This window comes from Sphaerisporangium cinnabarinum, from assembly GCF_055567015.1.
Window position 1 is genome coordinate 1 of the sequence record NZ_JBVHRG010000011.1, and the last position, 41,419, is coordinate 41,419.

Here is a 41,419-nt window from a genome sequence, read left to right on the forward strand (position 1 = left end):
CTTGAACTCAGGCGGGAACTTCTTAGGCACAACGACATCCTTCCAGCAGGACCTCGTCCCGCAGATGGAGTGTCAACCGTTCCTGCAGCAGTCCCTTGTTCGGGAAGATGCCCACGACGTTGGTGCGTCGCTTGATCTCCTTGTTGAGCCGCTCGATGGGGTTGGTCGACCAGATCTTGCGCCAGTGCGCTCGGGGGAAGGCCGTGAAGGCGGTGATGTCGGCCTTGGCATCTTGGAGCATGTCGCAGACCTCGGGCATCGATGCGTGCAGGCTGTGTGCGACGTGATCGAGCTGAGCGGTCACGGCCGCCGGGTTCGAGGCGGAGAAGATCGTGCGGACCCATGCGACGAGCATGTCGCCGTCACGGCCGGCCTTGGCGAGCAGGTTGCGCATGAAGTGGACACTGCACCGCTGCCAGGTGGCGCCCTGGAACACGGTGCAGATCGCGGCCTTGAGGCCTGCGTGGGCGTCCGAGCTCACCAGACGCACCCCGGTAAGGCCGCGGTCCTTGAGCGAGCGCAGGAACTCGGTCCAGAACACCTCGGTCTCCGAGTCGCCCACCGCGATGCCCAGCACCTCACGGTGCCCGTTGGCGGTGACCGCGGTCGCGACGACCACGGCCTGGGAGACCACGTGCCCACCAACACGGGACTTGCAGTAGGTCGCGTCGAGGAACACGTACGGGTACTCGACCCCGCCGAGGTCGCGGGTGCGCCACGCACCCACCTCAGCGTCCAGGGCAGCGCAGATCCGCGAGACCTCCGACTTCGAGATCCCGGTGCCACCCATCGCGGTCACCAGGTCGTCCACCCGGCGGGTCGAGACACCCTCGACGTAGGCCTGCATGATCACCGCGTGCAACGCCTTGTCGATACGCCGACGAGGCTCGAGCAACGCCGGGAAGAACGACCCCGTGCGGGTCTTAGGGATCTTCACCTCCACATCCCCGACCCCGGTCGTGACCGTCTTGGGGCGCGTGCCGTTGCGCTGCGTCCTGCGCGCCGGGGTCCGCTCGTGCATCCCGGCACCGATCACGGCCGCCGCTTCAGCATCAACGAGCTCTTGCAGCATCCGCTGCAACATCACCGCCATCGCGCTTCCCTCGGCGTGGAGGACCTCGCTCAGCAAGGTGAGCAAGGCAGACTGATCCAAGGCCATCGTGGTGTTCCTTCCGTGAGTTCCTGAGCAGGTCCTCACCAAGCCTCACGCGATGGCCGCCAGCCTCCCCGGAACGACACGACCGTCCAGGTCAACGACGACCAGACCGAGTTACACCACGCCCAGGGACGCTCCCCGAGGACCCGCTCCGATTGCCGGGCGCGTTGCCGCAGGTCAAAGACCCGACATGGGTCGCAGCGGGTGAGATCGGCGTGTGAATTCACGAGCGCTGCTGCTGTGAATCTAACCAAGGCCTTGCCTACCCAGGCCGGATGGTCTACTGTTCCACTCATCGGGTCAGGCGCCCTTGGCCGGACTCACGGATCTAGGCGAGGTGAAGCATGCAGACGAAGACGGGTGGTCGCTTCGACCTGGGCCGTGACTTCGGAGGAACGGGACGCCGCCTCGTGCTGGTGGATGTCGAGAACCTTCTCGGCCGCCGCTACATCACTCGGGCCTGCGCGTCCTGGGCTGCGGCACAGGTCCGTGAGGTGCTCGACCTTCGCCCGACCGATCAGGTTGTGGTCGGCACGAGCCACCAGGAGAACCTCGTGGCCGCGGTGATCGGGTGGCAGGACGCCCGCCACGTCTTCGACGCCGGAGCGGATGGCGCGGAGCGCGCGCTACTCACGGTCCTCACCGAGAACGTCGCAGACCGCTTCACCGAGGTCGTCGTCGTTTCGGGTGACCACATCTTCACTGAAGCCCTCGCGGGCCTCGCGGCTCTCGGGGTCGCGACGACGGTCGTCGCCCAGTCGGCGAGGCTTTCCCAGAGCCTGCGGATGGCCGCCGAGCGGGTTCTGTGCCCGCAGATCCAGTTCTTCGGCCCTGTCGTTGAAGGGAACGTGGCTTGATGACTGCCCAGAGACTGATCCGCCCCAGCGACATCGCCAGCCTCGCGGGCGTGAGCGCCGCAGCCGTGGCCAACTGGCGTGCGCGCGCGGACGACTTCCCTGAGCTCGCCGGCGGCACGTCCGCTCGCCCGCTTTACGACTATGACGCCGTCGTGGCCTGGCTTCGCGAGAACGGCAAGAACGTCCGCGAGACGACCGCCGCCGACCTCCTGTGGTCATTCATGGACACTGTTCGTGGTGTTCTCGGGCCGGAGCAGGCGGGGCGTCTGGCGCTGTCGCTCCTCGTGGTTCACAAGGCCGCTCTCTCATCTCCCGATGTCGCCTCCCTGTGGGCATCGGCAACGCAGGCCGATGCCACCCACCCCGAGGCTGCCCTCAGCGGTCTCTTCCGCGGCGCCGCCGACCTCATCCCGGGCGGCCACAACCTGCTCCATGACCGTTGGCCCCGCACGGACCTCCCTGGCAGCGGCCTGCCGAGCCTCCTCGGTACGCTGGAGCGGATCGCTGAGGCCGAGCTTCCCGAAGCGGCGTCCGCCGTCGTCGACCGGATGGCCCGCTCGCAGGGTCGCATGACCGGCGTGTCCGGGGCCGTCGACTCCGCCTCGGCCCAACTGCTCGCCTCGCTGGCAACCCGCACGAATCTCGTGAACGCTAGCGCCAGCAAGACCACGAGGCTCTCCGGAGAGGCACACGCCACCCTCGCCAACGCTCTGCCCGAGATCCTCGACCTCTTGGCACCCACCACGGCAATCCGCTCGGCGTACGACCCGGCGTGCGGCATCAGCGAGGCACTGCTCGCCATCCACATCGCTGAGCCCAGGGCGTCACTGACCGGTCGTGACGTCGATGCGGACACGATCCAGGTCGCACGTCAGCGAGCCTTCCTCACCGGGATCGAGGTCGACCTCGCGATCGCCGACACGCTACGCGAGGACCCGTGGCCCAGTGGCCGAGCCGATGCGGTCGTGGTGGAGCCCCCACTCGGGCTGTCCTCCCGAGAGCGCCTCCCCGACTTCGACAAGCGCTGGCAGTTCGGCACTCCGAACGGCCCCGCGATGGACCTCGCCTGGCTTCAGGACGCTGTCGCCCACCTCTCCTCAAGCGGACGAGGGTACGTCCTCCAACCGGCCGGATCGCTGTTCCGCACAGGATCGGCCGGAGCGATCCGCCGCGAGTTGGTCGCTGCCGGCTGCATCGAGGCTGTCATCGCTCTGCCTGCGAACCTCCTCACCTACACGGGGATCCCTCTGTTCGCGGTCGTCGTGCGCCCGGCGACGGACCCAACCGACGCGGTGACGTTCATCGACGCGTCCACCTCCGACGGCGTCAGGCACACGACCGTGCCCCTTGCCGATCTTCTTGCCAGTGCCGATGCCAACCTCACCCCTGCGATGCACCTCGCCGACGCGAGCGTCGCCGACGTCGACTTTGCCTACCAGGCCAAGGCGTCGTGGTCGGCTGTGGCCGAGACCGTCAAGGCGCTTCACGCGACCACCGTTCCGACCATCCCGCGGGTGAACTTCGCCGGGACACGCGTGATGTCCATTGGCGAGCTGGTCAAGTCGGGAGCCGTACGCGAGATGTGGCGTGGTTCGGTCCGACCGGGCGAGGGAGGATCGATACCCGAGAACGTTGTCCGCCCTCAGCACGTACGCGAAGGGCTGCCCGAACCCGCCGGCGGAGAGCTTGCACCGCGTGAGCGCCTCACCGCGCCCGGCGACGTGCTCCTGACAACTCAACTCAGCATCGAGAGCACGGTCGATGAGACCGGCGGTCATGCGGTCTCCAACCAGGTCACCGTGCTTTCGCTTCACCCCGACGCCCTCCGCCCGCGCTTCGTCGCGTTGGCGATCAAGGGCGAGTGGAACGATCGCTTCCTCATGGGGTCGGCGATCAAGCGCGCCAACGTCAAGGATCTCGAGATCCCGCTCCCGAGCCTTGGCATCCAGGACGAGATCATCTCCTCCCTCACCGCGGCCGCCGCTCTCGCAGCCGCAGCCGATGAGGCACGTGCCCGAACGAGCACCTACGTCGCCGACGTCATGGCCGCCGTCCGGTACGGCGCCAACCTGACCCCAGCGGGCGCCTGAAATCTCCTCAGTCGAACGAACTGTCAGCCCTGACCAGCACACTTACTCCCAAGAACCGTAACGACCAAGGAACCTCATGAGCCCCGCCGCCAATGTCCAGAAGATCGCCTCGTTCATCTGGGGGATCGCTGACGACGTCCTGCGCGACCTGTACGTCCGCGGCAAGTACCGCGATGTCATCCTTCCCTTCACGGTGCTGCGCCGTCTCGACGCCGTGCTCGAGCCCACCAAACAGCAGGTCCTCGACATGAAGAAGATGCTCGACGATGCCGAGATCATCGACCAGGACCAGTCGCTGCGAGACGCCGCCGGCCAGGCGTTCTGGAACAGCTCGCCCTTCACGCTGCGCGAGCTGCGGGGCCGGTCCTCCCAGGCCCGCCTGCAGCAGGACTTCGAGGCGTACCTCAATGGGTTCAGCCCCAACGTGCAGAACATCATTGAGAACTTCGAGGTGCGCCAGCAGATCCCCAAGCTGGCCAGGGCGGACGCCCTCGGTGCGCTGATCGAGAAGTTCCTCGACCCGGCAATCGACCTCAGCCCTGAGGGTTTGGACAACCACGCAATGGGCACCGTCTTCGAGGAGCTCGTGCGCCGTTTCAACGAGGCGAACAACGAGGAGGCCGGCGAGCACTGGACCCCTCGCGACGCGGTGCGCCTGATGACCCGGCTCATCTTCGATCCCGTTGCCGACCAGCTCCCCGACGGCACCTACACCCTCTACGACGGCGCCATGGGCACCGGCGGCATGCTCACGGTCGCTGAGGAGACCCTCCAGGACCTTGCCGCCAAGCAGGGCAAGCGGATCGTCACCAACCTGTTCGGCCAAGAGATCAACGCCGAGACCTACGCTATCGCCGTCGCAGACCTCCTCCTGAAGGGCGAGGGCGCCAACGCCGACGGGCTCGTCGGCGGCCCGGAGTATTCAACGCTCTCGAACGACGCCTACCAGGGCCGGACCTTCGACTTCATGCTCTCCAACCCGCCCTACGGCAAGAGCTGGGCAACCGACCAGCAGCGCATGGGCGGCAAGAAGGAGATCATCGACCCGCGCTTCATCGTCGACCATGGCGGCGACGCCGAGTTCAGCCTCATCACCCGGTCCAGCGACGGGCAGATGCTCTTCCTGGCCAACATGGTCTCGAAGATGAAGAAAAACACCCCGCTCGGCAGCCGCATTGCCGAGGTCCACAACGGGTCCTCGCTCTTTACAGGGGACGCCGGCCAGGGCGAGTCGAACATCCGCCGCTACATCATCGAGAACGACTGGCTCGAAGCGATCATCGCCCTGCCACTGAACATGTTCTACAACACCGGCATCGCGACGTACATCTGGGTCCTCACGAACCGCAAGCCCGAGCATCGCAAGGGCAAGGTCCAACTCATCGACGCCACCGACTGGTACACGCCGCTGCGCAAGAACCTCGGCAACAAGAATCGCGAGCTCGGTCCCGCCGACATCGAGCGGATCATGGCAGCGTTCAACGACTTCGAGAAGTCCGATGTCGACGGCGACCGTTCGAAGGTCTTTGTCAACGCCGAGTTCGGCTACTCGAAGGTCACCGTGGAGCGCCCGCTCCGGCTCAGGGGTCTCGACCCCAACACGATCTACTCGGCATCCGCCATCAAGAAGCTGCTCGAGGCTAGGATCGCCAAGCCCGACGCCGGCGCAGCGCCTGTCGTCACCAAGGTCCACCCCAAGGGTGTTGAGGCTGACCCCCTGCTCGGCCGGTACGAGGTGACCTTCCGCGGCAAGCCCGCCGTCGTGTCCTACCTGCCCGACGCCGCCCTGCGCGACACCGAGCAGATCCCCCTGCTCGAGCCCGCCGGCGAGTGGCGCGACGGCATCGAGGCGTTCATCCGCCGCGAGGTGCTCCCGTACGCGGAGGACGCCTGGGTCGACGAGGCCAAGACCAAGATCGGCTACGAGATCAGCTTCACCAAGCACTTCTACAAGCCAGCGCCCCTGCGGACGCTTGACGAGATCCGCGCCGACATCCTCGCCCTCGAAGCCGAGTCCGACACCCTCATCGCGGAGATCGCCCACTGATGTTCCAAGACCTCAAGCCGTACGACACGTACGGGAACCAGGCACACGCGTGGATCCCGGCATTTCCCGCCGCATGGGCTGTTACTCCTGGCGCTGGCGCGCTCACCGAGGTCCGCACCCGTAACGATGGGCTCCGCGAGACGACCGTTCTTTCGCTGAGCTACGGCCGCGTGGTCGTCAAGCCCACAGACAAGCTCCACGGGCTCGTTCCGGCGTCCTATGAGACGTACCAGATTCTCGAGCCAGGGGATATCGTCTTCCGACCCACGGACCTCCAGAACGACCAGCGGAGTATCCGGGTAGGCGCCGTCGAGGATCGCGGGATCATTACGTCTGCGTACATCGGCCTGCGTCCTCGCGGCATCGACCCGCAGTTCGCCTTTCTGTACCTCAGGGCGCTCGACTACCTGAAGGTGTTCTACGGGATGGGGTCTGGGCTTCGTCAGAACATCGACTTCCGCGACTTCAAACGCCTTCCTATTCCTGTGCCTCCGGTCGAGGAGCAGCGGGCGATCGTCACGTACCTCGCTCATGCCCACCAGCGCATCGATAAGGCCATCGCCACCAAGCGGCATCTCATCTCCCTCTTGGCGGAGGAGCGCAGGGCGGTGGCACGAGAAGTCCTCCAGGCGTCGTCCGGCCGCACTGTCGCGCTCAAGCGGTTCCTCGACGCACTCATCGACTGCGAACACAAGACGGCGCCGTTCTCGGAGACCGGCACCAAGAGAATCGTCAGGACGGCGGGTGTCCGCGATGGCGCACTCGTGATGGCGGGCACCTATCCGACCACCGATGAGGCCTACGACGCATGGACGCAGCGCGGTGTCCCGCGGGCGGGGGACGTCGTCTTCACGCGAGAAGCGCCAGCTGGGGAAGCGTGCGTCATTCCTACAGGCTTGGAGCTCGCGCTGGGGCAGCGCACGGTTCTCATGAGGCCCCGCGCATCCAGTCTGGACCCGAACTATCTCGTCCAGCAGATCTACGCGGGACCGGCACGAACGGCGATCGAACTCGCTTCGCAGGGATCCACCGTCGGCCACTTCAACATGAGCGATATTGCCAACCTCCCGATTCCGATCGTCGACCTGCAAGAACAGCAGGCCGCCATCGGGACCATCAAGGAGGAGACGGACCGAATCGACGAGGCGATCTCGGTGTCTAGGGCCGAGATCGGACTGCTGGAGGAGTTCCGCACTCGACTGACCGCCGACGTCGTAACAGGCCAGATCGATGTGCGAGTGATCGCGGCGTCGCTGCCGCCGATCGAGCTCGCTGGCGTGTTCGCTGCGTCGACGGGTGCTGGCGATGCAGAAGATGATGAGACGGCCGTCGAGGCCGATGTGGAGGATGAATGAACGCGGCTCTGATGAACGAGGAGAGCCTGGAGGCCCTCGTCGTCAAGCAGATGGTCGAGGCTGGCTGGAAGCAGGGGATCATCACCCCAGCACTCGCCGTCGTCGATGCTGCCCAGCAGGTTCCTGTGTCGTTCGCTCCCGGGTACGGGCTCGACGTTCAGCAGCTCGCCGTCTTCCTGCAGGAGACCCAGCCAGCCGTAGCTGAGGCGGTCGGGCTCGCGGATGACTGGGCGACGGAGACCCCAGCGCGGACGAAGTTCCTGGCCAAGCTCCAGGGTGAGATCACCAAGAACGGCGTCGTGCAGGTGCTGCGCCGCGGCTTCGGCCACGGCGCGGTGCCACACATCAACTTCTACTACCCGATGCCGACGCCGGGGAACACGATGGCCGAGGCGCTGCACTCAGCGAACCGGTGGGTTGTCGCGCGGCAGGTCCACTACTCGCCGGTAGACGCGGGCAAGTCGCTCGACCTGGTCGCGTTCGTCAACGGCCTGCCCATCGCGACGTTCGAGCTGAAGAACTACATCACCAAGCAGACGGTCGCCGACGCCGTCGCGCAGTACCAGGTCGACCGCAATCCGAAGGAGCTGTTGTTCCAGCCGGGGCGGTGCCTGGCGCACTTCGCCGTTGACGACAAGCGCGTGAAGTTCTGTGCTGAGCTCGCGGGCCCGAAGTCGTGGTTTCTGCCGTTCGACAAGGGCTACCAGGACGGCGCCGGCAACCCGCCGAACCCCGACGGCCTGATGACGGACTACCTGTGGCGGCAGATCCTCGCGCCCTCGTCGCTGGCGGACATCATCGAGAACTACGCCCAGGTCACCACGACCAAGGACGCCAAGACGGGCAAGAAGTCGAGCAAGACGATCTTCCCGCGCTACCACCAGCTCGACGTGGTGCGTCGCCTGCTCGCCGACGTCGAGGCGACGGATGCCGGGCGCCGCTACCTGATCCAGCACTCGGCCGGGTCGGGCAAGTCCAACTCGATCGCATGGCTGGCCCACCAGCTCATCGAGGCCAAGCACGACGGCGCGAACGCCGTCGACTCGGTGCTGGTCGTGACCGACCGGCGCGTGCTGGACGGTCAGATCAGGGACACGATCAAGTCCTTCACGCAGGTCGGGTCGACGGTCGCGCACGCCGAGCACTCCAGCGACCTGAAGAACGCGATCGAGGCCGGCAAGCGCATCATCATCACGACGGTCCAGAAGTTCCCCTACATCGTCGGGAGCCTGGGCGCCGAGCACCGGGGCCGGAAGTTCGCCGTCATCATCGACGAGGCCCACTCCTCCCAGACGGGCAAGGCTGCCGCGGCGCTCTCTGGATCGCTGTCCGCCGAGGGCGCTCAGGGCGATGAGGAGTCGGCCGAGGACATGCTGCTGCGGATGGTCGAGCAGAAGAAACTGCCGGCCAACGCCTCGTACTTCGCGTTCACGGCGACCCCGAAGAACAAGACGCTCGAGCTCTTCGGCGAGCCGGTTCCCGGCGAGGTGGGCAAGCGCCCGTTTCACTCGTACACGATGAAGCAGGCGATCCAGGAGGGGTTCATCCTCGACGTCCTGCAGGGGTACGTGCCCGTCGAGAGTTACTACAAGCTCGTCAAGACCGTCGAGGACGACCCCGAGTTCGACGCGTCCCGGGCGTCGAAGAAGCTGCGCGCCTACGTCGAGGGGCACGAGACCGCGATCCGCAAGAAGGCCGAGATCATGGTCGACCACTTCCACACCCAGGTGATCGGCAAGCACAAGATCGGCGGGAAGGCCCGCGCGATGGTCGTGACCAAGACGATCGCCCGCGCGATCGACTACTACGAGGCCATCCGTGACTACCTCGTCGAGCGCGGCAGCCCGTACAAGGCGATCGTCGCGTTCTCCGACTTCGAGCGCGACGGCAAGAAAATCACGGAGGCCGACTACAACGGCTTCCCCGGCAAGGAGATCCCGGTACGGATCCAGGAGGACCCGTACCGGATCCTCGTCGTGGCCGACAAGTACCAGACCGGGTACGACGAGCCGCTGCTGCACACCATGTACGTCGACAAGCCGCTGTCGAGCGTGCTCGCGGTGCAGACGCTATCGCGGCTCAACCGTGCCCGGCCCGGCAAGACCGACACCGCGGTGCTCGACTTCGCCAACACCGCCGACGAGATCCGCGCCGCGTTCGAGCCGTACTACCGCACCACGGTCCTTGCCGGCGAGACCGACCCGGACAAGCTGCACGACCTGCAGGGCGCGCTCGCCCGCGCCGGCATCTACTCCGACGAGGACGTCGACCGGTTCGTCGCACTCTTCCTCGACGAGAACGTCGACCGGTCCCAGCTCGACCCGATCCTCGATCACTGCGCCGCGGAGTACATCGAGCAGCTCGACGAGGACGAGCAGATCGAGTTCAAGAGCCAGGCCAAGGCGTTCGTGCGGACTTACTCGTTCCTCTCCCTCGTCCTGCCGTTCAGCAACGTCGGCTGGGAGAAGCTGTCGATCTTCCTCGGTCTGCTCCTCCCCAAGCTGCCCGCGCCCGAGGAGACCGACCTTTCGGCCGGCATCCTCGAGACCATCGACATGGACTCCTACCGCATCGAGAAGCGCGAGGAGGTCTCGATCGCGCTCGCCGACGCCGAGGGCGAGCTGGAGCCGGTCCCGACCGGCGGCGGGGGGCGCGGCACGGACCCCGAGCTCGAGCGGCTGTCGGAGATCCTCAACCAGTTCAACGACCTGTTCGGCAACATCAACTGGGACGACGCCGACCGCATCCGGGACCGGATCACCACCGAGATCCCCGAGCGGGTACTCGCCGACCAGGACTACGCCAACGCCCGCGCGAACAACGACGCCGACAACGCCAAGCTCGCCATGACCGCGGCCCTGCAAAAGGTCATGCAGGGCATGCTTCGCGACGAGACCCAGCTCTTCAAGCAGTTCGTTGACAACCCGGACTTCAAGTCCTGGCTGACCGACGCGGTGTTCCGTTCGACCTACGACAAGAAGGCGTCGTGATCGGGGACCCCAACCCGCTCGCTCGACGGTTCGACCAGCACAAACACCAGTTCGTCGGGTTTTCCATACCGCCGTCCACAGGTCCGCTGGACCATCGTCGGCCGCGCGTCAGACACTACCCGTATGATCTAAAGAACAGCCGTGTAACTCTGGTTCCGGCTGCAGAACGCATCGGGCCCGGTGCTGGAACACCGGGCCCGTGCACGACAACCGAATCATCACCCCAGACACGGGGCGGGGCTGTCCGAGTTCTTGCGGAACTTCGGTTCAATCCTCGCACAACTTTGAGAACCCGCAGGACGGGTTCCGTGGCCGTGTCGTGAACACGAATGCGAGGTGGCCACATGGCCCTCAGCAACACCTACCCGACACTCGAGCAACTGCTCGAGGAGGCCCGGCGGCGGATCCAGGTCGCTCCCGAGGAGCTCGACGAGGCGAAGCGGCGGCGTAGCGCAGTCCGGGACGCCCTGCGCAAGGAGTTCCCCGGCTCGCGCGTCTACTACAACGGGTCGGTCGCCCACGGCGACGCCCTGACGCCTCTCACCGACGTCGACCTGGGCGTCGTGGTCCCGGACCCCGACTCTGAGTACGGTCCCGGCAAGCGAGGCCCCCGCTCGCTCCAGGACCGCGCGGCCAACGCGGTGAAGCGCGAGCTGAAGGCCGAGTTCGGTGACCTGCGGGTGGAGGTCGAGGGCCGCAAGCGCTCGATCCTGGTGCGGTTCAACGACCCGGTGCGCGACGGCTGGGACGACTTCACCGCCGACATCATCGTCGCCCTCGACAACCCGCACGGTGCCGGCCTCTACATCCCCCGGTACAACACCTGGGACCGGTCGCACCCTGAGAAGCACACCGAGCTCGTCCGTGACGCGATCGAGTCGTCGAAGGTCCGGTTCGCGCGCGCTGTGCGCCTGCTCAAGCACTGGAACCGCAACTGGTCCGAGCCCGCCTTGTGCACGTGGCACATCAAGGTCCTCGCCCTCGGGTGCCTCACCGAGCCCGGCCGCATCCTTCCCGGACTCATCGACTGGTTCGAGTGCGCCGCCAAGCAGATCAACGTCGGCCCCACCCCGGACCCGGCCAACGTGGGACCAGACATCAAGACCGCGATCGCGAAGACCGACGCCGTCCGGCGACTGCGCGTCGCAGCCGAAAAGCTCGCTGAGGCCCAGAAGCTTGAGCAGGACAGATGGCCGGTCCTCGCCCACTCGAAGCTGGCCGAGGTGTTCAACGACCCGGAGATGCTGCCTGCACCGCCCGACGAGTCCGTCCGGCTCCAGGAAGCAGAGCGCATCCGGCGCCGCACGCAACGCACCCACACCGGGCCGGCGCTCGTGGGAGCAGTACCGCCGGTGCGGTCGTGGTCGTGGGAGTGGTGACCGCCGGCATTCCCGGCCCGTACCAGGGACCACCCAGTTGGACCTGGTACGGGCGGGACCCCGCGTGGAGGCTGCCGTTCGAGGCCGCCGCGCGGCGGTACCACGGTGACGAGCTCATGCGGACCATCGAGGGGGACAGACTGACCTACCGCCTGGGTGCGCTAGTAGTTGCCGGTCGCCCCGACCCTGTTCCAGTCGAGATCATCTTCTACGCCCGACAGCTCGACCGACACTTCGGCCTTCCCGCACGCGATATGCCACTCGTCTACGCGGACCCGGGAGCGATGTCGCCCCATCGGAACGGAGACGACTCATTGTGCTTGTGGTTTCCCGGAGATCCGGTGGAGCGACGCTGGCGTAGTGAACTCGGGCTGCGGGTTCTCCTGGACCTCATCTCCGAGCACCTGTTTGCCGAGCTGCACTGGCGGGCCACGGGGGGCGCACGGCGCGGGGAGTGGGTGCTCGGTGAGGCACCCCATGGTTTCCCGAACGGCAGAGCCGCATGAGCGGGAGCGGAGCAGCAACATGGTCGGCCCTCGGGTGGAGCGCCAGCGACTGGGCGGTCATCGTCGGGGCTGTCGCTGCGGCGATCGTCGCCGCCCTTGTCGCCGTCGGCGGTTACTTCGCGCAGCAGCGGATCGCGCGACGGGAACGTCGGCACACCGTCTATGCCGAGGCGCTTCGCGCCGTCGAGGACTACCTCGAAGCGCCGTACCTCGTCGCCCGCCACGATGGCTCCGCGACCACCCGCCAAGCACTCGTGCAGCACATCAGTGAGGTCCAGTCCCGCCTCAACTACTACTGCGGCCTCTTGCGGCTCCACGCTCCGAAGCATGTTCACAAGACCTACGACGCGTACGTGGCAGCTGCGCGTAAAGAAGCCGGTGCGCAGATGACCGCTGCATGGCAGTCCAAACCGGTCAAGCGCGACGGTGATGTACCTCGAGGGACAGGGTTCCCGCGAGACGGTTCATCCGCGGCGCGGGAGCGAGTCATCAGCGCGATGAAGCACCCCATCCTGGCTCGGTGGAGGGTGTGAGCGTTGGCTACCGTCTCTCAGCACACGACCGCCTCGAAGGCGCGGATAGGCTCTCGTCATGGCTGCTGAACTGGGTCGGCTGACATCAGTCCCCGCTCGACAGGTGTGGCCGGATGAGGCTCAGGACTTCACGCCGTGGCTCTTGCAGAACGTCGATGTCCTGTCAGATCTGCTTGGGATGGACCTCGTCCTCGATGTTGCAGAGCACCCGGTTGGCGGCTTCTCCCTCGACCTCCTCGGCCGCGACGAGGCAACCGACCGCGCGGTGATCGTCGAGAACCAGCTGGAGCAGTCCGACCATCTGCACCTGGGCCAGATCCTGACTTACGCGGCCGGCACCGATCCAGCGACGATCGTCTGGATCGCAACGTCGTTCCGCGAGGAACACCGTGCTGCGATCGACTGGCTCAACGAGCGCACCAACGAGGAGACCCGCTTCTTCGGCGTCGAGATCGACGTCGTACGGATCGGCGACTCCACACCAGCGCCGAACTTCCGGCTCGTGGCCAAACCCAACGACTGGGGCAAGCAGGTTAAGGCCGCCGTAACACCTGGACCTGCGGATGAGCGGGCCAAGCTCCGCCGTGAGTTCTGGGAAGCCACGCTCCAACAGATTCGAGAACGGCACCCTAGCTGGACGCGCGCTCGGACGACTGCCGCAGACTGGTGTGACGTACCGACCGGCGTCGGCGGCGTGAAGTACTCGATGGCTTGGACGAAGGACGGCCTCGTCGAGCAGGTCTGGTTCGGAGATCGCGATCCGGCGGTCAACGGCCGGCGCTTCGAAGCAGTACTAGCTCACCGGGAGACCTTTGAGTCGCTCGTCGGCCCCGAGCTGCGATGGGAGCGGATGGAGGGTCGCAAGGCGACCAAGATCGTGCTGCCCTCGCCGTATCCCGAGATCGAGGACCGCGCCCAGTGGTCACAGATGGCCGAGTGGCTGATCGCGAAGCAGGAGCTCTTTCGCAAGGCTTTCGACGCAATCGGCGGCATTCCTCAAGTCGCGAGCGACGCCTTCGCGTCGCCAGCGCCGTCGGGCGGGCTGGGCATCTAAGTGGGCATCTACGGCATCCCCACGGGCCCCGACAGCGAGCGACGGCCACAGACGGCAAAGCGCGGAATCTCGTGCGTTTCCGCAGGTCGCTGAACCCGTTACTGCCCTTCGGGACGAAGAGGTCGCAGGTTCAAATCCTGTCACCCCGACCAGCCGAGAGGCCCGGGATCCGCGAAGGATCCCGGGCCTCTCGTCGTTCTCCCACCCGCCGCTCCCCCGGCGGCGCGCCCCGGTTCGCGCGAGACTGAGGCCGTCCGCTGTCCCGAACCACCGCGGAGGTCGCCATGAGCGCTGGACGTCACGTCGTCGTCGGAGGAGGGCTCGCCGCGGCGAAGGCGGTCGAGACGCTGCGCGCGGAGGGCTACGACGGCGGGATCACCGTCGTCGCGCGCGAGCCGCACCGCCCGTACGAGCGCCCGCCGCTGTCCAAGGACTACCTGCGCGGTGAGGCCGAGCGTGACGCCGTGTTCCCGCTCGCGGCGGACTGGTATGCCGAGCACGACGTCGAGGTCCTCACCGGGACCACGGCGACGTCCCTCGACCTCGCCGGGCGGGGCGTGACGCTCGACGACGGCCGCGCGCTGTCGTACGAGAAGCTGCTGCTCGCGACCGGCTCGGACCCCCGCCGGATTCCCCTGCCCGGCGGCGACCTGGACGGCGTCCACGAGCTCCGCACGCTCGACGACAGCGACGCCCTGTCCGGCGCGCTGCGGGCGGCACGGGACGACGGCGTCGGGCGGCTCGCCGTCGTCGGCGACGGCTGGATCGGGCTGGAGGTCGCGGCGTCCGCCCGCACGCTCGGGCTCGACGTCACCGTGATGGGGCTCGGCACCCACCCGCTCGAGCGCGTGCTGGGACCCGAGATGGGTGAGCTGTACGGGCAGGTCCACACCGACCACGGGGTGCACCTCCACCGCCGTGCGCAGGTCACGGGCATCTCCGGCGACGGTCGTCGGGCGACGGGGGTGGACCTCGCCGACGGCACCCACGTCGATGCGGACCTCGTGCTCGTCGCCGTGGGCGCGGTCCCGAACGTCGGGCTCGCGCGGGACGCCGGGCTCGCCCTCGACTCGGCGACAGGCGGCGTCGTCGCGTCCGCGACGCTCCAGACCACCGACCCCGACGTCTTCGTCGCGGGTGACGTCGCGAGCGTGCCCTCGGCGCGCTACGGGCGGTCGCTGCGCGTCGAGCACTGGGCGACCGCGCTCCACCAGGGCCCGCACGCCGCGCGCGCGATGCTCGGTGCGACCGACCCCTACCTCGAGCTGCCCTACTTCTTCTCCGACCAGTACGACGTCGGCATGGAGTACCTCGGCTTCGTCGCCGGTCCCGATGCCTACGACGAGGTCGTGGTCTCCGGCTCCGTCCCCGACCGCGAGCTCGTCGCGTTCTGGCTCAAGGACGGCCGCGTCGAGGCCGGCATGGCCGTCAACGTCTGGGACCGCATGGAGGACGTCAAGGCACTGATCCACCGCGACGCCGTCGACCGCGCCGAGCTGGTCTCCTTCGTCAACTGACTCCCCGCTGCGCTCGGCGAACATGCGGTTGCCGCCCGTCCGGGACCCGGAGCGAGCAGCAACCGCATGTTCGGCGGGAAGGGCTGCGCGTCAGGGGAGGGCGCGCTCGGGCGAGCCGACGTACTGGCTGAGCGGGCGGATGAGGGCGTTGGCGGCGCGCTGCTCCATGACGTGGGCGGTCCAGCCGACGACGCGCGACGCGACGAACAGCGGCGTGAACATCGGGGTGTCGAAGCCCATGAGGTGGTAGGCCGGGCCGGCCGGGTAGTCGAGGTTCGGCAGGATGTTCTTGCGCTCGGTCATCGCGGTCTCGAGCGCGGTGTAGAGCTCGAGGAGGTCCGGGCGGTCGTAGTGCTCGACGAGGTCGTCGAGCGTCGCCCGCATGGTGGGGACGCGCGAGTCGCCGTGCTTGTAGACGCGGTGCCCGAAGCCCATGATCTTGCGCTTGTGGGCGAGCGCGTCGTCGAGCCACGCCGCGGCGCGGTCGGCGGTGCCGATCTCGGCGAACGTCGCCATGACGGCCTCGTTCGCGCCACCGTGCAGCGGACCCTTGAGCGCGCCCACGGCGCCTGTCACGGCGGAGTGCAGGTCGGACAGCGTGGACGTGATGACACGCGCCGTGAAGGTGGACGCGTTGAACGAGTGCTCGGCGTACAGCACCATCGACACCTCGAACGCGCGCACGACGGCGGGCTCGGGCTCCTCGCCGAACGTCATCCACAGGAAGTTCTCGGCGTAGGAGAGGTCGTCGCGCGGCTCGACGAGCTGGAGGCCGCGCCGACGGCGCTGGTCGAGCGCGACGGCGGCGGGCAGCACGGCCCACAGGCGGACCGCCTTGGCCTGCTCGGCCTCGGGCGAGGAGTCCTCGGCGTCGGGGTCGTGCGCGCCGAGCTGGGAGACGGCGGTGCGGACGACGTCCATGGGGTGGCACGTCGTCGGGAGCTCGAGGATCGCGTTGCGCACGTGGCCGGGCAGCGCGCGGTGCGCCCGCTCGACGGCGGTCTGCTCGGCGAGCTGGTCCGGCGTGGGCAGCTCGCCGTGCCACAGGAGGTACGCGACCTCCTCGAAGCTGCGGCGCGCGGCGAGGTCCTGGACCGGGTAGCCGCGGTACAGGAGCGAGTTCGTCTCGGGGTTGACCTTCGAGATCGCGGTGACGTCGACGACGACGCCCGCGAGGCCCTTGCGGATCTCGGGCGCGTCGGTGGTCGGTGCGGTGGTGGTCATGCGGTCACTCCTTCGTGCAGCACGGGTCGCGGGGGAGATGCCGGTGCCGCGGCCCCACGGGCGCGCGGCACCGGCCGGTCGTCAGGGCCGGTAGGTGAAGATGCCCTCGTCGAAGGTGTTGTAGGCGGCGTAGTCGAGCAGCTCGTAGAGGCGCGCGCGCGTCTGCATGCCCTCGACCTGCCCCGCCTGCGTGCCGGTGGCGGCGATCTCGTCGAGCGCGCGCTCGGCGGCGCCCATCGCGACCCGCAGGAGCGTGACGGGGTAGATGATCAGCCGCACGCCCGCGTCGCCGAGCTGGCGGCGCGTGAAGAGCTCGGACTTGCCGAACTCGGTCATGTTGGCGAGCACGGGCACGTCCACGGCCGACGCGACGGCCTCGAACTCCGACAGGTCCTTCATCGCCTCGGGGAAGATCGCGTCGGCGCCCGCGTCGACGAGCGCCTTGGCGCGGTCGATCGCGGCGCGCAGCCCCGCGTCGCCGGGGATCGTGCCGCGGACGTCGGTGCGCGCCATGATGAGGAAGCCCGGGTCGCGGCGCGCGTCGGCCGCCGCGCGGACGCGCTTCGCCGCCTCGTCGAGCCCGACGACCTCCTTGCCGTCGAGGTGGCCGCACCGCTTGGGGTTGACCTGGTCCTCGACGTGCGCGCCCGCGACGCCCGCGTCCTCGAGCGCCTGGACGGTGCGCGCGACGTTCATCGGCTCGCCGAAGCCGGTGTCGGCGTCGACGAGCGCGGGCAGGTCGGTCACGCGCGCGATCTGCTGCGAGCGCCCCGCGACCTCCGTGAGGGTCGTGAGGCCGATGTCGGGCAGGCCGAGGTCCGCCGACAGCACGGCCCCCGACACGTACACGCCCTCGAAGCCCTTGTCCTGGACCAGGCGTGCGGACAGCGGGTTGAACGCGCCGGGGAGCCGCAGCGGCTCCCCCGTGGTCGCCGCGGCGTCGAGCGCCGCGCGGAACGCGCGCCGCTTGTCCGACGGCGTCACCTGGCTGTACAGCATCAGCGGGCCTCTCCCTCGGTCGTCGCGTCCGCCTCGTGCATGGTGAAGCCCTCGCCCTCGAACGCGGCGGGCGCCTCGCCGGCGTCGTCGCGCCCCAGCTCGAACAGGCCGGTCGGGGTGGGGACGGAGTCGAGGAGCCCGGGCCGCCCGACGATCGTCAGCTCGCGCACCTCCGCGGGCGTGAGCTCCGGGAGCCGCTGCGCGAGATCGAGGAAGCGCTCGATCTCGGCGTCCTCGAGGACGCCCGCGGCGAGCGTGCGGAACTTCTTCACGTACTGCTCGCGGCCGAACGGCCGCGCCCCGAGCGGGTGCGCGTCGGCGACGGCGATCTCGCGGACGAGGCGGCCGCCGTCGGCCAGCTCGATCTCCACGCGCCCGCCGAACGCCTTCTCGGCCGGGTCGGTCGAGTGGTAGCGGCGCGTCCACTCGGGGTCCTCCGCCGTCGTGACCTTGGCCCACAGCGCGACGGTGTCGGGGCGGCCCGCGCGCTCCGGGGCGTACGAGTCGACGTGGTGCCAGCCGCCGTCCTGCAGCGCGACCGCGAAGATGTAGGGGATCGAGTGGTCGAGCGTCTCGCGCGACGCCGTCGGGTCGTACTTCTGCGGGTCGTTCGCGCCCGAGCCGATGACGTAGTGGGTGTGGTGGCTCGTGTGGATGACGATCGACGCGACGTTCTCGGGGTCGGCGAGCCACGGGTGCTCGTCGTGCAGGGCCCGCGCGAGGTCGATGAGCGCCTGCGACTGGTACTCCGCGGAGTGCTCCTTGGTGTACGTGTCGAGGATCGCGGTCTTGGGCTCGCCCGGGGCCGGGAGCACGACGTCGTACGCCGCGTCCGGGCCGTCGAGCAGCCACGCGACGACGCCGTCCTCGCCCTCGTAGATCGGCTCGGGCGACGTCTGCCCGCGCATCGCCCGGTCGACGGCCTCGACCGCGACCTTGCCCGCGAACGCCGGGGCGTGCGCCTTCCACGTGGAGATCTGGCCCTTGCGGGACTGGCGCGTGGCCGTCGTCGTGTGCAGGGCCTGGCCGATCGCCTGGAACACCGTCTCGGTGTCGAGGCCGAGCAGCGTCCCGATGCCCGCGGCGGCAGACGGCCCGAGGTGCGCGACGTGGTCGATCTTGTGCCGGTGCAGGCTGATCGCGCGCACGAGGTCGACCTGGACCTCGTAGCCGGTCGTGATCGCGCGGACGACCGCGGCGCCGTCGGACCCGGCGTGCTGCGCGACGGCGAGGATCGGCGGGATGTTGTCGCCCGGGTGGGAGTACTCGGCGGCGAGGAACGTGTCGTGGAAGTCGAGCTCGCGCACCGCGACGCCGTTCGCCCAGGCCGCCCACTCGGGGCTCGTGCGGGTGGTGAGCTCGCAGCCGAACACCGTCGCGCCCGGCGTGTACGGGTGCGCGAGCGCCTGGCCGCGCGCCGCGACGGCCGGGCCGCGCGTGAGGCTGGCCGCGGCGACGGCCGCGTTGTCGATGACGCGGTTGATCACCATGTCGACGGCCTCGGGCGTGACCTCGACGGGGTCGGTCGCGAGCTCGGCGAGCTTCCACGCGAGCTGGTCGGTGCGGTCGAGCGGCTCCGCGCTGGGGTAGACGCGCAGGTGGTGGGTGTACGGCATCGGTGTCTCCGTCGTGCGGTGGGCGGTGGTCAGGGGAGGTCGTCGGTCGTCGGCCCCGCGCCGCGCAGCGACTGCTCGGCGAGGGCGGCGCTGCGCTCGATGTGGGCGCGCATCGCCGCCTCGGCGGCGGCGGCGTCGCGGCTCGCGATCGCGTCGGCGACGGCGCGGTGCTCGTCGACGTGGTCGGTGGTGCCGACGCGGCGGCGCGCGGCGAGCGCGCGGTACCGGTCCACGTGGCCGCGGATCTGGCGCAGGAGCGCGGAGCCCCAGCGGTTGTCGGCGAGCGCCTCGATCTCGCCGTGGAACTGGGCGCCGATGCGCAGCACCTCGTCCTCGTGGTCGCGGACCGCGTCCATGAGCGTGACGAGGCGCGCGAGCCGCGCGACGTCGTCGGGCGTGGCGCGCTCGCACGCGTCCCGGGCGAGGAGGCCCTCGAGGCGGGCGCGCACGTCGTAGACGCGCCGCGCGTCGGCGAGGTCGAGGGGCGCGACGCGCACTCCCCCGGTCGGCAGCTCGACGACGAGCGCCTCGGCCTGGAGCAGCCGCAGCGCCTCGCGCACCGGGGTCCGCGAGACGCCGAGCTCGGCGGAGAGCACGGGCTCGGTGAGCCGCGCGTCGGGCGCGAGGGAGCCGTCGATGATGCGGCCGCGCAGGAGGTCGTAGACCGCGCGGGCCCCCGACTGGCGGCGTGCGAGGCCCGCGTCGCCGGGCGCCGTCATGGCCTGCCCGACGGCGGCGCGCAGCTCGGGCGTCGTCGTCACCCGGCCATCGTGCCACAGCCTCTGCGCACTTGTATACAACTCTGCTCGCGCCCCTGACCCGCGACGCGATGTCACATCGCGGGGCGCCACGTCGTCGTCCGGGCATGAGGATCGCCGTGGTGGGTGGGACAGGGACCGTCGGTCGGCACGTCGTGGCGGAGCTGGCCGCGCCCGGCCACGAGGTGCGGGCGCTGAGCAGGCACGCGCGGGAGCACCCCGTCGACCTGACGACGGGCGCGGGCCTCGCCGCCGCGCTCGACGGCGTCGACGTCGTGGTCGACGCGAGCAGCACCGCGACGTCCCTGCGGCACGTGCGCGCGGCGGTCGTCGACGGGACGCGGCGCCTGCTCGCCGCAGAGCGCGACGCCGGGGTGCGGCACCACGTGCTCGTGTCGGTGGTGGGGTGCCACGATGTGCCGATGGCCTACTACGCCGCCAAGGTCGCGCAGGAGCGCGAGGTCACGGACGGGGGCGTGCCGTGGACCGTCGTCGCGGCGACCCAGTTCCACGAGCTCGTCGCCGCGACGCTCGGGGCCGCGGCGCGCCGGGGCGTCGTGCCCCTGCTGCGCGCCCCGGTCCAGCCGGTCGCCGCCGCCGAGGCGGGCGTCGCGGTCGCGGACGCCGCCGTGCGCGACCCGCTCGGCGGCACCACGACCGTCGCAGGTCCCGAGGTGCTCGACCTGCGCGACGCGGCGCGCGCCTGGCGCGCCGCGACCGGCTCGCGCGCCCTCCCCGTGCGGGTGCCGCTCCCCGGCGCGCTCGGTCGCGCGCTGCGCGCCGGCGGCCTCACCGACCCGCTCCCCGACGTCCGCGGCACCACGACGTTCCGGGACTGGCTCGCCGCGCAGCGCGCCGAGCGGGCGGCGGTGCGATGACCGGCCAGGCCGCGGACGACCTCGCGCGCGCGTTCGAGGCCGAGCGCCCGCGCCTCCTGCGCCTCGCCTACACGACCACCGGCTCCTGGTCCGACGCCGAGGACTGCGTCCAGGACGCGTGGCTGCGGCTGCGCACCCAGGACGCGGGCGCGATCCGCAACCTCGCGGCCTGGCTGACGACGACGGTCGGGCGGCTCGCGCTCGACGTGCTCGGGAGCGCGCGGGCACGCCGCGAGCGGTACGTCGGGACGTGGCTCCCGGAGCCGGTCGTGACGACCCCGGGCGCCGCCTCGCCGGTCGCCGCGGGCACCGTCGACGCGGCGGACCCGGCCGACCGCGTGACGCTCGACGAGGAGGTGAGCATGGCCCTGCTCGTCGTGCTCGAGCGCCTCTCCCCCGCGCAGCGCGTCGCGTTCGTGCTCCACGACGTGTTCGGGCTGCCCTTCGACGAGGTGGGCGACGTCGTCGGGCGCTCGCCCGCCGCCGTCCGCCAGCTCGCGGCGCGCGCCCGCAAGGACGTGGAGGCGGGGCGGCCGCGCGGGACCGCGACGCGCGCCGAGCAGGCCCGCGTCGTCGAGGCGTTCGTCGCGGCCTGCTCCGCCGCCGACCTGCCGGCCCTGCTCGCGGTGCTCGACCCCGACGTCGTGCTGCGGGGCGACGGCGGCGGCAAGGTCCGCGCGCTGCGGCACACCGTGCGCGGGGCGGGGACGGCGGGTCCCGTGCTGCTCAGCTACCTGCGCACGCCGCCCGAGGCGATGCGCCGCGTCGACGTCAACGGCGCGCCCGGGCTGCTCCTGCGCGACGGGTCCGGGGTGCTCACGGTGATCGCCTTCACCGTGGACGAGGGGCGCGTGGCCGCGATCGACGTGGTGCGCAACCCCGACAAGCTGAGCACGGTGCCCGCGAGCCTCCTCGGCGAGGACCTCCCGTGACCGGGGGTCAGTGACGGTAGCCGTCGGCGGGCCAGCCGCCGTAGCCGTCGAGGTGCTCGTCGGCGTCGCGCACGTAGTCGTCGACCGGGGCCATGCGCTCGGCCATCTCGAAGTGCCAGTCCACGAGCTCGCCGAGCGGGACGGGCGTGCGCGACGACCGGGCGACGTCGCGTCCTTCCTCCGACCACAGGGGCGGGTAGACGCTCAGCCCCTCGTCGAGGCGCACGGTGCCGATCTCGTCGTACCAGCCGGGCCAGCGCACGGGCGCGTAGAACTCGGCGGTCCCCCCGCTCACGGACCACTCGAGGAACGCGGCCTGGCCGAACCCGAGGTCGAGCCACGAGAGCGAGCCGGGCGCGAAGTAGTGGACGTTGCCGAGCGGGCCCGGGAGCCCGCCGCCGTTGATCGCGAACGTGCCGCCGAGCACGTCGTACGCGACGACGAGGACGGACGGCGCGACGCTGTCCTCGCCCGGCTCCCCGAGGCCGTTGACGGTCGCGAGGTCCGGCAGCCCGGCCCCGCCCCCGCCGATGATCCGGAGCCAGCCGCCGTCGACGAGGACCCCACCGGTGTGCAGGGCGAGGGCGCCGAGGGTCGAGCGGACGGTGACCTGGAGCCGGTAGAGGACCTCGAGCGACCAGGCGGGTGCGGGCACGACCTCGACGCCGCCGCGACCCAGCATGCGCGAGAGCGTCGGCCACGCCGGGTCGTCGACCGCAGCGAGCTCCGCAGCCGTCCGCACTGTCATGGCCGGATCATGCCAGATGTTGCCCGTCAGCAGGAGTCCTGGTAAAAGCACGAGGCCCCTGCGCGCCCGGCTCGTCCGGCGATGCGCCGAAAAGACCGGTTCCCCGCCGTGACCGGCCCCGGGTCGGGTCGTGCCTGTCCCGGCACGGTGAAGACGCCGGGCGGACCGTGGGGAGGACGTCGGCGCGGCACCCCGCGCCGTCGCGGCGGCCGGTACGGTCGCGGCCGTGGACGACGACGGCACGCCCTCCCCCGAGCCCCGCACCGACCCCGTCGCGGGGACGACCCCGCCACGGGCGCGACGACGGCGCGGCCCCCTCGTCGCGGTGGCCGCCGCGGGCGTGGGCGGCGTCCTCGCGGTGGTGGCTGCCGTCGTCGGGCCGGCAGCGCTGCGCACCGCCGCCGAGCAGCCCGCCCCGGCGACCTCGTCCGTGGCGCCCAGGGCCGGCGCACCCGAGGAGACGCCCTCGCCGACCTCTCCGGAGAGCGACCGCGAGGCGGTCGCGGCGCGGCTGCGCGCGCTGCCGGGCGTCGCAGCCGTGGAAGCCCTGGGGACCGCGGGCGAGTCGGCGCGCGTGACGCTGGTCAGCCCGCTGCCGACGCCCGAGGAGGCGCAGCGCACCACCGACGACGCGAGCGCGATCCTCGCCGCCGTGCCCGGCGGTGGTGCCTGGTCGCTCCGCGTCGAGGGCACGGGCACGGGCGGCGGGACGCTCGCCGTCGCGCACGGCCCGGGCGCGGACACCGACCGCGGCGTCGACCCGGCCACCGGGGAGCCTCGCCCCGAGCTCCTCGGGACCGACGCCGTCGCCGACGCCGTGCGCCTCGTCGCGCACGAGCCCGTGCGGCACGTGTTCCTCTCCCCGGGGTCCGCGTCGGTCGACGTCCGCGCGGCCGGCGACCTCGTCGCGGCCGCCGCGCTCGTGCGCGCCGAGGGCCGCGGGCTGACGAGCCTCGGCGTCGAGGGCTCGGGCGTCGGCGCCTACGACGGCGACGGGCTCACGGTCCCCGACGACGCCCTGCTCACGCTCCTGACCGACGTCGCCGCGGAGCCCGGCGTGACGCAGGTCGTGCACGACGCCGTCCGCGACACGTTCCCGCAGGACCCCCTGCTCACGGTGATCACCTCGGGCGACGCGGCCGTCGTCGCGCGCGTGCTCGACGACGCCGCGTACGCCGGCCCGCCGCTCGCTTACCAGGTCCACGGCTCGACCGACGGCGGCGCGTCCGCGACGCGCTCCGGGTTCGTCGCGGGGGCCGCCGCCCCGACGACCGGGACGCGCCCCGCGGGCGCGTGCGCGCCCGACGACCTCGCGCTCGGTGCGCTGGGGTTCGACGCCGCGGCGGGGCGCCGGTTCCTCACCGTCACGGCCCGCAACGACGGCGCCGCAGAGTGCGTCCTCGCGGGCGCGCCCGCCGTCCGCTTCGTCGCCGACGACGGCGCGGAGACGGACGTGCTCCTCGAGCCGGACGACGACGGCCTCGCCCCGATCACCCTCGCGCCGGGCGCCACCGCCTGGGCCGCGCTCTCGTGGCGCGGCGGGTCGACGGCCGACGACCCGCCGCTCGTCACGACGCTGCTCGTGGCCCCGCACCCGGGCGACCCCGAGTCCGTGGTCGGGCTCGCCGGGATCCCCGGCGTCGGGGACGGGCTCGACCTGCTCGGCGGCGGGACCGCGACGATCGGGTCGTGGACGCCCGCGCGCGAGCTCGCGAGCTGACCCGCGTCAGCCGAACGTCGCGGTGAACACCTGGACGCCGGGCGGGACGTCGAGCTCGACGAGCCCTTCCGTCGGGCCGTCGCCCTCCAGGACGGGGTAGAGCGTCGGGCTGCCGGAGACGTCGATCTCGCGGGTCGTGGTCCGCCCGTCCGTCGTGACGCGGGCCGTGACCGTGCCCTCGCCGCCGAGCACCGTGAACACGTCGGTCGAGCGGTACGCGAGGCGCACGCGCGCGTCGTCGGACACGGCGGTGGCGCCCTGGAAGTCGACGTCCCACGTGCCGCCGAGGGAGAACGTGTCCTGCCGCTGGTCGTCGGCGAGCGTGAAGTCCTGCTGCCCCGCGGCGTAGCGCGGCTCGCCGGCGTAGTTGACGACCCGCTTGATGGAGAAGTAGGTCTCGGGCGTCGTCTCGTCCTGCGGCGTGGTGTCGCCGACGGCGGTGGGCTCGGGCAGCTCGACGCCCGGGTTCGCGTCCTCGAGGAGCTCGCGCACCAGACGCTCGGTGTCCTCGTACCCGCCCTCGCCGAAGCGGATGTGGCGCACGGTCCCGTCGGCGTCGACGAGGTACTGCGCGGGCCAGTAGCGGTTCCGGTAGGCGGTCCAGGTCGCGTACGCGTTGTCCTGGGCCACGGGGTAGGTGACGCCGAGGTCCCGCGCGCCCGCGACGACGTTGCGCGTCTCACGCTCGAACGCGAACTCGGGCGTGTGGACCCCGACGACCTCGAACCCCGCGCCGACGTCGCGGTACCGGTCGTACCAGGCGTTGACGTGCGGGATCGCGCGCTGGCAGTTGATGCAGGAGTAGGTCCAGAAGTCGACGAGGACGACCTTGCCGCGCAGCCCCTCGAGCGTCAGCGCCTCGCCGCCCGGGGTGTTGAGCCACGTGTCGATGCCGCGCAGCTCCGGGGCGGTGCCGCAGTCCTCCAGCACGGGCGCGCCGTTCGAGCAGTTCGACAGCTCACGGTTCTCGTCGGTGACGAGCCCGCCGAGGTCGAGCGCCTCGCGCACCGCGTCGTTCTCGTCGACCCGCTGCTGGAGCGCGCCCGTGTAGTCGGGCAGGGCCCGCTGGAGGGCGGCGGGGAGGTTGAGCGCGAGCGCGCCCGCGAGCGCGATCATCACGACGCCGCCCGTGACGCGGATGCCGCGCGTGTGCCGCTGGAACCCGCGGACCCGCTCCGCGACGCGGCGCCCCGCGAGCGCGAAGACCAGGAGCGGGATCGCCGCCCCGACCGCGAACGACACCGTGAGGGCGACGGTGCCCGGGCCGATGTTCCCCGTCGCCCCCGCCACGGTGATCGCCGCGAGGACGGGCCCGGCGCACGGCACGTACAGCACGCCGAGGCCGAGGCCGAGCACGAACGCCCCGCGGTCCTGGCGGGCGGCGCCGCGGCGCGCCCCGAGCGCGGCGATCCGCCGGAACGGCCGCTCCAGGACCTCCTCGACGCGCGGCACGATCATCCCCACGCCGATCGCGACGAGGAGCACGATGCCCGCCCAGCGCAGCAGGTCCTGCGGGAGCCCGAGCGCGGTCAGCAGGAGGGAGCCGAGGAGCGTGAAGACGCTGAAGCTGAGGACCAGTCCTGCGATGACGAGGTAGGGGCGCCACGAGCGGCGCGCGACCCGCCGGGACGCGCGCCCCGGCCCGCCGTCGGCCGGGGCGGCAGGCTCGGCGGCCTCGCCCGTCGACAGATCCAGGGCGAGCGTCCCGCCGCGTGTCGGCCGAGCCGTGACCTCCCGGGCTCCGGCGGCCTCCCGCGCGCCGCCCGGGCCGCCCCGGCCTCGTGGCCCCGCGGCCGGGCGACCGCCGACGCGGACCGCGTCGGGGACGCCCGCGAACAGCCCCGGGGAGACACCGCCCGTCCCGGTCTCCGCGGTGCCCGACGGCGTCTCCCCCGTGCGCGCGCCCTGCACGCCGCCTGCGAAGAAGATGACGGGCAGCATGGGCAGGATGCACGGCGAGATCCCGGTGATGAGTCCCCCGAGCAGGCCGATGACGATGAGCGTCTCCATGCCCGGGGTTCGGACCGGCGGCCCTCGCGGATGGGTCCACCCCGCGCCGAGCGCACGTCGCTGGGCGCACGACGACGGGCGCACGACGACGGCCCCGACCGTCCGGTCGGGGCCGTCGGGACCCGTCGTCACGAGCCCACCGCGCGCCCGCTTCTGGACGCGCAGGGAGGATCACATCGTCGGCATGAGCACCGTGTCCACGAGGTACACGGTCGCGTTCTGCGTCATCACGCCACCGCACACGACGGCCGCGTCGTTGACCATGAGCTCGTCGCCCGATCCGGTGACCTCGACCGTGCCGCCCTCGACGGTCTCGTGCTCGCCGGCGACCTGGTCGGGCGTGAGCTGGCCGGGCACCACGTGGTACGTGAGGATCTTCGTCAGCGTGTCGGAGTCCGTCTTCAGCGACTCGAGCGTCGCGGCGTCGATCTTGGCGAACGCGTCGTCGACGGGGGCGAACACGGTGAACTCGCCGCCGTTGAGCGTGTCGACGAGGTTGACGTCCGGGTTGAGCTCACCCGAGACGGCCGCGGTGAGCGTCGTGAGCAGCGGGTTGTTCGACGCCGCCACGGCGACGGGGTCGGTCGACATCCCGGTGATCGACCCGGCGCCGTCGGGCACCTGCTCCGCGTAGGCGGCACAGCCGGGGCCCACGAGGTTCGCGGCGGGGTCGGCCGCCATGTCGTCCGAGCCCTCGGTCGAGTCGTCGGTCATGTCGTCGGACGTCGAGTCGTCCGTCATGGTGTCGGACGCGGAGTCGGTCGTCGTCGAGTCGGACCCCGTGTCCGAGTCCGAGCTGCACGCGGACAGGCCGAGCACGGCGAGCGTGGCGATGCCGGCGACGGCGTACGACGTGCGGGTGCGAACGTTCATCGGTCTCTCCTCGGGTCGTCGCCCCGCCGGTGCGGGGCGTCATGCCGAGGGTTCGGAGCGCGATCCCGGGTGGATGGGTCGGGATCGGCACGAGTTCTTCTCGCGCTCGTCCCGACCCTTCGGGCCGCACCGCTCAGCCGACGAGCGCGACCACCGGGTCCGCCGTCGGCTGCTCCGAGCCGCCCGCCGGCTCGACCGTCACGGCCATGCCGACGCCCGGCTCGCCCTGGACGAGCCGCGACGTGCTGCCGTCCCGGACGTCGAGGACGCCCGCCGAGACGACGGCGCCGTCGGGCTCGACCACCCAGAGCTGGTAGTCGCGGTCGTCGCCCGCGTCGGGCAGGTCGGACGCGCGGAAGAACATGTCGTCGCCCGCGGCGAGGACGGACGCCTGCCCGCCGCCCGCCACGTCGCCGTGCAGGATCGTCGCGTTGGGGTCGGCGAGCATGCGCTCGATCGCGTCCGCCTGCGCCTCCAGGCGCGACTGCTCCTGCGTCGCGCGGACCGCGACCGTCGTCGGGACGGCCACCGCGACCACCGCGGCCACCGCCGCAGCGAGCCCGGTCCAGCGTCGGCGGCGCGCGCGACGCGCGGCCGCGAGGTCGACGACGACGCCACCGCCCGTGCTCTCCTCCGCGGACGGGCCCGTGGCCGCGGACGCGGCCACCCGCGCCAGCACGGCGTCGCGCAGCGCGGGCGGCGGGGCGCTCTCGACGGCGAACGCCGCCACGACGTCGCGGTACTCGTCGAGCTCGCGCCGCGCGTCGGGGTCGGCCGCGAGCAGGCGCTCGACGGCGCGTCGCTCGACGTCGTCGACCGCGTCGAGCGCGTAGGCGGGGAGCAGGTCGCGGACGTCGGGACGGTCGTCCGCGCCGTCGCCACGGGGCGTGGTCAGGTCAGCCACGACGCACCCCCAGGCAGTCGCGGAGCCGCAGGAGACCGTCCCGGATGCGGGACTTCACGGTCGGCAGCGCGGCGTCGAGCCGCTCCGCGACCTCCCGGTAGGTGAGCCCGCCGTAGTACGCCTGCACGACCGCCTCCCGCTGCGTCGCCGTGAGCGAGTCCAGGCACCGCCGCACGGCCGCACCCTCGAGACGTCGCTCGACGTCCTCCACCACCACGTCCCGCGGTGCCGCGGCCGTCGAGGCGTCCACGTCGCGCTGGTCGCGGTCGCGGCGCGCCTGCTCGGCCCGCACGCGGTCCACCGCGCGCCGCCGCGCGAGCGTGGCGACCCAGGTCCGCGCCGAGCCGCGCGTCGCGTCGTAGCGTGCCGCCGTCTGCCACACCTCCACCATCACCTCCTGCACGACCTCCGCCGCGTGGTCCGGGTCCCGCAGGACCCCCAGGCACGTGCCGTACGCGACCGGCGCGAGCGCGTCGTAGACGGGCGCGAACGCGGCCGGGTCGCCGTCGGCGCACGCCGCGAGGGCGGCGTCGACCGCCGGGTTCGTCGTCACGGGAGGTGGCACCCGGTCAGTGTGCAGCACGGGCGCCTCCCGCACGCGCTGCGGCGCGTCGACCACGGCTCTCGGCACGCGACCTCCCGTCGCCGGCACCGTCCCGGTCCGTCCGGGACACCCTGGGTTCGGCGCCGACGCGCGGGCGGATGGGTGACCGTCCCGCCGGGACCGGTCAGAGCGCGCGCCGGGCGCGGACCGCGCCCGCGAGCTCGCGCAGGAGGTCGGCCGTCGTGTCCCAGTCGATGCACGCGTCCGTGACGGACTGCCCGTAGACGAGGCCGCTCGGCGCCGGCTTCTGCGCGCCCGCCACGAGGAAGCTCTCCATCATGAGGCCCGTGATGCCCTGCTCGCCCTCGGCCAGCCGCGCGGAGACCTCGCGCACGACCTCCGCCTGGCGCACGTGGCTCTTGCCGGAGTTGCCGTGCGACGCGTCGACGACGAGCCCGTGCTCCGTGACCCCGCCGCGGCCCGAGGCGCGCGCGACCGCGAGCGCCGCCGCGACGTCGTCGGCCCCGTAGTTGGGGCCCGAGCGCCCGCCGCGCAGGATGACGTGGCAGTCCGGGTTGCCCGCGGTCTCCACCGCGGCGGCGCGGCCGAGCGAGTCCATGCCGAAGAACGTGTGCTCGCTCGCGGCCGTGATGCACCCGTCGACCGCGATCTGCACGTCGCCGTCGGTCGCGTTCTTGAACCCGACGGGCATCGACAGGCCCGAGGCGAGCTGGCGGTGCACCTGCGACTCGGCGTTGCGCGCACCGATCGCGCCCCACGACACCGCGTCGGCGATGTACTGCGGGCTCGTGGGCTCGAGGAACTCGCACGCGGCCGGGACACCGGCGTCGAGGACGCCGAGCAGCACCTCGCGCGCGAGGCGCAGGCCGTGGTGCACGTCGTGCGACCCGTCGAGGTGCGGGTCGTTGATGAGGCCCTTCCAGCCCACGGTCGTGCGCGGCTTCTCGAAGTAGACGCGCATGACGACCATGAGGTCGTCGGCGAGCTCGTGCGCGACGGCGGCCAGGCGCCCCGCGTACTCGAGCGCGGCCTCGGGGTCGTGCACCGAGCAGGGGCCGACGATGACGAGGAGGCGGTCGTCGTCGCCCGCGAGGACGTCGCGGACCTCGCGTCGCGACGTCGTCACGAGGTCGCTGCGCGTCGCGCCGAGCGGCAGGTCGGCGAGCATGGCGCGCGGCGCGGGGAGGGCGTCGAGCGCGCGGACCCGCAGGTCGCTCGTGCGGGCCTGGAGCTCGGGGCTGTCCACGGGGTCGACGGTACTCGTCGCGCCGTCGGTCGTCGCGGTCTCGGGCGAGGTGGTGGTGCTGGTCACGGGGGGCTCCTGGTCTGTGCGGCGGGGTCTGGGAGCGCCGTGAGTCGGGATGCCCAGCGGCGCTCCACCGGCCTGCTGCCGCCCGTGGTCCCGGAGCGGCCCGTCTCACGACGAAGGGCCCGGACGCGGTCCGCGTCCAAGGCCCTGTGCTGGCTCCGGGTGGTGATCTGTGGTCAGGCTGACGCCCGCACGGCCCCACCGGGAGCCTGCGTAAAGCGCCAATACCACTGAGAAGTCACGAGCCGACCGTAGCACAGCGCCTCCGAGGGGCGGACGGGCCGTCTCACGGGCCGGTCGGGCAGCGCCTACGCTCGGGGCATGCCGATCCCCGAGTTCGTCGCCGCCCTCCGGTCCCACGTGGGGACCGACCTGCTGTGGATGCCGGGGGTGTCGGGCGTCGTCGTGGACGACGCCGGCCGGGTGCTGCTCGGGCAGCGCGCCGACTCCGGGCAGTGGGCCGTGATCAGCGGGATCCTCGAGCCGGGCGAGGACCCGGCGGTCGGGCTCGCGCGCGAGGTGCTCGAGGAGACGGGCGTCGAGGTGGTGGTGGACGCGCTCGTCGCGGTGACGGTCACCGAGCCGATGGAGTACCCCAACGGCGACCGGTCGCAGTACCTCGACCTCGCGTTCCTGTGCCGCCCGGTGTCGCCGGCGGCCGCCGCGGCGGCGCACGTCGCGGACGACGAGTCGCTCGCGGTCGCGTGGTTCGCCCCCGACGTCCTGCCCGACGACGTCGCGCGCTCGTCGACCGAGCGTCTCGGGCACGCGCTCGCGCGCCTCGCCGACCCCTCAGCCGGCCCGTTCTTCGTCCGCTGACGCGGCGGCCGGGGCGTCGGGCACCGCCCGCCCGTCCCCGGCGGGGCCGAGCCAGCGCACCGCGAGCAGGCACGCGTCGTCGTCCTCGGGCGCACGCGAGACGACGGCCTCCAGCAGCCGGTCGTCGCGCAGGCCGACGTCGAGGGCGCGCGTGACGACGTCCGCGAGCTCGTCGAGCGCGAGCGCGAGCGGCCGGTCGCGGCGCTCGACGACGCCGTCCGTGAAGAGCAGCAGCAGGTCGCCCGGGGCGAGGCGCACGGCCTTGGCCACGCGCGGCGTCGTGCCCCGCACGCCCAGCGGCGTCGACCGGGCCTCCCACAGGTACGCCGCGGAGCCGCCGGCCCGCACGAGCAGGGGCGGCAGGTGGCCCGCGCACGTGTAGCGCAGCACCCCGGCGCGCAGGTCGAGTTCCCCGTACACGAGGCTCGCCATGAAGCCCGTGCCCGTCCGGTCGACGAAGCGGTCGACGCGCTCGACCACCTCCTCCGGCGGGAGCCCGGTGTCGGACGCCGCCCGGACGGCGGTGCGCAGCTGCCCCATCGACGTGGCCGCCTTGAGACCGCGGCCGACGACGTCCCCGACGCTGAGCGCGACGACGTCGGGCGCGACCCGGAAGGTGTCGTACCAGTCGCCGCCGACCTGGAGGTCGTGGACGCCCGGGCGGTAGCACGCCGCGACCTCGACCTGCGGGTCGGCGACGATCCCGTCGGAGAGCATCGCGCCCTGGAGCTCGCTCGCGACCGAGACGCTCTGCTCGTGGACCCGCGCGCGCGAGAGCGCGAGCGCCGCGAGCTGGCCCGCGGCGGCGGCGGTGCCCAGGTCGACGGGGTCGGAGCCCGCGGCGCGGCGCGGTTCGAGCGCGAGCACGCCGAGCAGCGCGCCCGCCGTCCGCAGCGGCACGACGACGGTCCCGTCGTCCCGCACGGTCGCCTCGGTGAGCTCGTCGATCGTCGGCGCCAGGACGCCGACGGCGCCGCCCCACCTCCGCAGCGGGCCGCGCTCCTGCGCCGTCCACAGCGCGGCGTCGCCCGCGCCCAGCATCGTCACGGCCGCCCGGAGCAGGACCCACGCGACGCCGTCGAGACCGGCGACGCTCGCGAGGTCCGCCGCGACGCCGTGCAGCAGCCGCACCCGGCGCTCCGCCTCCTCCGCCGCGCGGCGCGCCTCGACGAGCTCGTGCTCGAAGCGCGACCGTTCGCGCGCGCCGAGCATCGCGACCTCGATCAGCCGCTCGCCGCGCGCCTCGCGCTCGATCGCCGTGAGCAGCACGGGCTCGCGGCCCCGCGGCGTGCGGAGCTCGACCGCGACCTCGTCCACGCGGCCCTCGATGTGCAGGCGCGGGCCGACGTGCGTCTCCCAGAAGATGCGCCCACCCACCGTGAGCAGGTCCGCCAGGCGACGCCCCGCGACCGCCTCGACGTCCGGGACCTCGATCGTCCGGAGGAACTCGTCGTTGGCGTCGAGGACGCGCGCCTCGGCGTCGAGGAGCAGCAGCGCGACGGGGGCGAGCGCCCAGCGCTCGGCCCGGGACATCGCCATCAGGCGGCGCCCAGCCAGTCGCGCATCGCGCGCACGAGGAGGTCCGGGTGCGAGAGGTTCGGGCAGTGCCCCACCGAGTCGATGACGACGAGGTCGCTGCCGGGCAGGTGCTCGTGCACGTAGCGGCCCACCTCGGGCGGCGCGATGACGTCCTCCCGGCTCTGCACCACGAGGCTCCGCGTGCGCACGCGCGCCAGGTCCGCCCGGTTGTCGCCGAGGAACGTCGCGCGCGCGAACTGCCGGGCGACCGCCGGGTCGTTGCGCCGGAACACCGCGGCGAGCTCGTCGCCGAGCGCCGGGCGGTCCGGGTTCCCGGCGATCACGGGCGCCATGACCTGCGTCCAGCCGAGGTAGTTCGCGTCCATGGTCTCCAGGAGCTCGTCGATCTCCTCGGCGGTGAACCCGCCCCGGTAGCCGTCGTCGTCGACGTACCGCGGGCTGGGACCCACGAGCACCAGCCGGTCGAACAGGTCCGGGCGGTCGGCCGCGGCGAGCAGCGCGATCACGGCGCTCACCGAGTGGCCCACGAGCACCACGGGCCCGTGCCCGTCTCCGTCGACCACCGCCTCGACGATCTCCACCACGTCCGCGGCGTAGCCCGCGAGGTCGGCGTGCCGGACGGCGTCGTGCGCGGTCGGGTGCGACGCCCCGCAGCCCGAGTGGTCGAACAGCACGACCCGGTGGTCGGTCGCGAACGCGGGCGCGACGAAGCGCCACATCGACTGGTCGCAGCCGAATCCGTGCGCGAAGACCATCGTCGGGCCGTCCTGCGCCCCCATGACCCGCACGTTGTTGCGCTCGTGCACGTCCACGCGTCACAGCGTAGGGGGGAAGGGGTCGCGAGGGGCAGCGGCGCCCCGGGGTGAGACCCGCGCACGGCACAATGTCCTCATGCGTGTCTCGGCAAAGGCGGACTATGCGGTGCGGGCGTGCGCCGAGCTCGCGGCGTCGCCGCACGGCGACCCGGTGCGGGCGGAGGACCTCGCGACGGGCCAGGGCCTCCCGGTGAGCTTCCTCGAACGGATCCTCGGCGACCTGCGCCGGGCCGGGATCGTCGCGAGCGTCCGCGGACGCTCCGGCGGCCACCGCCTCGCGCGCCCGGCGACCGAGGTGACGCTCGCCGACGTCTTCCGCGCGGTCGACGGCCCGCTCGTCACGGTGCGGGACGAGCGTCCTCCGAGCCTCGAGTACGACGGGTCCGCCGCGGGCCTGCTCGAGGTGTGGATCGCGCTGCGCGCGAGCGTCCGCGACGTGCTGGACCGCGTGACGATCGACGACGTCGTGCGCCGCGACCTGCCCGACGACGTGCACGCGCTCGCGGCCCGCGCCGACGCGTGGGAGAACCCCTGACGGGACGCTCCCGTTAACACTGGCCCACGATGCGGTCGGCGCTTCACATAGTGGACCCGTCCGGTCAACCTTGTCAGGACACGTCGGGACCCTCCCGACGGCCCGAGCAAGGAGGCCCCGGTGCGGACCCTCGTCCTGCTGGCCCTCGTGGGCCTCGGCGCCCAGCTCGTCGACGGCAGCCTCGGCATGGCGTACGGCGTGACGTCCACGACGCTCCTGCTCGCGATCGGGACGAACCCCGCGGCGGCGTCGGCCACGATCCACCTCGCGGAGATCGGGACGACGCTCGCGTCCGGCGCGGCGCACTGGCGGTTCGGGAACGTCGACTGGAAGGTCGTGCTGCGCATCGGCGTGCCGGGCGCGGTCGGAGCGTTCGCGGGCGCGACGTTCCTGGCGAACCTCTCGACCGAGGTCGCCGCCCCCGTCATGTCGCTGCTGCTCCTCACGCTCGGCGTCTACGTGCTCTCGCGCTTCACGTTCGCCGGGCTGCCGACGGGCCGCCTGGGGCTGCCGCTGCGCAAGCGGTTCCTCGCCCCGCTCGGTCTCGTGGCGGGCTTCGTCGACGCCACCGGCGGCGGTGGCTGGGGCCCCGTGGGCACGCCTGCGCTGCTCGCGTCGGGCCGGATCGAGCCGCGCAAGGTCATCGGGTCCATCGACACGAGCGAGTTCCTCGTCGCGGTCGCGGCGTCGCTCGGGTTCCTCTGGACGCTCGGCTCGCAGGGGATCGACCTCACGTGGGTCGCGGCGCTCCTGCTCGGCGGGCTCGTCGCGGCGCCGATCGCGGCCTGGCTCGTCCGGATGCTCCCGCCTCGGATCCTCGGCTCGGCGGTCGGCGGCGTCATCGTGCTCACCAACGTCCGCACGCTGCTGCGCTCCGAGTGGGTCGACGCGAGCGGTGCGGTCCAGGGCGTCGTGCTGGCGCTCGTCGCGGTCGTCTGGGCCGCCGCCGTCGTCTGGTCGGTGCGAGCGCACCGCCGCGCCGTCGCGGCGGAGGCTGCGGCCGACCCGGCACGCGCCGACGCCCCCCACCCGGCCCCCGCCACCCGCTGAACCCGCTCCGCCGAGCATGCGGTTGCGGCCCGTCCTCGCGGCAGGACGGGCCACGACCGCATGCTCGGCCGGGCGGGGAGCTCAGTCGCTCGCGTAGCGGCGGACGAAGGTCGCGAGGATACGGTGCGGTTGCCGGACGTCGCCGCGCCGGACGGTCGCCTCGACGTCGCCCGCGGCGTCGGGCGGGAAGTACCCGTAGTCCCGGTAGACGCCGATGCGCGTGAGGATGCCCTCCAGGTCGAGCTCCGGGTGGAACTGCGTCGCGTACAGGTTCTCCTTGACGCGGAACATCTGCACCGGGCACGCGTCCGACGTCGCGAGCAGCACCGCGTGCGGCGGCAGCTCCCGCACCGCCTCCTTGTGGCCCACGTACGCCTCGAACGCGTCGGGCAGGCCCGCGAGCAGCGGGTCCGCCCGGCCCTCCGGGGTGAGCCGGATCGTCACGGGCGAGATGGGCTCGGCGTACGTGTCGTCCAGCACCGCGCCCTCGTGCAGGCCGAGCGTCCCGACGCCGTAGCACGCCCCGAGGAACGGGACGTCGCGCTCGACGATCTCGTCCAGGAGCGGCGCGAGCTCGCGCTCGACCCGGCGCTGCGTCGCCGACTTCTCCGCCTCGGGCCGCGACGAGTCGAACGGGCTGCCGCCGACGATCACCCCCGAGTACGCGTCGAGGTCGATCGCCGGCAGCGGGCCCGCCTCCATCCGCACGCGGTGCAGCTCGTGCGGCGCGAGGCCGGAGTGACGCAGCACCGCCGCGTGCTCGCCGTCCGCGGCCGGGTCCTCCGCCCGGGACGCCAGGAGCAGGAAGGGCTTCATGCCGGTCAGGCTAGGGGCGCCCCGCGGGCCACGCCCGCGGGGACCGGGCGGTGGGCCGGACGGCGGCCCGGGCGGTGCCGGGCGCCCGGCACCGTCGTCGGGCCCGCCTCAGCTCCAGCGGAACAGCCGGATGCCGAGCGGCAGGAGCACGGCCGTCCACACGGCCATGACGACCACCTGCACCGTGGGGAAGCCCTCCTCGAACCACCCCGCCGTCATCGCCTGCGACGCAGCGCCGAGCGGGGTGAACCTGCCGACCTGCGCGACGGCCTCCGGCATCATCGGCCCCGGCGTCCACAGCCCGGAGAGGAACAGCAGCGGGAAGTAGATGAGCGTCCCGATCGCGGACGCGGTGCTCGCCTTGGGAGCGCGCGCCGCGACGAGGGTGCCGAGCGCGTACATCGACGCCACGCCGAGGACGAACGCGAGCACGACCGTCCCCGCGTTCCGCGGCGCCGGCAGACCGAAGACGAGCTGCCCGACGACGAGCGCGACCGCGGACGCGACCACGACGGCCACGAGGTTGATGACGAGGTGCGCGACGACGATCCCCTGCGGGCGCATGGGCGTCGTCGACAGCCGCCGCAGCAGCCCCTTCTCGCGGAACGTCGCGAAGTAGACCGGCATGGTCGTCAGGGCCGGGGTCGCGATCGCGGCGGCGAGCACCACGGGGGCGTAGAGCGCGACGGGCGTGAGCCCGCCCCACGGCGGGGGCGCGTCCTCGATCGGCACCCGCATGCCGGGGATGGCGAACCCGACCCCGACGAGCAGGACGGTCGGGAACACGAGCGCGAAGAACACCGTCCCCGGGTCGCGCAGCCAGAGCCGCGACTCCGTGGCGAGCAGGACGCCGAACCCGCGCCAGCCGCTGCTGCGGCGGACGGGCGCGGCGGACGGGGTCAGGGTCGTGGCGGTCATCGGGACTCCCCTCGGGTCGGCCGGGCGTCGGTCGCGTCCGGGTCGTAGGTGCGGCCGGTCACGGCCACGAAGACGTCCTCGAGCGTGCGGGAGACGGTCCGGACGTCGTCGGGCACGACCTCGCGCTCGGCGAGCGCGAGCACGACGGCGGGCAGCACCCGCCGGGAGCCCGTCACCTCGATCTCGCGCCCGGGGGTCGGCGCCGCCTCGACGTGCTGGACGTCCGCGAGCCCCGCGATCGTGTGCAGCGCGAGGTCGTGGTCCGCGGGCGGCACACGCAGGCGCACGGTGCGCGACGTGTCGACGGAGTCGACGAGCTCCGCGGGCGTGCCCTGCGCGACGACCCGGCCGCGGTCGATGATGACGAGCCGGTCGCACAGGCGTTCCGCCTCGTCCATGAAGTGCGTGACGAGCAGGATCGTCACGCCGCGGTCGCGCACGCGCTCCACGAGCTCCCACGTCGCGCGGCGGGCCGCCGGGTCGAGCCCGGTGGTCAGCTCGTCGAGGATCGCGACGCGCGGGTTCCCGACCAGCGCGAGCGCGATCGACAGGCGCTGCTTCTGCCCGCCGGAGAGCTTGGCGAACGCGACGCGCCGGTGCGGGGCGAGGTCGAGCAGGTCGAGCAGCTCCTCCACGTCGCCGGGCGACGCGTAGAACGACGCGAAGAGCCGCATCGCCTCCTCGACCGTGATCTTCTCGTTGAGCGCGGCCTCCTGGAGCTGGACGCCGACGACGTCGCGCACCGCGGCGGGGTCGGCCTGCGGGTCGACGCCGAGCACGCGGACCGTGCCGCCGTCGGCCTGGCGCAGCCCGGCGAGGCACTCGACGGTCGTCGTCTTGCCGGCGCCGTTGGGCCCGAGGACGCCGAAGATCTCACCCTGCCGGACGGTCAGGCTCACGTCCTCGACCGCGACCGTGCGCGTGCCGGAACCCTGCGGTCCCGGGTACGTCTTGCGCAGGTTCCGGATCTCGACGACCGGGTCGGGCCCGGCCGCGCGGCCGGCGGGCGGGGCGGGCGACGTCGCCGTCGTGCCGCCCGGGGGCTGTGCTGCGGTGCTCATGGTGACCTCCAGGAGGGTGTGCGGCACCCACGGACGGCGCCGTGCGCCGTCCGGACGGGTGGGAGTGCGGTCGGGAGGGTGTGCTGCCGGTCAGGCGCTCGCGGTGCCCGCGAACTCGACCGGACGGATCGCGACGCCCCGCAGGACGACGCGCAGGAGCAGTGCGGCGAGCACGACCCCGGCGAGCCCGCCGAGCACGGCGAGCCAGACGGGGGTGCCGTCGAGACCGACGACGCGCGAGAGCGCGTGGCCGAAGAACCCGGAGCGCAGGAACACCTCGCTCACCACGACGGTCGCGAGCGACGCGACGACGAGCAGCACGCCGCGCAGGAACCCGAAGCCGTAGAAGCCCGCGGCGACGACCATGCCCGCGAGGTAGTAGACGACGCAGAACGTGCCCTCGACGAGGATCATGAGGCCGACCTCGGACCCGTCCGCGTAGAGCTGCGTGAGGTCCTGCTCCGTCGGCCAGCCGGCCTGGCGGAACAGCACCCACTCCCCCCACCGCACGAGCGCGGTCGCGATCCCGAACGTGAGCCCGGAGACGGCGGCGCCGATCCACAGGCCGTGCGTGTACGACCGCCGCGTGCCGCCGGCGGCGACGTGCAGCGCGATCGTCATGAGCGGCAGGAGGATGCCCATGACGAAGAGGAAGAACTTCGCGGAGCCCGCGACGCCGCCCACGCCCTCGATGCTCACGTCGTCGTTGCGCATCATGATCCACAGGACGAGGGCCCCGATGGCGAGCGCGATGAGCCAGAACCACACGCCGACGTACCAGGTACCGCCGATGAAGTACCAGGCGACGGCGCGGACGCCTCGCCGGTGGGCGGCCTTCTCGAGCGCGCGGCGCTCCGCGGCGCGCGGTGTCGTGGCGGTCATCGTGCCTCCTGCGTGCGGGTGCCGGCGGACGCGCCGCCGTCGGTGCGGTCGGTGCGCGTGAGGTGGACGAACAGGTCCTGGACGGGCACCGCCCCGACCTCGAGCCCGGCCGCGGCGGCCGCGGCCCGCTCGTCGGGGGCGAACGTGCCGAAGAGCGTGACCTGCGCCGTGCTGCCCAGCCGCTGCCGGGCGAGCACCTGCCGGCCCGCGGTGTGGCGCTCGACCACGTCGGCCGGCCCGGTGAGGCTGACGCCGCGCGCGCGGACGTCGTCGGCGTTCTCGGCGAGCAGGACCCGCCCGCGGTCGATGATCACGACGTCCTCGAAGAGACGCTCGACCTCGGCGATGAGGTGGCTCGAGAGCAGGATGGTGCGCGGGTGCTCGGCGTAGTCCGCGACGAGCGCGTCGTAGAACGCGTAGCGGCTCGGGGCGTCCATGCCGAGGTAGACCTCGTCGAAGATCGTCAGCGGCGCGCGGGCGGCGAGCCCGACGACCGCGCCGAGCGCCGAGCGCTTGCCGCGCGAGAGCTCGTTGGGCTTCTTGCGGACGTCCACCTCGAACGTGTCGAGGAGGCGGCCGGCGAGGTCAGCGTCCCAGTGCGGGCGCACGTCGGCGTAGTACTCGAGCGTGTCGCGCGCCTTGTCCGACTCCCCCACGTCGCCGCTCTCGCGCACGAGCTGGGTGTGCATCGTCGCCCAGACGTTCTCGAACGGGTCCTCGAGCTCGCCGTCCGGGCCGACGCGGACCGTGCCCGACGTCGGGCGCCGGAACGCGGCGAGCAGGGCGGCGAGCGTCGTCTTGCCGGCGCCGTTGCGGCCGAGCAGGCCGGTGATGACGCCGGGGCGGATCGTCAGGGTCGCGCCGTCGAGCGCGGGGTCGTCGCCGCGCGAGTACCGCACGACGACGTCGCGCACCTCGGCGCCGAAGGGCGCCGGCGCGGTCGCGGCGGGGAGGTCGGTGGGGTGGCTGGTGGGCCGGGCGGTCACGGGTCTCACCTCGGGGTGGGGTCGGTGGTCGGGCCGGTACGGGGTGCGTCGCCGGTCCCGGGACCGGCGGGCCGCGGGCGGCCGAGGACGTGCTCGACGATCTGGGCGGCCGGGATGTCCAGGAGGTCCGCCTGCGCGAGCGCGGGGTCGAGGACCTCGTCGAAGAACCGCGCGCGGTGCTCGGCGAGCAGCCGCTCGCGCGCACCGGGCGCGACGAACATGCCGAGCCCGCGCCGCTTGTAGAGGACGCCCTCGTCGACGAGGCCGGCGAACGCCTTGGCCGCCGTCGCCGGGTTGATCCGGAACGTCGTCGCGAACTGCGTCGTGGACATGACCTGCTCCTCCTCCGCGAGCTCCCCCGCGAGCACCTGTGCCCGGATCATCTGTGCGATCTGGAGGTAGATGGGTTCAGGTCCGTCGAACATGGGGCCCATCCTCTCCCGGCTCGCGCGTTCTGTGGTTCATTACTTGAGTAATGAACCACAGATCACGTCCCGGGCGCAACCCCTCTTCCCGGACGCGCGACGGTCGAGGCCGCGCGGAACGATGGGGACGTCGGCGCGGAGGCCGGTGCCGGTCGGGTCGCACCGGGAGACGGAGGAGGCGCGGGGGGCGGAGCGTGCGAGCTCGCGGGCGGGGCGCCCGGGGCCGAGCCGCTGAGCACGTGGACGAGCCTCGCGTTCGTCCTGGCCGGCGCGGCCGTGGTGGTGGCGGCGAGGCGGCCGGAACCCGGGGCCTCCTGGGGCCCGGGCGAGCCCGACGGCGCCGCGTCTCGACTGCGCGTGGCCTTCGGGGTCCTGGTCGCGCTGATCGGGGTGGGCTCCGTGGTGCAGCACGGGCCGTCGCCGTCGTGGAACCCTGTCGCGCACGACCCGCCGCTGCTCGGCACGCTCGCGCTCGTCGCCGCCGACGCCGTCGCCGACCTCACCGGGCGCCGCCTGCGGACGTGGTGGTGGCTCGCGCCGACCCTGCTCGGGGTCGTGCTCGCGGCGGTCTCGGTCCCGGCGTCCACTGCCGCCCAGGTGGTCGCGGCGGGCGCGGCCGTGGCCGCGAGCGCCGCACGCGCGTGGCGACGGCCCGCCGTCCGACGCCGCACGGTCGCCGCGCTCGTGCTGCTCGCCGTCGGCGGCACGGCGGGGACCCTGACCCGCCCGGGCTGGCCCCTGTGCGACGCCGACGGCGCGCTCGGCGTCACGCTCCCGGGGCACGCCGTCTGGCACGTGCTCGCTGCCACGGCCCTGTGGGTGCTCGCGCCGACGCTCGGGACGCGCCCCGCGCCCGCACGGTCGTCCTGACCCGCTCCCTTCACCCGCCCCGGGCGGTACCCACCGCGGGCCCGCGGTGGGACGCTGGGAGGATCCGGCGTCCGCGGCGGGCCCCGCCCTCCGGCCGCCGGCGGTCCCGAAGGAGTGAGGCAACGATGGTCACCATCAGGCGCGGGTTCTCCAGCTTCTCGGCGGACGACCTCGACGCGGCGCGCGCGTTCTACGGGGACACCCTCGGGCTCCCCGTCACGGCACTCGACGACGGGAACGGTCTGGTGCTCCACCTCGGCGGCGGCTCGGACGTGTTCGTCTACCCGAAGGAGGACCATCGGCCGGCCGCCTTCACGGTCATGCACCTCACCGTCGACGACGTGGACCAGGCCGTCGACGAGCTCACCGCGAAGGGCGTGACGTTCGAGCGCTACGAAGGGTTCGACCACGACGAGAAGGGGATCGTGCGCGGCTTCATGGAGGGCGGCGACGGCGCCTGGCTCACCGACCCGGCCGGCAACGTCGTGGGGCTCGCGGACGGCGAGAACATGGCCCGGCTCGTCGAGGGCTGAGCGCGCACCTCTGACACCACCGGCTCGCGAGGTAGAGCCCTGGTCATCACCAGGGCTCTACCCCTCTGGGCCGGGGGTCTCCCCCCCCGTACCGGGCGTTCCCCCCGCTGGGCACAGGGGTCTCCTCTTTCAGGGCCGGGGTGAAAAAGG

General features: G+C 72.4%; 35 protein-coding genes and 1 pseudogene. 17 read left to right on the forward strand and 19 right to left on the reverse strand.

Features of this window, described 5'->3' with window-relative positions; genetic code table 11:
- Nucleotides 1-40 precede the first annotated feature (40 nt).
- Nucleotides 41-1,159: pseudogene (locus tag ACZ4MO_RS15500) on the reverse strand (IS256 family transposase); the annotation flags it as partial.
- A 341-nt stretch (nucleotides 1,160-1,500) separates the two neighbouring features.
- On the opposite strand from ACZ4MO_RS15500, the gene ACZ4MO_RS15505 reads away from it, so the two are divergent.
- From ACZ4MO_RS15505 to ACZ4MO_RS15545, 9 genes are all read left to right on the forward strand, one after another.
- Entirely contained in the window at nucleotides 1,501-2,013 is a 513-nt protein-coding gene (locus ACZ4MO_RS15505) for an NYN domain-containing protein (protein WP_175009217.1), read from the forward strand.
- The gene (locus tag ACZ4MO_RS15510; protein ID WP_499279202.1) at nucleotides 2,013-4,103 is read left to right on the forward strand and encodes an N-6 DNA methylase; all 2,091 of its coding nucleotides are present in this window, start codon (nucleotides 2,013-2,015) and stop codon (nucleotides 4,101-4,103) included. The genes ACZ4MO_RS15505 and ACZ4MO_RS15510 overlap by 1 nt, the downstream gene beginning before the upstream one ends.
- 76 nt (nucleotides 4,104-4,179) lie before the next feature.
- Nucleotides 4,180-6,150: an N-6 DNA methylase gene (locus ACZ4MO_RS15515; protein WP_175009219.1), complete on the forward strand. Its 1,971-nt coding sequence runs from the start codon at nucleotides 4,180-4,182 to the stop codon at nucleotides 6,148-6,150.
- Nucleotides 6,150-7,505, forward strand: coding sequence for a restriction endonuclease subunit S (locus tag ACZ4MO_RS15520; protein WP_175009220.1), 1,356 nt, complete (start codon nucleotides 6,150-6,152; stop codon nucleotides 7,503-7,505). Before ACZ4MO_RS15515 ends, ACZ4MO_RS15520 begins: the two co-directional genes overlap by 1 nt.
- Complete coding sequence (locus ACZ4MO_RS15525; RefSeq protein WP_175009221.1) at nucleotides 7,502-10,495, forward strand: DEAD/DEAH box helicase family protein; 2,994 nt, start codon at nucleotides 7,502-7,504, stop codon at nucleotides 10,493-10,495. Before ACZ4MO_RS15520 ends, ACZ4MO_RS15525 begins: the two co-directional genes overlap by 4 nt.
- Nucleotides 10,496-10,839: 344 nt before the next feature.
- A complete protein-coding gene (locus ACZ4MO_RS15530) occupies nucleotides 10,840-11,874 on the forward strand; it encodes a nucleotidyltransferase domain-containing protein (RefSeq protein ID WP_175009222.1) in 1,035 nt (344 codons plus the stop codon).
- Between the two features lie 502 nt (nucleotides 11,875-12,376).
- Entirely contained in the window at nucleotides 12,377-12,913 is a 537-nt protein-coding gene (locus ACZ4MO_RS15535; protein ID WP_175009223.1) for a hypothetical protein, read from the forward strand.
- 58 nt (nucleotides 12,914-12,971) lie between these two features.
- A complete protein-coding gene (locus ACZ4MO_RS15540; protein WP_175009224.1) occupies nucleotides 12,972-13,967 on the forward strand; it encodes a DUF4268 domain-containing protein in 996 nt (331 codons plus the stop codon).
- Between the two features lie 284 nt (nucleotides 13,968-14,251).
- Nucleotides 14,252-15,484, forward strand: a complete 1,233-nt coding sequence (locus tag ACZ4MO_RS15545; protein ID WP_175009225.1) for an FAD-dependent oxidoreductase — start codon at nucleotides 14,252-14,254, stop codon at nucleotides 15,482-15,484.
- Nucleotides 15,485-15,574: 90 nt separating this feature from the next.
- Here the strand turns inward: ACZ4MO_RS15545 and ACZ4MO_RS15550 are convergent, their stop codons facing one another.
- The 4 genes from ACZ4MO_RS15550 to ACZ4MO_RS15565 form a co-directional block, all read right to left on the reverse strand.
- Entirely contained in the window at nucleotides 15,575-16,708 is a 1,134-nt protein-coding gene (locus ACZ4MO_RS15550) for a bifunctional 2-methylcitrate synthase/citrate synthase (RefSeq protein WP_175009226.1), read from the reverse strand.
- Between the two features lie 81 nt (nucleotides 16,709-16,789).
- Nucleotides 16,790-17,707, reverse strand: a complete 918-nt coding sequence (gene prpB, locus ACZ4MO_RS15555) for a methylisocitrate lyase (RefSeq protein ID WP_108047790.1) — start codon at nucleotides 17,705-17,707, stop codon at nucleotides 16,790-16,792.
- Nucleotides 17,707-19,323, reverse strand: coding sequence for an MmgE/PrpD family protein (locus ACZ4MO_RS15560; protein ID WP_175009227.1), 1,617 nt, complete (start codon nucleotides 19,321-19,323; stop codon nucleotides 17,707-17,709). Before ACZ4MO_RS15560 ends, prpB begins: the two co-directional genes overlap by 1 nt.
- Before the next feature lie 29 nt (nucleotides 19,324-19,352).
- Nucleotides 19,353-20,084 (reverse strand): FCD domain-containing protein, encoded by a 732-nt coding sequence (locus ACZ4MO_RS15565; RefSeq protein ID WP_175009228.1) that lies wholly within the window; start codon nucleotides 20,082-20,084, stop codon nucleotides 19,353-19,355.
- Nucleotides 20,085-20,203: 119 nt separating this feature from the next.
- Here ACZ4MO_RS15565 and ACZ4MO_RS15570 point away from each other — a divergent pair, with 119 nt between their 5' ends.
- Both ACZ4MO_RS15570 and sigJ read left to right on the forward strand, forming a co-directional pair.
- The gene (locus ACZ4MO_RS15570) at nucleotides 20,204-20,959 is read left to right on the forward strand and encodes an SDR family oxidoreductase (protein WP_499279204.1); all 756 of its coding nucleotides are present in this window, start codon (nucleotides 20,204-20,206) and stop codon (nucleotides 20,957-20,959) included.
- Nucleotides 20,956-21,891: an RNA polymerase sigma factor SigJ gene (gene sigJ / locus ACZ4MO_RS15575; RefSeq protein ID WP_175009230.1), complete on the forward strand. Its 936-nt coding sequence runs from the start codon at nucleotides 20,956-20,958 to the stop codon at nucleotides 21,889-21,891. The genes ACZ4MO_RS15570 and sigJ overlap by 4 nt, the downstream gene beginning before the upstream one ends.
- Before the next feature lie 7 nt (nucleotides 21,892-21,898).
- Here sigJ and ACZ4MO_RS15580 read toward each other — a convergent pair whose 3' ends face one another.
- A complete protein-coding gene (locus tag ACZ4MO_RS15580) occupies nucleotides 21,899-22,639 on the reverse strand; it encodes a DUF2625 family protein (protein WP_209828612.1) in 741 nt (246 codons plus the stop codon).
- 226 nt (nucleotides 22,640-22,865) lie between these two features.
- Here ACZ4MO_RS15580 and ACZ4MO_RS15585 point away from each other — a divergent pair, with 226 nt between their 5' ends.
- Nucleotides 22,866-24,359: a DUF4232 domain-containing protein gene (locus ACZ4MO_RS15585; protein ID WP_175009231.1), complete on the forward strand. Its 1,494-nt coding sequence runs from the start codon at nucleotides 22,866-22,868 to the stop codon at nucleotides 24,357-24,359.
- 6 nt (nucleotides 24,360-24,365) lie between these two features.
- Here ACZ4MO_RS15585 and ACZ4MO_RS15590 read toward each other — a convergent pair whose 3' ends face one another.
- From ACZ4MO_RS15590 to ACZ4MO_RS15610, 5 genes are all read right to left on the reverse strand, one after another.
- On the reverse strand, nucleotides 24,366-26,369 hold the full coding sequence (locus ACZ4MO_RS15590) for a cytochrome c biogenesis protein DipZ (protein WP_175009351.1): 2,004 nt from the start codon (nucleotides 26,367-26,369) through the stop codon (nucleotides 24,366-24,368).
- Between the two features lie 171 nt (nucleotides 26,370-26,540).
- Nucleotides 26,541-27,242, reverse strand: coding sequence for a fasciclin domain-containing protein (locus ACZ4MO_RS15595; RefSeq protein WP_175009232.1), 702 nt, complete (start codon nucleotides 27,240-27,242; stop codon nucleotides 26,541-26,543).
- Nucleotides 27,243-27,375: 133 nt separating this feature from the next.
- Entirely contained in the window at nucleotides 27,376-28,146 is a 771-nt protein-coding gene (locus ACZ4MO_RS15600) for an anti-sigma factor (protein ID WP_175009233.1), read from the reverse strand.
- Nucleotides 28,139-28,711 carry an ECF RNA polymerase sigma factor SigK gene (sigK, locus tag ACZ4MO_RS15605; RefSeq protein ID WP_175009352.1) on the reverse strand — a complete coding sequence of 191 codons (573 nt, stop codon included), beginning with the start codon at nucleotides 28,709-28,711 and terminating at the stop codon, nucleotides 28,139-28,141. The genes ACZ4MO_RS15600 and sigK overlap by 8 nt, the downstream gene beginning before the upstream one ends.
- 163 nt (nucleotides 28,712-28,874) lie before the next feature.
- Nucleotides 28,875-29,957, reverse strand: a complete 1,083-nt coding sequence (locus tag ACZ4MO_RS15610; RefSeq protein ID WP_175009353.1) for a 3-deoxy-7-phosphoheptulonate synthase — start codon at nucleotides 29,955-29,957, stop codon at nucleotides 28,875-28,877.
- A 384-nt stretch (nucleotides 29,958-30,341) separates the two neighbouring features.
- Here ACZ4MO_RS15610 and ACZ4MO_RS15615 point away from each other — a divergent pair, with 384 nt between their 5' ends.
- Nucleotides 30,342-30,839: an NUDIX domain-containing protein gene (locus ACZ4MO_RS15615; RefSeq protein ID WP_175009234.1), complete on the forward strand. Its 498-nt coding sequence runs from the start codon at nucleotides 30,342-30,344 to the stop codon at nucleotides 30,837-30,839.
- Here ACZ4MO_RS15615 and ACZ4MO_RS15620 read toward each other — a convergent pair.
- Together ACZ4MO_RS15620 and ACZ4MO_RS15625 are read right to left on the reverse strand one after the other, a co-directional pair.
- Complete coding sequence (locus ACZ4MO_RS15620; protein ID WP_175009235.1) at nucleotides 30,813-32,378, reverse strand: SpoIIE family protein phosphatase; 1,566 nt, start codon at nucleotides 32,376-32,378, stop codon at nucleotides 30,813-30,815. The two genes, ACZ4MO_RS15615 and ACZ4MO_RS15620, sit on opposite strands and share 27 nt — an antisense overlap.
- Nucleotides 32,378-33,190 (reverse strand): alpha/beta fold hydrolase, encoded by an 813-nt coding sequence (locus ACZ4MO_RS15625; RefSeq protein WP_074803035.1) that lies wholly within the window; start codon nucleotides 33,188-33,190, stop codon nucleotides 32,378-32,380. The genes ACZ4MO_RS15620 and ACZ4MO_RS15625 overlap by 1 nt, the downstream gene beginning before the upstream one ends.
- Nucleotides 33,191-33,269: 79 nt before the next feature.
- Between ACZ4MO_RS15625 and ACZ4MO_RS15630 the strand changes: the two genes are divergently transcribed.
- Nucleotides 33,270-33,728 (forward strand): RrF2 family transcriptional regulator, encoded by a 459-nt coding sequence (locus ACZ4MO_RS15630; RefSeq protein WP_074803038.1) that lies wholly within the window; start codon nucleotides 33,270-33,272, stop codon nucleotides 33,726-33,728.
- A gap of 120 nt (nucleotides 33,729-33,848) precedes the next feature.
- Nucleotides 33,849-34,778 carry a TSUP family transporter gene (locus ACZ4MO_RS15635; RefSeq protein ID WP_175009236.1) on the forward strand — a complete coding sequence of 310 codons (930 nt, stop codon included), beginning with the start codon at nucleotides 33,849-33,851 and terminating at the stop codon, nucleotides 34,776-34,778.
- Nucleotides 34,779-34,859: 81 nt separating this feature from the next.
- Here the strand turns inward: ACZ4MO_RS15635 and ACZ4MO_RS15640 are convergent, their stop codons facing one another.
- The 6 genes from ACZ4MO_RS15640 to ACZ4MO_RS15665 all read right to left on the reverse strand — a co-directional run bounded on the left by ACZ4MO_RS15640 (nucleotide 34,860) and on the right by ACZ4MO_RS15665 (nucleotide 39,866).
- Nucleotides 34,860-35,594 (reverse strand): glutamine amidotransferase, encoded by a 735-nt coding sequence (locus ACZ4MO_RS15640; protein ID WP_175009237.1) that lies wholly within the window; start codon nucleotides 35,592-35,594, stop codon nucleotides 34,860-34,862.
- A 108-nt stretch (nucleotides 35,595-35,702) separates the two neighbouring features.
- Nucleotides 35,703-36,512 (reverse strand): ABC transporter permease, encoded by an 810-nt coding sequence (locus ACZ4MO_RS15645; protein WP_175009238.1) that lies wholly within the window; start codon nucleotides 36,510-36,512, stop codon nucleotides 35,703-35,705.
- On the reverse strand, nucleotides 36,509-37,573 hold the full coding sequence (locus ACZ4MO_RS15650) for an ATP-binding cassette domain-containing protein (RefSeq protein WP_175009239.1): 1,065 nt from the start codon (nucleotides 37,571-37,573) through the stop codon (nucleotides 36,509-36,511). The genes ACZ4MO_RS15645 and ACZ4MO_RS15650 overlap by 4 nt, the downstream gene beginning before the upstream one ends.
- 90 nt (nucleotides 37,574-37,663) lie before the next feature.
- Nucleotides 37,664-38,455, reverse strand: coding sequence for a hypothetical protein (locus ACZ4MO_RS15655; protein WP_175009240.1), 792 nt, complete (start codon nucleotides 38,453-38,455; stop codon nucleotides 37,664-37,666).
- Nucleotides 38,452-39,441 carry an ATP-binding cassette domain-containing protein gene (locus tag ACZ4MO_RS15660; RefSeq protein WP_175009241.1) on the reverse strand — a complete coding sequence of 330 codons (990 nt, stop codon included), beginning with the start codon at nucleotides 39,439-39,441 and terminating at the stop codon, nucleotides 38,452-38,454. The genes ACZ4MO_RS15655 and ACZ4MO_RS15660 overlap by 4 nt, the downstream gene beginning before the upstream one ends.
- Nucleotides 39,442-39,446: 5 nt before the next feature.
- Entirely contained in the window at nucleotides 39,447-39,866 is a 420-nt protein-coding gene (locus ACZ4MO_RS15665) for a GntR family transcriptional regulator (protein ID WP_074803054.1), read from the reverse strand.
- 357 nt (nucleotides 39,867-40,223) lie between these two features.
- Here ACZ4MO_RS15665 and ACZ4MO_RS15670 point away from each other — a divergent pair, with 357 nt between their 5' ends.
- Both ACZ4MO_RS15670 and ACZ4MO_RS15675 read left to right on the forward strand, forming a co-directional pair.
- The gene (locus tag ACZ4MO_RS15670; RefSeq protein ID WP_255437277.1) at nucleotides 40,224-40,736 is read left to right on the forward strand and encodes a hypothetical protein; all 513 of its coding nucleotides are present in this window, start codon (nucleotides 40,224-40,226) and stop codon (nucleotides 40,734-40,736) included.
- Between the two features lie 125 nt (nucleotides 40,737-40,861).
- Nucleotides 40,862-41,269, forward strand: a complete 408-nt coding sequence (locus ACZ4MO_RS15675; protein ID WP_175009243.1) for a VOC family protein — start codon at nucleotides 40,862-40,864, stop codon at nucleotides 41,267-41,269.
- The last annotated feature ends 150 nt before the right edge of the window (nucleotides 41,270-41,419 follow it).

Coding starts and splice junctions, on each gene's coding strand:
- ACZ4MO_RS15505 (WP_175009217.1), top strand. CDS start 1,501: ATGCAGACGAAGACGGGTGGTCGCTTCGACCTGGGCCGTGACTTCGGA.
- ACZ4MO_RS15510 (WP_499279202.1), top strand. CDS start 2,013: ATGACTGCCCAGAGACTGATCCGCCCCAGCGACATCGCCAGCCTCGCG.
- ACZ4MO_RS15515 (WP_175009219.1), top strand. CDS start 4,180: ATGAGCCCCGCCGCCAATGTCCAGAAGATCGCCTCGTTCATCTGGGGG.
- ACZ4MO_RS15520 (WP_175009220.1), top strand. CDS start 6,150: ATGTTCCAAGACCTCAAGCCGTACGACACGTACGGGAACCAGGCACAC.
- ACZ4MO_RS15525 (WP_175009221.1), top strand. CDS start 7,502: ATGAACGCGGCTCTGATGAACGAGGAGAGCCTGGAGGCCCTCGTCGTC.
- ACZ4MO_RS15530 (WP_175009222.1), top strand. CDS start 10,840: ATGGCCCTCAGCAACACCTACCCGACACTCGAGCAACTGCTCGAGGAG.
- ACZ4MO_RS15535 (WP_175009223.1), top strand. CDS start 12,377: ATGAGCGGGAGCGGAGCAGCAACATGGTCGGCCCTCGGGTGGAGCGCC.
- ACZ4MO_RS15540 (WP_175009224.1), top strand. CDS start 12,972: ATGGCTGCTGAACTGGGTCGGCTGACATCAGTCCCCGCTCGACAGGTG.
- ACZ4MO_RS15545 (WP_175009225.1), top strand. CDS start 14,252: ATGAGCGCTGGACGTCACGTCGTCGTCGGAGGAGGGCTCGCCGCGGCG.
- ACZ4MO_RS15550 (WP_175009226.1), bottom strand. CDS start 16,708: ATGACCACCACCGCACCGACCACCGACGCGCCCGAGATCCGCAAGGGC.
- prpB (WP_108047790.1), bottom strand. CDS start 17,707: ATGCTGTACAGCCAGGTGACGCCGTCGGACAAGCGGCGCGCGTTCCGC.
- ACZ4MO_RS15560 (WP_175009227.1), bottom strand. CDS start 19,323: ATGCCGTACACCCACCACCTGCGCGTCTACCCCAGCGCGGAGCCGCTC.
- sigJ (WP_175009230.1), top strand. CDS start 20,956: ATGACCGGCCAGGCCGCGGACGACCTCGCGCGCGCGTTCGAGGCCGAG.
- ACZ4MO_RS15580 (WP_209828612.1), bottom strand. CDS start 22,639: ATGACAGTGCGGACGGCTGCGGAGCTCGCTGCGGTCGACGACCCGGCG.
- ACZ4MO_RS15590 (WP_175009351.1), bottom strand. CDS start 26,369: ATGGAGACGCTCATCGTCATCGGCCTGCTCGGGGGACTCATCACCGGG.
- ACZ4MO_RS15595 (WP_175009232.1), bottom strand. CDS start 27,242: ATGAACGTTCGCACCCGCACGTCGTACGCCGTCGCCGGCATCGCCACG.
- ACZ4MO_RS15615 (WP_175009234.1), top strand. CDS start 30,342: ATGCCGATCCCCGAGTTCGTCGCCGCCCTCCGGTCCCACGTGGGGACC.
- ACZ4MO_RS15620 (WP_175009235.1), bottom strand. CDS start 32,378: ATGGCGATGTCCCGGGCCGAGCGCTGGGCGCTCGCCCCCGTCGCGCTG.
- ACZ4MO_RS15630 (WP_074803038.1), top strand. CDS start 33,270: ATGCGTGTCTCGGCAAAGGCGGACTATGCGGTGCGGGCGTGCGCCGAG.
- ACZ4MO_RS15640 (WP_175009237.1), bottom strand. CDS start 35,594: ATGAAGCCCTTCCTGCTCCTGGCGTCCCGGGCGGAGGACCCGGCCGCG.
- ACZ4MO_RS15645 (WP_175009238.1), bottom strand. CDS start 36,512: ATGACCGCCACGACCCTGACCCCGTCCGCCGCGCCCGTCCGCCGCAGC.
- ACZ4MO_RS15650 (WP_175009239.1), bottom strand. CDS start 37,573: ATGAGCACCGCAGCACAGCCCCCGGGCGGCACGACGGCGACGTCGCCC.
- ACZ4MO_RS15655 (WP_175009240.1), bottom strand. CDS start 38,455: ATGACCGCCACGACACCGCGCGCCGCGGAGCGCCGCGCGCTCGAGAAG.
- ACZ4MO_RS15665 (WP_074803054.1), bottom strand. CDS start 39,866: ATGTTCGACGGACCTGAACCCATCTACCTCCAGATCGCACAGATGATC.
- ACZ4MO_RS15675 (WP_175009243.1), top strand. CDS start 40,862: ATGGTCACCATCAGGCGCGGGTTCTCCAGCTTCTCGGCGGACGACCTC.